The organism is Sulfurimonas sp., assembly GCF_023228785.1.
Lineage (GTDB): Bacteria > Campylobacterota > Campylobacteria > Campylobacterales > Sulfurimonadaceae > Sulfurimonas.
This window is the reverse complement of record NZ_JALOAN010000019.1, coordinates 1-43,916: the sequence shown is the minus strand read 5'-3', so window position 1 is coordinate 43,916 and position 43,916 is coordinate 1. Positions and strand designations below refer to the sequence as shown.

Annotated in this window: 49 protein-coding genes; 31 read left to right on the top strand and 18 right to left on the bottom strand. The window is 34.7% G+C overall.

Annotated features, from left to right (window positions below; all coding sequences use genetic code 11):
* The 16 genes from M0Q24_RS06550 to M0Q24_RS06475 all read left to right on the top strand — a co-directional run.
* On the top strand, nucleotides 1–265 hold a 265-nt coding region (locus tag M0Q24_RS06550; RefSeq protein ID WP_366934181.1), incomplete at its 5' end, for an FtsX-like permease family protein.
* A 1-nt stretch (nucleotide 266) separates the two neighbouring features.
* Entirely contained in the window at nucleotides 267–956 is a 690-nt protein-coding gene (locus tag M0Q24_RS06545) for an ABC transporter ATP-binding protein (RefSeq protein WP_295048649.1), read from the top strand.
* 20 nt (nucleotides 957–976) lie between these two features.
* Entirely contained in the window at nucleotides 977–1,633 is a 657-nt protein-coding gene (locus tag M0Q24_RS06540) for a response regulator transcription factor (protein ID WP_295048647.1), read from the top strand.
* Nucleotides 1,626–2,777 carry a HAMP domain-containing sensor histidine kinase gene (locus M0Q24_RS06535; protein ID WP_295048645.1) on the top strand — a complete coding sequence of 384 codons (1,152 nt, stop codon included), beginning with the start codon at nucleotides 1,626–1,628 and terminating at the stop codon, nucleotides 2,775–2,777. Before M0Q24_RS06540 ends, M0Q24_RS06535 begins: the two co-directional genes overlap by 8 nt.
* Nucleotides 2,771–3,097, top strand: a complete 327-nt coding sequence (locus tag M0Q24_RS06530; RefSeq protein ID WP_295048643.1) for a hypothetical protein — start codon at nucleotides 2,771–2,773, stop codon at nucleotides 3,095–3,097. Before M0Q24_RS06535 ends, M0Q24_RS06530 begins: the two co-directional genes overlap by 7 nt.
* A gap of 197 nt (nucleotides 3,098–3,294) precedes the next feature.
* Nucleotides 3,295–3,465: a symporter small accessory protein gene (locus M0Q24_RS06525; RefSeq protein ID WP_295048641.1), complete on the top strand. Its 171-nt coding sequence runs from the start codon at nucleotides 3,295–3,297 to the stop codon at nucleotides 3,463–3,465.
* Complete coding sequence (locus M0Q24_RS06520) at nucleotides 3,465–5,105, top strand: sodium:solute symporter (RefSeq protein WP_295048639.1); 1,641 nt, start codon at nucleotides 3,465–3,467, stop codon at nucleotides 5,103–5,105. Before M0Q24_RS06525 ends, M0Q24_RS06520 begins: the two co-directional genes overlap by 1 nt.
* 116 nt (nucleotides 5,106–5,221) lie before the next feature.
* The gene (locus tag M0Q24_RS06515) at nucleotides 5,222–6,619 is read left to right on the top strand and encodes an OprD family outer membrane porin (RefSeq protein ID WP_295048638.1); all 1,398 of its coding nucleotides are present in this window, start codon (nucleotides 5,222–5,224) and stop codon (nucleotides 6,617–6,619) included.
* A gap of 116 nt (nucleotides 6,620–6,735) precedes the next feature.
* Entirely contained in the window at nucleotides 6,736–8,565 is a 1,830-nt protein-coding gene (locus M0Q24_RS06510; RefSeq protein WP_295048637.1) for a thiamine pyrophosphate-dependent enzyme, read from the top strand.
* A gap of 1 nt (nucleotide 8,566) precedes the next feature.
* Nucleotides 8,567–9,109 carry a 2-oxoacid:acceptor oxidoreductase family protein gene (locus M0Q24_RS06505; RefSeq protein ID WP_295048635.1) on the top strand — a complete coding sequence of 181 codons (543 nt, stop codon included), beginning with the start codon at nucleotides 8,567–8,569 and terminating at the stop codon, nucleotides 9,107–9,109.
* Complete coding sequence (locus M0Q24_RS06500; RefSeq protein WP_295048633.1) at nucleotides 9,109–10,401, top strand: phenylacetate--CoA ligase family protein; 1,293 nt, start codon at nucleotides 9,109–9,111, stop codon at nucleotides 10,399–10,401. The genes M0Q24_RS06505 and M0Q24_RS06500 overlap by 1 nt, the downstream gene beginning before the upstream one ends.
* 1 nt (nucleotide 10,402) lies before the next feature.
* Nucleotides 10,403–10,825, top strand: coding sequence for an ACT domain-containing protein (locus M0Q24_RS06495; RefSeq protein WP_295048631.1), 423 nt, complete (start codon nucleotides 10,403–10,405; stop codon nucleotides 10,823–10,825).
* A 10-nt stretch (nucleotides 10,826–10,835) separates the two neighbouring features.
* Nucleotides 10,836–11,252, top strand: a complete 417-nt coding sequence (locus tag M0Q24_RS06490) for a PaaI family thioesterase (protein ID WP_295048629.1) — start codon at nucleotides 10,836–10,838, stop codon at nucleotides 11,250–11,252.
* Nucleotides 11,242–11,706: a hypothetical protein gene (locus M0Q24_RS06485; protein ID WP_295048627.1), complete on the top strand. Its 465-nt coding sequence runs from the start codon at nucleotides 11,242–11,244 to the stop codon at nucleotides 11,704–11,706. Before M0Q24_RS06490 ends, M0Q24_RS06485 begins: the two co-directional genes overlap by 11 nt.
* 130 nt (nucleotides 11,707–11,836) lie before the next feature.
* Entirely contained in the window at nucleotides 11,837–12,730 is an 894-nt protein-coding gene (gene dapA, locus M0Q24_RS06480; RefSeq protein WP_295048624.1) for a 4-hydroxy-tetrahydrodipicolinate synthase, read from the top strand.
* A gap of 90 nt (nucleotides 12,731–12,820) precedes the next feature.
* Nucleotides 12,821–13,588 carry an enoyl-ACP reductase gene (locus M0Q24_RS06475; RefSeq protein ID WP_295048652.1) on the top strand — a complete coding sequence of 256 codons (768 nt, stop codon included), beginning with the start codon at nucleotides 12,821–12,823 and terminating at the stop codon, nucleotides 13,586–13,588.
* A gap of 43 nt (nucleotides 13,589–13,631) precedes the next feature.
* Here the strand turns inward: M0Q24_RS06475 and M0Q24_RS06470 are convergent, their stop codons facing one another.
* The gene (locus tag M0Q24_RS06470; protein ID WP_295048623.1) at nucleotides 13,632–13,916 is read right to left on the bottom strand and encodes a c-type cytochrome; all 285 of its coding nucleotides are present in this window, start codon (nucleotides 13,914–13,916) and stop codon (nucleotides 13,632–13,634) included.
* A 291-nt stretch (nucleotides 13,917–14,207) separates the two neighbouring features.
* On the opposite strand from M0Q24_RS06470, the gene M0Q24_RS06465 reads away from it, so the two are divergent.
* The 4 genes from M0Q24_RS06465 (at nucleotide 14,208) to M0Q24_RS06450 (ending at nucleotide 17,575) form a co-directional block, all read left to right on the top strand.
* A complete protein-coding gene (locus tag M0Q24_RS06465) occupies nucleotides 14,208–15,113 on the top strand; it encodes a protoglobin domain-containing protein (protein ID WP_295048621.1) in 906 nt (301 codons plus the stop codon).
* Between the two features lie 82 nt (nucleotides 15,114–15,195).
* On the top strand, nucleotides 15,196–15,750 hold the full coding sequence (gene pgsA, locus M0Q24_RS06460) for a CDP-diacylglycerol--glycerol-3-phosphate 3-phosphatidyltransferase (RefSeq protein WP_295048619.1): 555 nt from the start codon (nucleotides 15,196–15,198) through the stop codon (nucleotides 15,748–15,750).
* Entirely contained in the window at nucleotides 15,747–16,799 is a 1,053-nt protein-coding gene (rseP, locus tag M0Q24_RS06455) for an RIP metalloprotease RseP (protein WP_295048617.1), read from the top strand. Before pgsA ends, rseP begins: the two co-directional genes overlap by 4 nt.
* A gap of 101 nt (nucleotides 16,800–16,900) precedes the next feature.
* Nucleotides 16,901–17,575, top strand: a complete 675-nt coding sequence (locus M0Q24_RS06450) for a YggS family pyridoxal phosphate-dependent enzyme (RefSeq protein ID WP_295048615.1) — start codon at nucleotides 16,901–16,903, stop codon at nucleotides 17,573–17,575.
* A 50-nt stretch (nucleotides 17,576–17,625) separates the two neighbouring features.
* Here the strand turns inward: M0Q24_RS06450 and M0Q24_RS06445 are convergent, their stop codons facing one another.
* Nucleotides 17,626–18,009, bottom strand: a complete 384-nt coding sequence (locus M0Q24_RS06445) for a cytochrome C (RefSeq protein WP_295048614.1) — start codon at nucleotides 18,007–18,009, stop codon at nucleotides 17,626–17,628.
* 166 nt (nucleotides 18,010–18,175) lie between these two features.
* Between M0Q24_RS06445 and M0Q24_RS06440 the strand changes: the two genes are divergently transcribed.
* On the top strand, nucleotides 18,176–18,559 hold the full coding sequence (locus tag M0Q24_RS06440; RefSeq protein ID WP_295048612.1) for a DUF6858 family protein: 384 nt from the start codon (nucleotides 18,176–18,178) through the stop codon (nucleotides 18,557–18,559).
* 20 nt (nucleotides 18,560–18,579) lie between these two features.
* Here the strand turns inward: M0Q24_RS06440 and M0Q24_RS06435 are convergent, their stop codons facing one another.
* From M0Q24_RS06435 to M0Q24_RS06420, 4 genes are read right to left on the bottom strand one after another with little or no spacing between them, the layout of a single operon-like run.
* Entirely contained in the window at nucleotides 18,580–19,521 is a 942-nt protein-coding gene (locus tag M0Q24_RS06435; RefSeq protein WP_295048610.1) for a HAMP domain-containing sensor histidine kinase, read from the bottom strand.
* Nucleotides 19,499–20,641 carry an FIST N-terminal domain-containing protein gene (locus tag M0Q24_RS06430; protein ID WP_295048608.1) on the bottom strand — a complete coding sequence of 381 codons (1,143 nt, stop codon included), beginning with the start codon at nucleotides 20,639–20,641 and terminating at the stop codon, nucleotides 19,499–19,501. The genes M0Q24_RS06435 and M0Q24_RS06430 overlap by 23 nt, the downstream gene beginning before the upstream one ends.
* Nucleotides 20,642–20,647: 6 nt before the next feature.
* Entirely contained in the window at nucleotides 20,648–21,301 is a 654-nt protein-coding gene (locus M0Q24_RS06425; protein WP_295048606.1) for a tRNA-uridine aminocarboxypropyltransferase, read from the bottom strand.
* Nucleotides 21,298–21,900, bottom strand: a complete 603-nt coding sequence (locus M0Q24_RS06420) for a hypothetical protein (RefSeq protein WP_295048604.1) — start codon at nucleotides 21,898–21,900, stop codon at nucleotides 21,298–21,300. Before M0Q24_RS06420 ends, M0Q24_RS06425 begins: the two co-directional genes overlap by 4 nt.
* Nucleotides 21,901–22,014: 114 nt before the next feature.
* Between M0Q24_RS06420 and M0Q24_RS06415 the strand changes: the two genes are divergently transcribed.
* Complete coding sequence (locus M0Q24_RS06415) at nucleotides 22,015–23,250, top strand: NAD(P)/FAD-dependent oxidoreductase (protein ID WP_295048602.1); 1,236 nt, start codon at nucleotides 22,015–22,017, stop codon at nucleotides 23,248–23,250.
* A gap of 14 nt (nucleotides 23,251–23,264) precedes the next feature.
* Here M0Q24_RS06415 and M0Q24_RS06410 read toward each other — a convergent pair whose 3' ends face one another.
* From M0Q24_RS06410 to M0Q24_RS06400, 3 genes are all read right to left on the bottom strand, one after another.
* On the bottom strand, nucleotides 23,265–23,459 hold the full coding sequence (locus M0Q24_RS06410) for a hypothetical protein (RefSeq protein ID WP_295048600.1): 195 nt from the start codon (nucleotides 23,457–23,459) through the stop codon (nucleotides 23,265–23,267).
* A 93-nt stretch (nucleotides 23,460–23,552) separates the two neighbouring features.
* On the bottom strand, nucleotides 23,553–24,104 hold the full coding sequence (locus M0Q24_RS06405; RefSeq protein ID WP_295048598.1) for a thiamine phosphate synthase: 552 nt from the start codon (nucleotides 24,102–24,104) through the stop codon (nucleotides 23,553–23,555).
* Complete coding sequence (locus tag M0Q24_RS06400; protein WP_295048596.1) at nucleotides 24,101–24,526, bottom strand: hypothetical protein; 426 nt, start codon at nucleotides 24,524–24,526, stop codon at nucleotides 24,101–24,103. The genes M0Q24_RS06405 and M0Q24_RS06400 overlap by 4 nt, the downstream gene beginning before the upstream one ends.
* A 127-nt stretch (nucleotides 24,527–24,653) precedes the next feature.
* Between M0Q24_RS06400 and M0Q24_RS06395 the strand changes: the two genes are divergently transcribed.
* The 5 genes from M0Q24_RS06395 (at nucleotide 24,654) to M0Q24_RS06375 (ending at nucleotide 30,458) form a co-directional block, all read left to right on the top strand.
* Entirely contained in the window at nucleotides 24,654–26,750 is a 2,097-nt protein-coding gene (locus tag M0Q24_RS06395; RefSeq protein ID WP_295048650.1) for a ribonucleoside triphosphate reductase, read from the top strand.
* Between the two features lie 321 nt (nucleotides 26,751–27,071).
* Nucleotides 27,072–27,224, top strand: a complete 153-nt coding sequence (gene nrdD / locus M0Q24_RS06390; protein ID WP_295048594.1) for an anaerobic ribonucleoside-triphosphate reductase — start codon at nucleotides 27,072–27,074, stop codon at nucleotides 27,222–27,224.
* On the top strand, nucleotides 27,187–27,888 hold the full coding sequence (locus M0Q24_RS06385; protein WP_295048592.1) for an anaerobic ribonucleoside-triphosphate reductase activating protein: 702 nt from the start codon (nucleotides 27,187–27,189) through the stop codon (nucleotides 27,886–27,888). Before nrdD ends, M0Q24_RS06385 begins: the two co-directional genes overlap by 38 nt.
* Before the next feature lie 69 nt (nucleotides 27,889–27,957).
* Nucleotides 27,958–29,670, top strand: coding sequence for a nitrite/sulfite reductase (locus M0Q24_RS06380; RefSeq protein WP_295048590.1), 1,713 nt, complete (start codon nucleotides 27,958–27,960; stop codon nucleotides 29,668–29,670).
* Nucleotides 29,670–30,458, top strand: a complete 789-nt coding sequence (locus tag M0Q24_RS06375; RefSeq protein ID WP_295048589.1) for an ATP-binding cassette domain-containing protein — start codon at nucleotides 29,670–29,672, stop codon at nucleotides 30,456–30,458. The genes M0Q24_RS06380 and M0Q24_RS06375 overlap by 1 nt, the downstream gene beginning before the upstream one ends.
* On the opposite strand, the gene M0Q24_RS06370 is transcribed toward M0Q24_RS06375, so the two are convergent.
* Nucleotides 30,455–31,129, bottom strand: a complete 675-nt coding sequence (locus M0Q24_RS06370; RefSeq protein ID WP_295048588.1) for a response regulator transcription factor — start codon at nucleotides 31,127–31,129, stop codon at nucleotides 30,455–30,457. The genes M0Q24_RS06375 and M0Q24_RS06370 overlap by 4 nt on opposite strands.
* Nucleotides 31,126–32,337, bottom strand: coding sequence for a PAS domain-containing sensor histidine kinase (locus tag M0Q24_RS06365; protein ID WP_295048587.1), 1,212 nt, complete (start codon nucleotides 32,335–32,337; stop codon nucleotides 31,126–31,128). The genes M0Q24_RS06370 and M0Q24_RS06365 overlap by 4 nt, the downstream gene beginning before the upstream one ends.
* A gap of 72 nt (nucleotides 32,338–32,409) precedes the next feature.
* Between M0Q24_RS06365 and M0Q24_RS06360 the strand changes: the two genes are divergently transcribed.
* Complete coding sequence (locus M0Q24_RS06360; RefSeq protein WP_295048586.1) at nucleotides 32,410–33,699, top strand: flagellar hook-length control protein FliK; 1,290 nt, start codon at nucleotides 32,410–32,412, stop codon at nucleotides 33,697–33,699.
* Nucleotides 33,696–33,953 (top strand): EscU/YscU/HrcU family type III secretion system export apparatus switch protein, encoded by a 258-nt coding sequence (locus M0Q24_RS06355; RefSeq protein WP_295048585.1) that lies wholly within the window; start codon nucleotides 33,696–33,698, stop codon nucleotides 33,951–33,953. Before M0Q24_RS06360 ends, M0Q24_RS06355 begins: the two co-directional genes overlap by 4 nt.
* Before the next feature lie 202 nt (nucleotides 33,954–34,155).
* Here the strand turns inward: M0Q24_RS06355 and polA are convergent, their stop codons facing one another.
* The 7 genes from polA to M0Q24_RS06320 all read right to left on the bottom strand — a co-directional run bounded on the left by polA (nucleotide 34,156) and on the right by M0Q24_RS06320 (nucleotide 42,353).
* The gene (gene polA, locus M0Q24_RS06350; protein WP_295048584.1) at nucleotides 34,156–36,873 is read right to left on the bottom strand and encodes a DNA polymerase I; all 2,718 of its coding nucleotides are present in this window, start codon (nucleotides 36,871–36,873) and stop codon (nucleotides 34,156–34,158) included.
* 59 nt (nucleotides 36,874–36,932) lie between these two features.
* Nucleotides 36,933–38,468, bottom strand: a complete 1,536-nt coding sequence (locus tag M0Q24_RS06345) for a diguanylate cyclase (RefSeq protein WP_295048583.1) — start codon at nucleotides 38,466–38,468, stop codon at nucleotides 36,933–36,935.
* A 78-nt stretch (nucleotides 38,469–38,546) separates the two neighbouring features.
* A complete protein-coding gene (locus tag M0Q24_RS06340) occupies nucleotides 38,547–39,257 on the bottom strand; it encodes a sulfite exporter TauE/SafE family protein (protein WP_295048582.1) in 711 nt (236 codons plus the stop codon).
* 9 nt (nucleotides 39,258–39,266) lie between these two features.
* Nucleotides 39,267–39,773 carry a hypothetical protein gene (locus M0Q24_RS06335; RefSeq protein WP_295048581.1) on the bottom strand — a complete coding sequence of 169 codons (507 nt, stop codon included), beginning with the start codon at nucleotides 39,771–39,773 and terminating at the stop codon, nucleotides 39,267–39,269.
* A gap of 175 nt (nucleotides 39,774–39,948) precedes the next feature.
* Nucleotides 39,949–40,779, bottom strand: coding sequence for a tyrosine-type recombinase/integrase (locus M0Q24_RS06330; protein WP_295048579.1), 831 nt, complete (start codon nucleotides 40,777–40,779; stop codon nucleotides 39,949–39,951).
* Complete coding sequence (locus M0Q24_RS06325; RefSeq protein ID WP_295048577.1) at nucleotides 40,757–41,752, bottom strand: hypothetical protein; 996 nt, start codon at nucleotides 41,750–41,752, stop codon at nucleotides 40,757–40,759. The genes M0Q24_RS06330 and M0Q24_RS06325 overlap by 23 nt, the downstream gene beginning before the upstream one ends.
* Before the next feature lie 4 nt (nucleotides 41,753–41,756).
* Complete coding sequence (locus tag M0Q24_RS06320) at nucleotides 41,757–42,353, bottom strand: hypothetical protein (RefSeq protein ID WP_295048575.1); 597 nt, start codon at nucleotides 42,351–42,353, stop codon at nucleotides 41,757–41,759.
* Nucleotides 42,354–42,479: 126 nt separating this feature from the next.
* On the opposite strand from M0Q24_RS06320, the gene gatC reads away from it, so the two are divergent.
* A complete protein-coding gene (gatC, locus tag M0Q24_RS06315; protein WP_295048573.1) occupies nucleotides 42,480–42,770 on the top strand; it encodes an Asp-tRNA(Asn)/Glu-tRNA(Gln) amidotransferase subunit GatC in 291 nt (96 codons plus the stop codon).
* 15 nt (nucleotides 42,771–42,785) lie between these two features.
* A complete protein-coding gene (locus tag M0Q24_RS06310) occupies nucleotides 42,786–43,868 on the top strand; it encodes a type IV pilus twitching motility protein PilT (protein WP_295048571.1) in 1,083 nt (360 codons plus the stop codon).
* Nucleotides 43,869–43,916: the final 48 nt, after the last annotated feature.

The window sequence follows — 43,916 nt, the reverse complement described above, 5'->3', positions numbered from 1 at the left end:
AGCCATTATGAAACTTATGGGACTTCCAAATTCTCTTATCATAGAGATGATTGTAAAAGAGACTCTAATACTAGGAGTTTTTGCCTTTATTTTTGGAAATATCTTCTCGCATCTCACTTATGATGGTTTTCCAAAGTTAGTGATACTGCAAATCCCAGATGCTTGGGCACTCTTTGGAGTTGTTTTAGTAGCTTCTGTTTTGGCTTCTTTTGTTGGTGTAAAAAAAGTTATAAGTGCAGATCCAGCAGCTGCTATTGGAGGATAAGATGAGTGAGCATAGTGCTATAAAAATTAAAGATCTTGTAAAAAACTTTGGTAAGGATGATAATCTTGTTAGAGTAATAGATGGTGCTTCATTTGAGATCCAAAAGGGAGAAGTAGTAGCCCTCATAGCTCCTAGTGGTGCAGGAAAGACAACTCTTTTGATGATGATAGGCTGTGTGACAGAACCAACAAGTGGTGAGATCTGGCTTGGAGAAGAGATGGTTTATAAAGATAAGTGGTTAGCTAAAGATACTCGTAAGATAAGGAGGGAGAAGATTGGCTTTATCTTTCAAGCTCACTACCTCATACCTTTTTTAAATATCTTAGAAAACATAACGCTACTCCCTCAAGCAAATGGTGTGAGCAAAGTAGATGCCGAAAAAAAGGCGATGGAGTTACTAAAATATCTAGAGATTGATGATAAAGCCTACAATATGTCCTCACAACTCTCAGGCGGACAAAATCAAAGAGTTGCCATTGCAAGAGCACTGGCTAACAACCCAGAGATAATTTTAGCCGATGAGCCAACAGCGGCGTTAGATGGCGAGAGAGCAGTTAGTGTAATTAAGATGTTAAAAAAGATAGCAGCTGAGCAAAATGTTGCTATCATCACAGTTACTCACGATGATAGGATTCTCCCCTATTGTGATAGAATTATGAAAATAGAAGATAGAACTATTGTTTTTGAGTAGTTACAAGGGATGCAACTTTTATGAAGATCTTATATCTTGAAGATGATATAAACCTGTCTCAGACTATAAAAGAGTTTTTAAATGATGAGGGTTTTGATGTTACTTGTGTATATGATGGCGAAGAAGCTTTGCAAGAGATCTATATTTCAAACTTTGATGTACTGCTCTTAGATGTAAATGTACCGCACATCAATGGCTTTGAACTCTTAAAAGAACTAAGAGCGGCAAAGACAACTACTCCGGCTATCTTTGTAACTTCTCTAAATGGCATCGATGATCTCTCTATGGGTTATCACAGCGGTGCTGATGACTATATCAAAAAACCTTTTGAGCTAAAAGAGCTACTTTTAAGAATAAATGCTCTTTTAAAAAGAGAGTATAAAACACAAGAGAGTCTCATAAAAATCTCGCAAAATATTGAGTTTAATATCCACAGCGATGAGCTAAAAAAAGATGATGAAATAATTACTCTAAAACATAAAGAGTCTCTTCTTTTAAAACTTCTATTAAAACATAAAAATGAATGTGTAAGCTTTGATGATATATATCAAAATGTTTGGAGTTTTGATGAAGAACACAGCTATATGAGTCTAAGAACATATATAAAAGAGTTGCGTAAACATCTTGGTAAAGAGCGAATACTAAGCATAAAAAAACTTGGATATAGACTTGTATAGAGGCGAGAGAAAGAGTATCTTTTATGTACTTGGGCTCTATCTTAGTTCTACCCTACTACTTATCACTACTATCTTTGTAAGCTATTACTACTATGAGAGAGACCAGTTTGAACATAGTGAAAAAGATCTTTTAAAAAAGCAGACCTTTCTCTTAACACAACAACTATCAAAACTAAATGAAAACAGTAGCGATAGATATAAATATCCTCGTTTTGATGAGTTTGAGAGTGCCATCTATGATATAGATAAAAATCTTATCTTTAGCACAAGCAAAGATATAAGCATAACAAACTCTAAAGACTCTTTTTTTACCAAAGCTTCCAACTCTTATCTTATCTCACCACTAACGCCCTACTATTTTGGAGCAGCTTTCATCGTTGTAGAAAAAAAATCTAAAAATCTTGACATCTTGGATAACCTTATATTTATAGCTATTGTTACCATCATAATAACTCTTATAACCTCTGTTTTTCTTGTTAATCTTGTCTTAAGACCTATAAGAGAGAATATAAAACTCCTGGATAGCTTTATAAAAGACACTACACATGAGCTAAACACACCAATCACTGCCATACTTACAAATATAGAGACTATAAACTCTTCAAGCTGTGATGAAAAAGCACTAAGAAAACTACAGCGTATAAAGATAGCTTCACAAAGCATCTCAAATATCTATGAAGATCTAGTCTACATACTTTTAAACCACAAAACATCTACTCAAAATATAGATCTAGATCTATCAAAAATTCTAATTCAAAGAATCGAATATTTTACAAATATGGCACAAGCAAAAAATATAGACTTTGTCTTAGATGCTAAAGACGAGATCCACTTCAAAGCTGATAAAAAAAAGATGCAAAGGCTTATAGACAACCTTCTATCAAACGCCATTAAATATAGTAATAAAGATACAACTATAAAAATTCTCCTAAGTGAGAACTCTCTTAGCATCGAAGATGAGGGAAAAGGCATGAGCGAGCAAGAGGTTGAAAAAATCTTTACAAGGTATCTAAGATTTGATAAATCCCAAGGTGGTTTTGGCATAGGATATAGCATCATAAAATCTATTGTTGATGAGTATAATATAAAGATAGATATAACATCAAAGCAAAAACAAGGAACAAAGGTAACTCTCTCATGGTAAGACTTTTAAGTTTTTTTCTTCTTTTTTACATAACGCTAAGTGCTTCTGAATTTGATAAAAACTGCTTTGACTGTCATAGTAAAGATTTTAAATTTCATATCATCATCAATAAATACACCCTAAAATATAGTAGCGAACAAAAGATAAAAGAGGCTATGGTTGACTATCTAAAGAGCCCAAGTATTGAGAAATCTATTCTACCTTTAGAGTATATTCAAAAGTTTGGTTTAAAAGAGAAAAGCCCTCTTGATGATAAGACTTTAAGAGAGATGATAGATATCTACTACGAAAAATTCAACCTTCAATCTAAAATTTATTAAATTCTCACATTTAGTGCTTCTTTAAAAACAAATTAAAAAGTTTCTATAACTTTTTATAATAGTTTAATATTAATTTATGCTTAGCTTTGCAATAATTGAAGTTATTTTAAAATAACTCTATACAAATTCCAATAATTAAAATATAGTTATTTAAAATTCAAATAATTGTGTAAATATGCAAATAATTAGGAGATCTAATGGAGTATTTTGATTTTGGAGTCGGTTTAGCCTTTGCTCTTATGATAATTAGCACTATTATTAGTGTTATTTATGGAGCTATGAACTGGAACAAGGATGGATATGTAAGTCCTCCAGAGTTTGTTAAAGACTGGAACAAGACTGAAAAAGAGATCGAGGATGAACTATAATGGGAATGTTTGAAAACATCATTATCATCTTGTATCTCGCTGTTTTAAGCTACTTAGGTTACCGAGGTTACAAGCAGACAAATAGCACAACTGACTACCTTGTAGCAGGACGCGACACCCATCCTTTTATTATGGCGCTTAGTTATGGGGCTACTTTTATCTCTACTGCAGCCATTGTGGGTTTTGGTGGAGTTGCTGCTTGGCTTGGTAACTCTTTGCTTTGGCTTACGGTTTTTAACATATTTATAGGCATTTTTATAGCCTTTGTATTTTTAGGAAATCCTACAAGAAAGATGGGCTATAGACTAAATGCTCACACATTTCCTGAACTACTTGCAAAAAGGTTTGACTCTAAGTTTATCCAGATCTTTGGTGCTATTATCATCCTACTTTTTATGCCACTTTACGCTACAGCGGTTCTCATAGGTGGTACTCAGTTTATAGCTCTTTATTTTGGGACAGATTACCATATGTCGCTTATGGTTTTTTCCATTATTATAACCGTCTATGTAATTGCTGGTGGACTAAAAGGTGTCATGCTCACAGACGCTCTTCAAGGGAGCATAATGTTTATAGCTATGTTAATCCTTGTAGTAGTTACCTTTGACTCTTTAGGTGGAATAAGTGCGGCATTTTCTAAGCTTGAAAATGTTTGGCAAATAACTGTTGTAGATCATTTGGCATCTAAGAGCATAAGCGAGTTTGCTCCAGGTTCGCCAGACTTTATGATGAAACTCTCTTTGCTTTGGGGCTTTGAGGGTTGGAACTCTATGCCACAGTTTTTAAGTAAGGGTTGGCTTTTTGTCATTACAACCATTACTATGGGTGTGGGTATTGGGGTTTTAGCTCAACCACAGCTTATTGTACGGTTTATGACAGTAAAGAGCAAGCAAGAGTTAAACCGTGCGGTTTTAATTGGCTCTATTTTTATACTTGCAATGACAGGGATCATCTTTATAGTTGGAGCCTTATCTAACGCTTGGTACTACGAGTTTAACGAGGGTAAAAATGCACTTCAAAGTGCTGGATCTGTTGGTAAAGTTATACCTCATTTTATAAATACAGCTATGCCAAAATGGTTTGCATTTATATTTTTGTTTGCACTCATCTCAGCTGCTATGAGTACGCTTTCATCTCAGTTTCATACTATGGGAACAGCAGTTGGGCGTGACTTTTTTGAGCAGATCACTAAAAAAGATTATGACTCGGTTACAGTTACAAGACTTGGGGTTGTTGTGATGATAATCTTCTCAGTCTCTCTAGCTTACGCTTTTGATGATGAGCCTGCCATTATCGCTAGATCTACTGCTATTTTCTTTGCTCTTTGTGCGAGTATCTTTTTACCAAGTTTTATAGGTGGACTCTTCTTTAGAGGCATGACAAAAGCGGGAGCAATAAGCTCTATGTTAGTTGGTTTAGTGGTGTCGAGTTTTTGGCTTTTGTTTGTTCACTTTAAAGAAGCAAAATCACTAGGTCTTGCAAAGGCTATCTTTGGCAAAGACTCACTTTTAAGTGGAGATATTATCTTTGTAGATGCACTTATAATTGCTCTACCACTCTCAATTGCTACAGCAATAATAGTCTCACTTATGACTAAAAAAATGGATGAAAAACATCTTGAGAGATGTTTTAATGACTAAATATTCTGAACAATTATTAAGTTGGATCCTGAATCAAGTTCAGGATGATGCGTGTCCGTCATTCCGTGCTTGACACGGAATCTAGTTTATAGATTAAATAATAAAAGGGAAGAAAAATGAAAAAAAGAAGTTTAGCGTTAGCTACAATTTTAAGTTTAACTACATTTGCTTTGGCAGATACACTTGAAGGAGCATTTAAAGAGGGCAAAGTTCAAGGGGAACTAAAATCTTTTTATATCAACCGAACTTATAATTGGGGAAGTGGATTTAACAGAGATCCATCTAACTATACTCGTGATGGACTCTCTGTTGGTGGACATTTAGGTTATCAAACTGCATCTTACTATGGTTTTGATGCTGGGGCAACATTCTATACTTCAAACAAACTAGATAAAAAAGCGGATAGTTCTGATAAAAATGACAACACTCTTTTTGGTGCAGATGGTGGAAGCTATAGTGTTTTGGGTGAGGCTTATATAAGCTATAGCTTTGATAAAACATCTATAAGAGTTGGAAAACAAAGTATAAATACTCCCTTTGCTGCTCCAAATAACTTTAGAATGTTGCCAAACACTTTTGAAGGTGTTGTTGTAAAAAACAGCGATGTAACTGACACTAAGTTTGAGCTAGGTCATATCACTCGTATTCAGACAAACGGCTTTGCAAACTCAGTTCCTGTGCCAAACAATGTGCTAATTCCAAATGATGCCATGACAAGACTGAGCCTGCTCTATGGCTTTGGACCTGGTTACAAGGTTGGAGACTTTGAGTCTATTGCAGATGTTTATTTAGGTCAAAACAATACAAAAAATACAGCTGGTATGACCTACTTAAATGCAACTTATACAGGATTTGATGGTGTTAAGTTAGAAATTTGGGATCAATATATTCACGACATAATGAATATAATAGTTGCTAAGGCTAGTTACAAAGCAAGACTAAGTGTTTTTAATACCTTTGCATCTGTGTTTTACACAAAACAAGATGATGTTGGAGACAACCTGCTTGGAAAAGCTTTTAACACAACTGGCAAAGATAAAGATGTAGATGCAAGCCAATACGGGGCAATGCTAAAAGCTTCATTAGATAATGGCTTAGGTATAGATCTTCGTTATGTAAATACTCCCGCATCAAAAGGGAGTGTTTTAGATGGCGGTATTGTAAACGCTCTAGGTGGAGCTAATCCTTTTATAATCTCTCAAGGTGCCTTGCATGCTAACTTAGGAGATACTTCTTCTGTTATGTTAGGAGTTGATTACAATTTCAAACCTCTAACTAATATAGATCTACTAGCTATGGTTAAATATTTTGAGTATGACATTGGTAAATATAATGGTTATCAAAGTGGTAGTGAGTGGAAGACTAAAGAGGTGGATTTTGATCTTATTTATCAAGTTACTCCAAAATTTAAACTCCAAGCAAGAGGTAGTTTTACTAAAGATTGGCTAGATCTAGGTGGAGCAAAGAGCATAAGTTTTGATGAATATCGTTTGATAGCGTATTACAAATTTTAATATATCTCAATAGTTGTAAGATTTAGTCTTTATTTAAGCCTTATTTATATAACTATTGTGTAGATTAACAAGAACAAATCTTCTAAAGATAAATAATTATAAAGAGTGAGACTTTTATGAAACAAACACTAATGGGAAATGATGCGATTGCTTGGGGACTTATCCATGCAAATGTTGACATGGTTAGCGGATATCCTGGTACTCCATCAAGCGAGATACTTACTGTCGTTCAACAGATAAAACACAAATTAAACCTAAATGTTTATGCTGAGTGGGGAACTAATGAAAAAGTTGGTTTTGAAGTAGCTTACGCTGGTGCAATAGCTGGAAAGCGTACCTGTGCAACAATGAAGCAAGTCGGACTAAATGTTGCAAGTGATGCACTTATGAGTGCGGCTTATATTGGTAACCTTGGTGGTATGCTACTCATTGCTGCTGATGATCCAGGTTTTCACTCTTCACAAACTGAGCAAGATAGCCGTGTATTTGCAAAATTTGCACGTATCCCTGTTTTAGATCCAGCAACTCCACAAGATGCTTATGATCTAACAAAATACGGTGTAGAACTCTCAGAAAAGTTTCAGATCCCAGTTATGCTTCGCCCTGTTATGCGCGTTTGTCATGCTAGGGAAATCATTGAGATGGATGAAGAGACTAACTTTAAGCCAAATATTGGTGAGTTTAAAAGAGATGTTCCTCGCTGGGGTGCAGTTCCACGAAAAGATAGATTTCCACAAGGAAAAGAGCAACTCAACCGCATAGAAGTTATCAAAGAGTATAACTGGGACAATCTTTTAAAGAGTGAATTTGACAAGTGTGAGGGTAAAAACAGAGTTTTAGTCATCACGAGTGGAACTGGTTATGGATTTACAAAAGAGACTCTAAGCGACCTAGATCTTGAAGCTGATGTTGTTAAAGTTCTTATGCCCTATCCCCTTCCTGTAGAGCAAATGAGAGATAGATTTAAGTCTTATGATAAAGTTTTAGTGGTTGAAGAGCCTTATCCATGCGTTGAAGAACAGATAGCATCTCCTAATGTATATGGAAAAAATACAAATAGTATCCATCAAATAGATGAAATGAGTAAAGAAGAGATCTTAAAAGCATTTCAAAATATCGGCTTTTATGAGGGAGAAAATATCTATGCAACTCCTCCATCATTAGACTTTGAAGTAGAAGCTCGTCCACCTGCACTTTGCCCTGGTTGCCCTCATCGTGATGTTTATTATGCTATTACAAAAGTATTTAAAAAGAAGAAGTCTATCTATCCATCGGACATTGGCTGTTATACTCTAGCTTTAGCTCAAGGTGCAATTGATAGCATACTTTGTATGGGTGCGAGTGTCTCTATGGCTAGTGGTTTTTCTATTAGTGATCCTGACAAAACAGTTGTTGCAACCATTGGAGATGGAACATTTTTTCACTCTGGAATTGCACCACTTATAAATGCAGTCTATCAAAACCATAAGTTTATACTTGTTATTTTAGATAACTCAACCATAGCAATGACAGGTCGTCAAACTACGCCATCAAGAGCAAATAAAGACATAGATATCAAAAAGATAGTTGAGGGCATGGGGATTGAGTGTATGGAGCATCACTACTCTTATGAGATGCAAGATAACATTGACTTCTTTAGAGAGGTAAAAAAAGTACACGCTGATGCAACAGGTCCAACTGTTGTAGTTGTAAGAGAGTTTTGTATTTTAGATAGAGAGAGAGCTCCTGAGTTTATTCCAAATATATTTGCTAAGGTAGATCCTGAACTTTGTATCGCCTGTGATCAATGTACAACTATATATAAGTGTCCGCCAATGGCATACAATGATGATGGAGTTATTGAGATAGATCCATTCCTGTGTGCTGGCTGTGGTGGATGTTTGGATGTAGTTTGTCCAACTGACGCCTTTGTGCAAGATTTTGACTACTTAAAGAGAGGTAACTAAGATGAAATACCAAATAGTAATAGCTGGCTTTGGTGGTCAAGGTGTTGTTTTTTTAGTTAAAGTTTTAGCAATTTGTGCAGGAAACCGTAATATCGCGTTTTTAGGAACTGAAAACCATGGTATGAGTCAAAGAGGTGGATCTGTCTCTTGTGACATAAAAATAGGCGAATTTACAAACCCTGTAATAGATAAAAATCAAGCTGACCTTATGATAGCGCTAGAGAAAAATGAAGGTTTAAGAAATCTTGCATTTTTAAAGCTTAGTGGAACACTAGTTACTAATGCAAAAGACAAAGATAAATACCCAGAACTTCCTTTTAGTGGTTTTGCAAAAATTGATGCTTTTAAAAAGGCTGAGCGAGGTGAATTTCCTATCCAAGGACTAAATGTTTATATGCTCGGTTTCGCCCTTGTTAATGACAAAAACTTTCCTTTTAGCGTACAGGAAGTAAAAGATGCCATCACAAGTATGAATGCAAAAGTAGCCGAACAAAATATAGTTATACTAGATCAAGCCATGAGAGATGCTAAGGAGTCAAAATAATGTGGAACAAAATCGAGGGTGCTCCAAGAGAAATTATAGAAGAGACTCAACTAAAAAGACTCAAAGAGACACTAGAGAGAGTTTATGAACTAACACCTTTTTACAAAGAAAAATTTGATGAGCTGGGTATATCTCTAAAGGATATTAAATCTCTAAAAGATATACAAAAATTGCCTTTTACGAAAAAACAAGATCTAAGAAACCACTACCCTTTTGGACTCTTTTGTGTACCGATGAGCGAAGTTGTAAGAGTTCATAGTTCAAGTGGAACTACAGGAAAACCTACTGTTGTAGGCTACACTCAAGGCGATATGGATGTTTGGGATGAAGTGATGGCTAGAGTCTATACAATGGCAGGAGCAACTTCAGCAGATGTAGTTCATAATGCTTATGGTTATGGACTCTTTACTGGTGGGCTAGGCTTTGATAGTGGTGCTAAAAAGATAGGAGCTACAACTATTCCCGCAAGTAGTGGTTTTACAGATAGACAAATCATGCTTATGAAAGATTTCAACGCAACCATTTTAGCTGCAACTCCATCATTTGCACTTCATATGTATGAAACAGCTAAGAAGTCTGGAAGTGGATATTTAAAAGATTTTAAACTAAAATCTGGAGTATTTGGAGCTGAGCCTACTAGTGATGGACTAAAAGAAGAAGTTTCTCGCGTTTGGGGAATCGACTACCATGAAGTTTATGGACTTAGTGAGATTATCGGACCGGGTGTTAGCTCAAACTGTAAACATTCTAAACTTTTACATGTAAATGAAGACCATTTTTACCCTGAGATCATAGATCATAAAAGTGGTAAAGTCTTAGAAGATGGAGAGCGTGGAGAGTTAGTTATAACTTCACTTACAAAACAAGCCCTTCCTATCATTCGCTATAGAACTGGAGATATAACTTCACTTCATCGATCGCCTTGTGCTTGTGGAAGAACTTTAGTACGCATGGAGAGCATCGTTGGCCGTGTTGATGATATGATTATTGTAAATGGTGTAAATGTATATCCATCACAAGTTGAGCATGTTATAGCAAATACAGAGGGAGTAACTCTAAACTACCAGATCATCGCAGATAAAAAAGGTCATCTTGATAAAATAGATATCTTAGTAGAAGTTAGCGATGAAGTTTTAAGTGACTCAGTTGCTGAGATGGAAAAAATCAAAAAAAACATACAACACTCACTTGCAAATAACCTATACATAAATGCAAATGTGAAGCTTGTTGAGCCTAGAACTATTGAGAGAAGTATGGGTAAAGCTGTTCGTGTTGTGGATAAAAGGGTATAAAATGTCAAAAACTATAAAGCAGTTATCTATCTTTGTTGAGAACAAAATGGGAGAGCTAAGCGATATTACAACACTTTTAGCATCTCAAAACATCTCTATAGAGTCTATAAACCTCTCCGATGCTAGTGATTTTGGCATACTTAGACTCATTGTAGACGATAGTATAAGAGCAAAAGAGATCTTAGAAAAAAGTGGTTTTTCTTCTAGGTTTACAGATGTTTTTGCTGTAGAAATTAGTGATCATGTTGGAAGTTTTAACTCTGTTATAAAAGCACTTGCAAAACAAAACATAAATATAGAGTACACTTACACTCTCTCAAATGCTCAGATCGGTGCTTTTGTGTTTAAAGTAGCAGACGCACAACTACAAAACGCTATAAAAACACTTGAAAAAGAGGGCATTAATCTCCTTTGTGAGATTTAAAAAGGCAAACATGAAAGCTCAAGATATAGATCAAAAAGATATAGGATTTTTAAAGTTCATTGGCGGAGAAGTATTGGATCTAGGCGATGGTTATGCACAACTAGGTTTTGATGTCCTGCCACATCACAAGCAACATTTTGGCGTAGTTCATGGCGGTGCCATTGCTACACTAGCAGATCATTGTGGTTGGTATGCTGCTGTGTCTGTGCTTGAAAAAGGTCTTAGTGCTGTAACAATTGAGATAAAAATAAACTACTTAAAACCTGCTAGAGATGAAGTTTTAACAGCCGAAGCTAGAGTAATAAATCAGTCAAAAAGAACTGTCTTTACAACTATAGAAATTTTTTCAAAAGATACACTTATAGCTTATGCAACTGGAACATATCATATTTTAGATGAAAAAAAGGCTCTAAAAAGTGCTAAATAATAGAGAGATTAGCGATAGATTTGAAGTTCAAATCAACACACTATACAACTGGCAAAAAAGTAAACCAAAGCTCTATGCTTACCTAAAACATGCTGACTACAATAAAGAGCGAAATAAAGAGATAAATGTACTTCTTGAGTACTATGCAAAGTCAATAAACAAGAACTTTAGCGTTGAAGAGATCCACTATATAATCAACTCCGACATCAACCCACATACTATAGAGCAGATAGACTCTCTGCACAAGATCTTTATCACACTTGAAGCTAAAAATCTCTCTATAAAAAGTGACTTTTTGCTTGGCATCTATGATAAATTTCACACTATGAATATTATTGAAAAGTATATATTTTACAAAAGAGTATATCGTATAAGAGACAAAGAAAAATCTTTCTCAAAAGATAAGATAGAACTATATTTCAAAGAGTATTTAAGTAAGCCAAAAGAGAAGTAAAGTAGCTTTTTAGCACTTTTTTGATATAGTTTTGCAATAATAAACAGATAAAAATCTCTTCTTGCTTGATCTAAATTTTATATATATAAAACTTAAACCATTGCAAGATTTTACACTAAAAGGTCAACAAATGAATATAGTAACTGGTTCTTCAACAGCGTTAATAACCCCATTTAAAAATGGAAAGCTCGATGAGCAAGCTTATGCGACACTTATAAAAAGACAAATCAACAATGGTATGGATGCAGTTTGTCCTGTTGGGACTACTGGTGAGAGTGCTACTCTTACTTACGAAGAAGATATAAGATGTATGGAAATCGCGGTAGAAGTTTGCAGAGGAACTAAAACTAGAGTTCTCGCTGGTGCTGGTAGTAACTCTACTGCTGAGGCTATAAAGACTGCACAAAGAGCAAGAGATTGTGGTGTAGATGCTATTTTTTCAGTAAGTCCATACTATAATAAACCATCTCAAGAGGGAATTTTTCAACACTACAAAGCGATTGCAGATAGCGTTAGTGAAGTGCCTTTTATGCTCTACAATGTACCAGGGAGAACTGGTGTTGATATAGATGCAGACACTACAATCCGCCTCTTTAATGAGTGTAAGAATATTTACGGTGTAAAAGAAGCGAGTGGAAGTTTAGAGAGAACTGTTGAACTTATGTCTCGTTGTCCTGAACTTAAAGTGTTTTCAGGTGATGATGCTATTGACTACCCAATTCTTGCAAGTGGTGGAGCTGGTATAACCTCTGTAACATCAAACTTAATGCCAGATCTAAAGAGTGAACTAGTAAGACTCGCACTTAGTGGCGACTTTGCAGGTGCAAGAGAGATCAATGAAAGACTATACCCACTAAACAAAGTTATGTTTTGCGAATCAAACCCTGTTCCTATAAAAGCGGCTATGTATATAGCTGGACTTATAGAGACTCTTGAGTATAGACTTCCACTAGTCGCTCCAAGTCTAGAGAATATGAAAAAAATAGAAAAAGTCATGAAAAACTATGACATCAAAGGACTTTAGAATGCATAAAGATAGTTTTCTTGCCAACGGCAAAGCTTTAGTGAGAGGAATTTTTACAGAATTCACTTCTGTAAAAAGGAGAACAATATGATGAAGGGAAAGACTCTTTTTATAAGTGGTGGAACTCGTGGAATTGGAAAAGCTATAGTTTACGCTTTTGCTGCAAAAGGTTGTGATGTTGCTTTTACTTACGCTTCAAGTGCTGATACTGCAAATGAAATTATCGCAGATCTTGAGTCAAAGTATGGAATTAAATCTCGTGCTTATAAGCTAGATATCTTAGAGCCACTTACTTATAAAGATGTATATAAAGAGTTTGACGAAGACTTTGAGAGACTTGACTACTTTATCTCAAACGCTATCATCTCTGGTCGTGCTGTTGTTGGTGGTTTTGCTCCATTTATGAGACTTAAACCAAAAGGTCTTGGTAATATCTACACAGCTACCGTGGAAGCATTTGTTGTTGGTGCTCAAGAAGCAGCTAAGAGAATGGAAAAAACAGGCGGTGGAAGTATCATCTCTATGAGTTCTACAGGAAACCTAGTTTATACTCCAAACTATGCTGGTCATGGAACAAATAAAGCTGCAGTTGAGACAATGGTTCGTTATGCTGCAGCTGAGCTTGGTGAGAAAAACATTCGTGTAAATGCGGTCAGTGGTGGTCCAATTGACACAGACGCTCTAAAAGCATTTCCAAACTATGAAGAGGTAAAAGCTGAAGTAGTAAGACGCTCACCACTTAGTCGTATGGGCGATGCAACAGATCTAACAGGTGCTTGTCTTTTTCTATGTGAGAATGCTTCATCGTGGTTAACAGGTCAAACTATAGTTATAGATGGCGGAACTTCTTTTCAATAAACCACATAAAACTTCCACCTAAGTAAGGTGGAAGCTCTTCAAATTATTTACCTATTTTCTCAGCAATTTCATTAATATCTGCTTCTGAAAGATTTTTTGAATGTTCTACCATCATACCTTTCATAGCTCCACCATATGTGCCATCTTGATAACCCTTCATCGATGCTACGATCTCTGCTTTAGTCATATCTTTTATAACTTTACTTTTGTTAACAAGTGCAGCTTTTTCGCCATCTTTACCATGACAAATTACACATTTCTGATACACATCAGCCATTGCAAATGATCCTAAACCTAAAATAGCTACTAATACGATTGATTTTTTCATAAATCCTCCTGTTATTTATGTGTATTATATTCTAAATAAGCTTTATGATATACATATTACCTTTTTAAAATGAATACTAATTCACTACCCTCTGCTGTTTATTAAGTTAGCATTGAATATACAAATGTATAATGTTAATAGTTATAAAATAATTAACTTCAAAAGAGAAGAGATATGCAAAAAATATGTTTGCAAAAAAGAGTTATAGTATAAATAGATCAAATATTGCTTATCAACTCACTCCTATGAAATATCACTAAATAGAAAAATAAATCACTAAAGGATAGTTAGATGCAAGAGTATATAGACTTAAAAGCGCACTATAGATTTACAGAAGAAGAAGCTAGGCTTTTAAAGCAACTTCAACCAAGGATGGAAGTTTTAGCAGATGAGTTTATAGATGGCTTTTATGACTATATCTGGGGCTTTGGAAAGACTGCACAGTTTTTAAAGAACAAAGATATTATCGCAAATCATCGCAAAAAAATAAAAGAGTGGTTTGTAAATCTCTTTTGTGGCAAATATGAAATGACTTACTTTATGTATATTTACAGCATTGGAGAGATTCATGTTCGTATCGGTCTTCCAACTCACTATGTAAACTCTGCTTTTACTTTTGTAAGAACCTTTATACTTCAAAGCATAGAAGATAACTTTGAGAACAAAAAACTTCATGTAAGTGAGATAAAAGCGGTTGAGAAGATTTTAGATATGAACCTAGATGTGTTGACTAGTTCATACAGAGAAGAAGAGCTTAGCAAGTTTTTATCTCTCTCAAAGTTTGAAAAAACAATCCTCTCAGGACTTAAAAATTTTAACTCATATATAAACTTCTTTTTAGCGGGAGCTTTAGCTCTTGTTGCTTTTTTTGCCATTGGACTCTTTGTTTATGATATATATCTTCTGTTTTTCTCAGACATCGGGATAGAAAAAGGGATACTCACAGTACTCGGAAGTTTGCTTGTTCTTTGGGCTGCAATCGAGCTTATTCACGAAGAGATAAACCATCTCCAAGGAAAAGGTTTTGCCATAGGTGCTTTTATCATGCTCGCCATGGCTGCACTTATTAGAAAAATTCTTATCTACTCTCTGTCATCTGAGAAGTCTGATGAACTCTTAACTATCGGTGCTGTTATAGTCGGATTAGCCATAGCGTACTGGCTTGTTGGAGCTAAAAAGAGGACTACTATAGTTTAAAAAATAACTTGTAAAAAATCTTTGAGCCATAATTTAGCAAAAAAAAGTTAAAATCGCACTACTATAATTTTAAGGACTTTTTTTGCTAAACCTACCTAACGCCCTTGCCTCTCTTAGGATTCTTTTAGCTCCTTTGATGTTTTGGGTTATTTTAAATCCTGAACTTTTTACAGATAACGGTTTTCATATCACATGGAACTACTACTTTGCATCTCTTTTATTTGTTTTAGCATCTGCTACCGATTTTTTTGATGGTTATATCGCTCGTGAGTGGGATCAGATGACAATGCTTGGTGGTATCTTAGATCCACTAGCTGATAAGATGCTGACACTTGCTGCATTTTTGGGGCTTATGATGATAGGTGAAGCATCTGCTTGGGCTATTTACATCATTATAGTTCGTGAGCTTTTTATTACTGGTATCAGAACTGTAGCAGTCAGTGAAGGTGTTGATGTTAAAGCTTCATGGGCTGGAAAAGTAAAAACAGTAGCACAGATGATAGCTATTGGGTTTTTACTTATGCACTGGCCATTTGGTAATGCCCTACTTTGGATAGCTGTAGCACTTACACTCTACTCTGGATTTGAATATCTTTGGGGCTTTAGAAAAGCTCTACTAGGGAGTGAATTATCATGAGTATCTTAGTCTCTCTTTTAGTCCTATCTGCACTTATCTTTTTTCATGAACTAGGTCACTATGGGGCGGCAAGACTTATGGGGGTCTCAGTTGAAGTCTTTAGCATCGGTTTTGGCAAGAGAATGCTTACCTTTAAAAAGTGGCAGACAGAGTGGAGCATCTCAGCCATTCCACTTGGTGGATATGTCCGAATGAAGGGTCAAGATGACTCAGATCCTAGTAAAAAAAGTTATGATGCAGATAGTTACAATGTAAAGACTCCAACTCAAAAGATTTTTATTCTAGTAGCTGGTCCTCTTGCTAACTTCGTTTTAGCTTTTTTTCTCTACTTTTTCATAGCTCTTGGCGGTCCAAACATACTCTCGCCTGTTATTGGTGAAGTTGTAAAAGATTCTCCTGCACAAGTTGCTGGGCTTAAAACAAACGATACGATTAAGTCTATAGACGGTGTAGAAATAACTACTTGGAAAGAGATGGCTGGCATCATAGAAAAATCTCAAGGCTCTTTAAATGTTGAGATTTTAAGAGATGGTTTTATAGAGTTTAAAACTCTAATTCCTAGCATCAAAGAATCTACAAATATGTTTAATGAAGTAGTTCAAAAGAAGATGATAGGCATAGCAAGTGCAGGAGTTTCACACAAACTTGAACTCTCAGCTAAAGAAACTCTTAGCTACGCAACCGAGCAAACTATTTTTGCATCTACTCTTATCTTTACAGGGCTTAAAAAGTTAATAGTTGGAGAAGTCCCTGCAAAAGAGCTAGGCGGTGTGATAAGCATAGTAAAACTAACTTCAGATGCAACAGATGCAGGCTGGATGAGTGTACTCTTTTTTGCAGCACTAATCTCTGTAAATCTAGGAGTTTTAAATCTCCTCCCAATCCCAGCACTAGATGGCGGACACATTATGTTTAACCTCTACGAACTCATCTTTAGAAGAGAGGCAAGTGAAGGAGTCTTAATCAAACTAACCATAGCTGGATGGGTAGTCCTCTTCTCTCTTATGGGCTTAGGTCTTTATAATGATATCAATAGATTGATGGGTTGATAAATCTTAAGCAAAAATTATAAATATATAATCTTTTTTAGATAAAATCATATTTACAAAATATTCAAAAATAATTGATTTTTTATTGCAAGAGGACATATATGACACAAGAAGAGTACAAGATATATATAGATGATATTGTTAGAAGAGTTGAGAGTGCTAGGCTTAAAGTTAGTGACTATCATATAGTTAAGATCGTAGCTATTAGCAAGTACTCTACATCTGCTGATATAGAGAAGCTTTATGGTATTGGTCAAAGAGCTTTTGGAGAGAACAAGGTTCAAGACTTAAAAGCAAAGTCTAATGAACTTGAAGAGTTACCTCTAGAGTGGCACTTTGTAGGAAATCTACAAAAAAACAAGATAAATAACTTACTAGATATTAACCCTGCTCTCTTTCATGGACTCGATAGCCTAGATCTAGCTTATGAGCTACAAAAAAAGCTCGAATTAAAAGATATGACATTAGATACACTTTTACAGATAAACTCTGCTAGAGAGGACTCTAAACATGGTTTTATGCCAGAAGATGCAAGCGATGCTTATGCAAAGATAAAAAAAGAGTGTCCAAATATAAATCTAAAAGGTGTTATGAGCATTGGTGCACATACTCAAGACAGAGATATTATAAAAAAGAGTTTTAAGACAACCTATGAGATCTACAAATCTCTTAACGAGGCTACTATTTGTTCTATGGGAATGAGTGGGGATTTTGAGTTAGCGATAGAATGTGGGTCAAATATGATAAGACTTGGTTCTATCATGTTTAATAAGTAGTATATAACTATAAGCTCAAAGCTTAAAGTTATATTACATAGATAGTTAGACTACCAACCTCTAACTATTCTATGACATGAAATACAGTCAGCTATAATTCCACCATATGCTTTAGTAGCATCTGTATAACTCTCTTTTTCTATAGCCTCTTTTAGTGTTTTTAAGTGCTCTGATAGGTTGTTACTAATATTTTTAGTAACTTGAACTTTGTTATTGTGTTTTATAAACACAGAAACATCAACTTCAGAAAAAATAGCATTTGCATTCTCTAAAACAACAATCCCAGCTTTTACATCTTCTCTCTTACTATATAAAAATCCATTTTGAATTTGATTCATACCTTGTGTCATTAAACTCATTGTAGAATTTATAGTTGTTTCACTAGCTAATCCAAGAACTGAGCTTAAGATTAGTGCCATTACGATTTTTTTCATATAGATCTCCATGATTAAATTTATTATTTTATAATATCCTTTTTATATTTAAAGACTTATAAAGTAGTCTTATAATTTATGCTATTTTTTATAAAAGCCATTTACAAGAATTTAATGTTATTTTTGTTATTATTATCATAATCTAATATTATTTAAAAGGTAAAAAATGACAAAAACTCTACTTATGGATAAATATCCTATCTACTCACTAGAATTAAAAAAGAATGAGATAAAACAAAAGAGTGTAGATGAGATTATAAAATATTTTGTACAAATGATTGAGCAACATCCTATAGCTACAAACATCGCTGTTTTTGACCACTTTACACACACTAAAAGTATAGGCGGAGAGATAGATGAAAGTATTTTAGATGCTCAAAATGTCATCTTTTGTTTTGGTGCAGCAATTGCTAACTCTAAAATATTGGCGGTTAGACCTAGAAGTATTGGTATTGTAGAGTTTAAAGATAGTTTCGCTTTAGAATTTATGGAAGCTCCAAATCCAAAGCTTCAAGAGACGATGCTTGAGTGGGTTATGAAGTTAAAATAGTTAAAAGAAATTTTGTTTATTTAATAAGGGAGCACTATCTTAAAGACTGCTCCTTCTTCATCATTACTTACCTTTAACTCACCATTACAATGTTCTTCAATGATAATTTTACTCATATAAAGACCTAGTCCGGTTCCACTCCTTTTCATCTTTGTAGAGAAGTATGGATCAAAAATATTTTCTAAGTTTTCTTTAGAAATCCCACCCCCATTATCGCTTATCTCTAAAATTCTTTTATTATTTTCTCTATATGTTTTTATCTTTATTTGTGGATTTTTTACACTATTTTCAACTAAAGCATCTTCTGCATTTTTGATTAGATTGATGATAACATGCTTTAGTTCATTTGAGTATACATCAAACTCACTTCTACACTTTAAGTCTTTGATAATTTTAATTTTTTTTGCGTCTATTGACTCACCTATGATACTAAGAACTACTTTTACTTCATCACAAAAGTTAGTCTTTTGAGTCTCTTTGTTTGGTCTAAAAAAGTTTCTAAAATCATCTATAGTATCGCTTAAATGCTGTGAATAAGCAGCTATTTTATTGGTTGATTTTATTAGTTTATCTTTATCAAATTTACCAAGCATAAGATCAAACTCTATGGCTGCTGTTGTAACACTTATCATATTTAAGGGTTGACGCCACTGATGGGCTATCATGCTTATCATCTCACCCATTTGAGCTAGGCGAGACTGTTGAAACATAAGTTTATTTTTTTTATCAACCTCTTTATGTGCTTTTTCTAAATCATCTACAACTTCTCGCATCTCTTGTGATGCAATATCGAGTGAGCGCTCTATAATGCGGCGAGTATCACTATGATCTTTATAAGATTGTTCTACATACTTTAAAAGATTATCAAACTTCTCCTTATCAAGCGACTCAAAAGAACTTATCCCAGCCTTTTTAAGCTGTCTGCATAGTAGTTTATCTTCACACATAGTTTTCTTCTTCATATAGTAGCATCAGTGTCATAGACTGGTTATGAAAGTCACAACCACCCTCTGATATATTTGATATCTCTCCATAGGAGTAAAATCCTACAAGCGATACATTCTCTCCTAAAATATCTTTAACTACCTCTATCTCATCTTCTGCTTCTTGCTTTAAAACTATCTTTCTTGCTACGCAGTTTATTGCTACACATAAGGCTTTTTGTCTTCCATCATAACTAAACATCAGAGACTCAGCAACCTCTTGTGCACCGCCAATAAGATCATCTAAGTTGGCTTTTGCAAAGGTTACAATGCTTCCCTCTGGGATGCTAGCTGCAAGTGTTATAGAGTTTTTTTCTTCATCTATAGCTTTTATGGCTCTAAGTGTTGGCGTTTTACTACCCTCTTCTAGTAGCATCAGTGGAAAGTAGAGTCCAGATGCGGGGAGCTCATCTGCGTAAGGGCCTAAGTATCTTTTGTAAAGTTCTAGGGCTGGCTTGTTATCTATAGAGTAGAGAATGTTTTTCTCTGAAGATGTCACTCTTCTATCTAGTCCAAATCTTGACCATCCACATCTGCAGCCAGATCCAACCCTTAAAGCTTTACCATATAAGCCAACTGCAACTATCTGTTTTCTCATAAGTTTTGAGCCTAACAAAATCCAAATCTTGTTAAACTCAACTCCATCCCCAGCTAGTCCTCCAGTTATAACACACTCTTGTGGAGCATTAAAAGAGAGACCTTTTGTTAGTTCTGAACCATTAACATTTACAACACTACTTAGTACAAAAATGCACTTTAAATGATCACCATTTATTTCCTCTACTATCTTTTTTCCAACTTCAAAAGAGTTTTCTTCACTTATCTCTTTTAGTAAAACTTTGAATCTACTCTTAGAAAACTTCACAACACTTACACTTAGTGAATCATGAAAGATCTCGCTGTCATATATCTCTCCTGAGCTTGAAGTACCGACAATAGTTGACATTGGAAAGCTCTCTACAATATCATCAATACCATCTTTAACATTTAAGATATTTATACTTCCAAACATAATAATGAGAGTGTTTAAAGAGTCTAGAGTGGAGTCAAGCTCTTTGTTCCACACTCCATCTTCAAAAAGATATGTCTCTATTTGCATCTACTCTTATCTCTCTTTCTTTCTCTTAAACCTCACAGCATTGCTAAGAGGATTAGATATTATTTTTTGTTGATACTCTATCATCTTTTTAAAAGGGTTTAAAAACTCTTCAAAGTCGCTACTACTCATCTCTTCTTTGTTATGTTTAGCAAGTAGCTCTAAAACAGATAAAACAGACTCTATAGTCGATAAACAGTAGTCTGAGGGCTGCTTTTTTATCTCAAAACGAGATAGCTTTACTGCATCAAAACTCATATGTTTTAAAGCTTGTAAATTTTTTGATTCTCTTAACATTTTAAGAGAGCAACTCCATGTAGAATCTATAACAAATATCGCCATATCTTTTTGTGACTCTGGAACTTTTTTTGTTAGATTTATCGCATCTTTTGATGGATATAAGATATAACTATCATAAGTCTCTATAATCTCATTAACTCGCCTGTGTTCACTAAAGTCCACATCTACAAACAACTCAGAGTTTTTTAGGGATAAATGAGTTAAATGTCCTGTTCCATTTTTTACTTTTTTAAACTCTTTTGGATGCATAAGTATAACAAATTTTGTTTTAGTCTGTGTTATGCAAACTTCATTACACATACATGAGCTTACTGGTCGGTAACATTTGTAACACTTCTCACGGTTGACATTAGAGACTTTCACTTTGAGTTTAAAGCTCTATTAGGGATAATAAGTGGTGTAAAAAAAACTATTTCGTCACTCCAATTGCTATTTATTGGATCTGAGTGAGTAAAAGTTATAGCATCATACTTTAACTCTTTGATTTTTGAACTCCCTTTAAGTGCGTTTGCAATTTGTAAAAATTCAGCATTTGAGAATCCATATGCAAATGTGTAGTTCTGAGAGGAACTAGCTTGGATAATGACATTTAGATATGAAGCACCTTTTAACTCTATTTGAACAAGTGAGAGGTTGTTGTTTTCATAAACACTCTCATATTTTTTTGAGTCATCAAAAATATACATCACAGTGTATACTCCACCAAAGTTAAACTCAAAGTTCAGATTTGTCTTAGCGATTTCATAAAAAATAGTTCTGCCATTTTCATCTTGAAGTTTGTATCTGCTCACATATAGATCTTTAAAGTTTAAAAGTTCTGAGTTTACAATTTTATTAGATAAAAGTAACTCGCTTGTGTTGTACTTTAGTGTGAGCTCTTTTTCACTGTTTAGACTCAAAGAGCTTGTAAAACATCCACTAAAAGTAAAAAGAGCCAAAAGACTCAAAATAAAACTTCTCATAACTAACCTTTAAAATAAAAAGAGATTGTAGCATTTGTTCTTAACTATATGCGACTAATATCTTGATTTATTATACAATTAGCTTTTTTAAAACTTGAGTTAAAAGGCTTTGCTTTGATAAAACACTATGATCTTATTGTTATTGGTGCTGGTGCTGCTGGGATGATTGCAGCTATTAGAGCCTCACGAGATAACAAAAGAGTTTTACTCTTAGAAAAACTCTCAAAAGTCGGAGCAAAGCTCAAAGCAACTGGTGGAGGTAGATGCAACCTTACAAACACACAAGAAGCACAAGAATTTATGTCAAAGTTTGGTCGAGATGGTCGTTTTATGCAAGACGCACTAAGGGTATTTGATCACAAAAAACTTATGGAGTTTTTTAAAGATATTGGAGTTCGGACTCACGCACCAGATGGATTTAGAGTCTTTCCAACTTCTCACAGCTCTAGCACTATCATCTCAAGCCTAATAGAAGAGATGCAAAGACTCGGAGTTGAGATCTTATGCTCACAAAAAGTTACAAAACTACAAAGCTCTGATGGAATTATTTGTGGAGTTGAGACCTCATCGCATAGTTTTAAGACTTCAAATGTCATTTTAGCAACAGGTGGAATGGGTTATCCAATGCTTGGAGCAACTGGTGATGGCTACTCCCTTGCATCAGATCTTGGTCACACATATTCAGATCTCTATCCTGCTATGATGCCACTCCACACAAAAGAGAGTTGGGTTAAAAATTGTCGTGCTGATACCATTGCAAAAGTAGAACTTAGAGTTGATATGAAAAAGTATAAAAAACTAAAAGCAAAAGGCGATCTTATCTTTACAAACACAGGGATTAGAGGTCCCGTTGTTCTAGACTTTGCAAGAGAGATAACACCACTTATAAGTAAGTATAAAGAAGTTCCCATATTGGCAAATCTCACAAAAGGGATGAATGAAGACGAGATCTTAAAACACATAAAAGATGAAGCCAGTAAGGATCCAGATTTAAGTGTGTTACAAATAGTAAAAACCCTACTTCCAGATCCCTTATCTCGTGAGATTTGTCTTCTTGCGTCTATAAAAGAAGATGCAAAACTAAAAGAGATCTCGGGAAAACAAAAAGAAAAGCTTATACAGACTCTAGCATCTACACCATTAACAGTTATTGGTCACGATGGATTTGAGAGAGCGATGATAACAAGGGGTGGGATTAGTTTAAAAGAGATAGATCCAAAAAGTATGCAGAGTAAGCTTGTGAAAGGATTATATTTTTGCGGAGAAGTTATGAATCTTGATGGTCCATGTGGAGGATATAACCTCCAATGGTCTTTTGCTAGTGGTTATCTAGCAGGGAATCTTTCTTGAGAGAGTTTATTAAACTATTTTTTAAGAATTTTTTTTACGATTTTCTTAGCTTCTTTTTTGTCAGCTGGTTTTTTCTTAGCTACACTTTTAGCAACCGATTTAGCAACTGATTTTGCATCTTTTTTCTTAATAGTTTCTTTCTTTACTGCTTTCTCAGTCGCCTTAGCAACAACTTTTTTTACATCTTTTTTTGATAATTCTTTAGCCATTTCTGACTCCTTTTATTTGTTTTGCTCAAAAACAAGTCACTTTTGAGCCTTCTAATCATTATATCAACTAATAGTTACTTTATGATTAAAGTACTAGTAAAAGTAGCGGATAGATGCAAAACCATAGGCTTTTGTCTCTTTTATTAGATCTATCTGTTTTTGACTTACAATTCCACCAAGAGCAAAGACTTTTATCTTACACAGATCTAAAAGCTTCTTTAGAACTTCTATCCCTTTTGGCTCTCCCTTATTTGGAGATGCAAAAATTGGACTATATGTAACCATATCAGCCCCTTTTTTCTGGGCATCTAAGATCTCCTCTATTGTATGCGTGCTTATAATAACTTCAAGTCCTAACTCTTTTGCAAACTCGATCTCTTCATTTTGAGTTGAAGTTAAGTGAACTCCAGTTGCACCTAGTTTTTTTGCTAGTTTTGGATCTCGGTGAATAAAGCTCTTTATATTTTCAAACTGCCCACAAACCTCAACAAAATGTGCAGCTTGAATCTCATAGTTTGGATTTGTTTTGTCTCTATAGAGTGCTAGATCTGGCAGGTGTTTTACAAACTGCTCATGCAAAATAGTTCTAAATATAGCTGGAGTATCTGTATAGAACTCTATTGAAGTTATAAGGTACTTTTTCATCTTGTTAGTGGATTTACGAACTGGGCTGTTTTAACTCTTTGCCCTGTTATAGATCTCTCTTTTACTCCATCTACATGAAAAGCCAAACGGTTTAAAAGGTAGAGTGCATCAGTGCTGTATTTTGCTTGTGACTCTTTTATAAACTCTTGTAAAAACTCTAGCTGCTTGTCTTCGTCTTCTATCTCTATGCTTTTTATAATCTCTACTATCTCATCATACTCATCGCCACATGAACTTAAGAAGTCATAAGAGAGATCTATACTCTTCATAGTATCGAGTGCATATGAGAAATTAAAGTGATTGTAGAGCATACAACCTACAAAGTACTCAATATCTGAGTCTTCAAACTCACTATATTGTCTATCTTCATCACTAAAATGCTTGTGCCAAATATCTAATATCTTTTGTGTTTTTTCTTTCATAGGTGAATTATACCCAAGCAGAGGCAAAGAGAGCTTTTAGTGACACAAAAGTGACAGATTTCCTTATGAGTGTTTAACTCATCTTCAACTAAACTTCTCCTCACAAATGCAAAGGAGAGTTATGGCGATGGTAGAGACAATTTTAAAAAGAGATGGTACTCAAGCGGAATTTTTATCTTTCAAGATTGAAGATGCTATCAAAAAAGCTTTTAAGAGCGAAAGAGTTATTTACGACAGTTCTATATTTTTCAATGTTCTTGACAGACTAAAGAGTAAAAGAGCTGTAGCGGTTGAAGATATTCAAGACACTATTGAAAAAGAGCTATACAAAGCTAGATACTTTGAGGTTATGCGTTCATTCATTCTTTATAGACATATGCACAAGATGCAAAGAGATGCACTTTTAGATGAAGATACTACTTATATAAACTCAACCCAAACCATAGAAGAGTATATCAACAAGAGTGACTGGCGTATAAAAGCTAACTCAAATACAGGTTACTCAAATGCTGGGCTTGTAAACAACACTGCGGGTAAAGTCATAGCAAACTATTGGCTAGATAAGATCTACTCTAAAGAAGAGGGATATGCTCATCGTAATGGAGATTATCACATCCACGATCTAGACTGTTTGACTGGTTATTGTGCTGGTTGGAGTTTAAGAGTTCTGCTTGATGAGGGATTTAATGGAGTTCGCGGAAGAGTTGAGAGCGATGCACCTAAGCATTTTCGTGAAGCACTAGGACAGATGGCAAACTTTCTTGGCATACTTCAAAGTGAGTGGGCTGGTGCTCAAGCGTTTTCATCGTTTGACACTTACTTAGCTCCATATGTATTTCGTGACAAACTTCCATACAAAGAGATTAAAAAAGCAGTTAGAAGTTTTATCTACAACCTAAATGTTCCAGCTCGTTGGGGTCAGTCACCTTTTACAAATGTAACTATTGATTGGACAGTGCCTGAAGATCTAAAAGATCAAACTCCAACTTCAAAACAGTTGCATCTATTTAAAAACCTTTTAGATAGCGAACTTGAAGCTGAGGCAAAAAAAAGAGGTTGTAATGCACTTGATGAGATGACATATAAGTACTTTCAACCAGAGATGAACCAGATCAACAAAGCTTACTATGAGATCATGACTGAGGGCGACAAAACAGGACAACCTTTTACATTTCCGATCCCAACTGTAAACATTACAGAAGATTTTGACTGGTATGGAGAAAACACGGACATTCTTTTTGAAAACACTGCGAAGATCGGATCTTCATACTTTCAAAACTTCATAGGCTCTCAGTATAAAAGAGATGAAGATGGTAACTTAGTAGAAAATGAAGAGGCTTACAAACCAGGTCATGTTAGAAGTATGTGTTGTAGGCTCCAACTAGATCTAAGAGAGCTACTAAAGCGAGGTGGCGGTCTTTTTGGAAGTGCTGAGATGACTGGAAGTATTGGTGTTGTTACACTTAATATGGCTAGACTTGGCTTTTTATACAAAGGCGATGAAGAGTCCCTTATAGCTAGAATAGATGAGCTAATGATCCACGCTAAGAGTACGCTAGAGAAGAAGAGAGTTTTTATCCAAGAGATGTATGATAGAGGACTTTTCCCTTACACTAAGAGATATCTGCCAGGTTTTAAAAACCACTTCTCAACCATAGGAGTAAATGGTATAAATGAGATGATAAGAAACTTTACATCTGATGCTTATGATGTTAGTGATGAGCGAGGCATAGAGTTTGCAACAAAACTACTAAACCATATGAGAGATAAAATGGTAGAGTTTCAAGAAGAGTCAGGCAATCTCTACAACCTTGAAGCTACTCCTGCTGAGGGCACTACTTATAGATTTGCAAAAGAAGATAAGAAGAGATATGGTGACTCAATCATTCAAGCTGGAATGGGTGATAATATCTACTATACAAACTCATCTCAAATCCCAGTAGATCTAACAGACGATCCATTTGAAGCACTTACACTTCAAGATGACTTGCAGTGTAAATATACAGGCGGAACAGTTCTGCATCTATATATGCAAGAGAGAATCAGTTCTACTGAGGCGTGCAGAAAATTAGTTAAAAATGTCATCTCAAACTTTAGACTACCATACATCACGGTAACTCCACTCTTCTCAGTATGTCCAAAACATGGATATATCGCAGGAGAGCACGAGTTTTGTCCAAAATGTGATGATGAGTTGCTACTAGAGGAACTTGAGGTTTCGTAAAGTCGGATCTAGTATGCATTGCATCTCAAAAGAGATGAAACTAAAAATAATCCACTCCCTCGGAAGCGAGGCGTTGTAAACAAAACGAGAGAGCGACAAGTTGCGAGGGCTTCGAGCCGAGGGAATCCAAGCGATAGAGTAGCCAAAGAGACTTGTTCCTTTTACGACAAATAAGATAAAAAACTCTGATGCAAAAGCATCAAGCTTTAGTGCCATAGCGGCTAGCGAAAGTAAAAGGGACTTGTTCCTTTTACGACAAATAAGATGAAGGTTCCCTTCATTTTATTTTATGAAATAAAATCAAATGAAGGAAATAAGATTATGAGTAAAAATGAAGCATTAGCGTTATTAGTTGAGAAGAGACAGAAGTGTATAGTATATACAAGAGTTATGGGTTACCATAGACCAGTAGAGAGTTTCAATGTAGGAAAAGCAGGTGAGCACAAACAAAGAAAGCAATTCACTGAACACTAGAGCTGTATATGATATAACAAAGTTCACACATCTTGACTATCCAGATCATTTAGCCTGCATCGTTTGGCTAAGTGGTTGCAACATGAGATGCGACTATTGTTATAACAAAGATATTGTTTTTGCAAAAGAGGGAAGCCACACATTTGTGGATGTACTAGAGTTTTTAAAGAGTCGTGTAGGTCTACTTGAAGCTGTGGTTCTCTCTGGCGGAGAAGCAACTATGCATGACTTAGAAGAGTTCTGTATTGCCATAAAGGATCTTGGTTTTAAAATAAAACTAGACACAAATGGCACAGACTATAAGCAAATAAAAAAACTCATAGATCTAGGTCTACTGGACTTTGTTGCACTTGATTATAAAGCTCCAAAAGAGAAATTTACGCAAATCACACACTCAAACAAGTACGAAGAGTTTTCTAAAACACTTGATCTTCTTTTAGATAGAGATTTTGACTTTGAAGCTAGAACAACACTTCATAGCGACCTTTTAAGCGAAGATGATATAAACAACATCATACAAGACTTAAAAAGAAGAGGTTATAAAAACAACTACTACATTCAAAGTTTTTTAGATACCGAAACAAACATCGCAAACCTTCAAGCTCCAACTACAACTTTTGACAAATCACAACTCTTAGATGAGTTAAATATCATCTGGCGTTAATCCATATCAAGCTTTTTATATTAGTTATTAGATAAAATGAAGACACATTATCTTATGGAGTAGATTTTTATGCAAAGCCAAAAAGAAGTACAAAAACTAAATAAGCGAGAGAGATACAAAGCGAGACTCAAACCCATAGAGTACTTTAAAGAGTTTGAAGATCTAGACTTTGAAAACCTAGCCGAGGGCGATAGATTTTTCCTCCAAGACTTTGGGATCTTTACTACTGACTTTTTAGAAGATGAGTTTACTATGAGACTTCGAGTTCCTGCTGGTAGGATCACTACTGAGCAGTTTTGCCATATTGCCGATGTGGTTGAGGAGTACGATCTAACTCTTATAACAACTGCAAGAGCTGGACTACAACTTCACGATCTCGAAGCTGATGATGTCTTAGCTATTTGGAAGAAAATGAACTCCCACGGGCTTACAACTTGGCAAAGCATAGGCGACAACATCCGTAACATTGTAAGCGATGTCTATGATGGTTGTGGATCTTACAGCGTTATAGAGGTCTACCCTATAGTTGAGAAGATGCAAGAATATATAGTAAAAAATCCACGCTATGTTGGAATGTTACCTCGTCGTGTCTCCATTGGCATAAGTGGAAATAGTGCTAGCGTTACCTCGTTTTTTGCAAACGATCTCTACTTTGCACTTGCAAAAAAAGATGACGTATATGGGTTTAATGTCTATATGGGCGGAAAAAATACAGAGATAGCCGAGGATGCAGGTATATTTCTGCTTGAGGGTGAAGTTTTTGACTTTTTTAAAGCCTTTGTAGAGGCTTTTTATCTTCATGGATCTCGCTTTACAAGATCTAGAACTCGCCTCTTCTATCTCATAGAAGAGATTGGTCTTGACGCTCTTAAAGCTCACATCCAAAAAGAGTATGGCAAACCTTTTAACAGCGGCGGAGAGATTGTACTAAAGAAGCGTGTCTTCTTACCACATGAAGAGTTAAAAGATGGAACATTTTCTTACTGTTACCAGACTGACTTTGCAAGACTTAGTGTAAAAGAGATAAGAGATCTAGCAGACTTTGCAAGTAAAAATAGTGTAGAGATGAGAATAGGCATAGATCAAAATATCTACCTTTTAGGACTAAAAGAGCCATCAACTCCATTTGCATCTCCTAAAGAGAGCTCTACCATCATAGCCTGTGCAGGAAGCCTTTGCCCCTACTCTTTTTGGAGCATCAAAGATGAGACAAAGTACATTCCACTCTCTCGCATAGCAAAGCATGGCATAACAGTTGGTTTTTCTGGTTGTATAAAAGGTTGTGGACGACATAGACACACTGACATCGGGCTTGTTGGGTTAAAAACAAACAACTTTGGCGACACAGATGGCGGAGCTAGGATCTTTATAGGTGCAGTTCACACAACTGGAAAAAGTGTTGGGCGAATGCTTTTTTCCATGGTTCCTTTTGTACATCTCTACGAAACTCTAGACCTTATCATCGACTTTTATGAGCTAAGCGGATATAGCAACTTTGAAGAGTTCTCAGACAATATACTCAGCAAGTTCTCAGAGGAGTTTTTAGCCATCTGGATCTTAGCAAGTTTGCAAACAGACAAAACTATAAAGCTAGATCCAACAGCCTCAGGTTTTGCTTATGAAAAAGCTCTCTTACTAGAGCACTTTAGTGATGTTGACTTTATTGAGCCAATAGAGGAAGATTTTTCACATGCCATAAGTGCAATGGCTAAAAAACTCTGGACTGTTGCAGGAGAAGATCCAACTTACAAGCCCAACATTGATAGAGTAAAATTTCGTTAATGTTTATAATTGACTTTGAAAACATCTATGCTGGATATGATGATGGGGATGTACTAAAAGCAGTAGATCTTAAGATAAAAGAGGGAGAAAACTGGGCTATTTTAGGATCTAATGGATCTGGCAAATCTACACTTTTAAAACTCATCATGTCAGAATTGCATCCTCGCAGATCTCATAAGCATAAAAAAGAGGTTTTTTCAAAGAGTCGCTACTCCATCTTTGAGCTAAAAGAGAAGCTTGGCATCATTACAAATGATCTGCACAACTATTTCTTGCACTCAGGTGGGCACTTAAGTGCTTACGATGTGGTTTTAAGTGGATATTATAGCTCCATCGGAACATTCAAGCATCAAAGTTTTTGCGAAGAACAACAAAAAAAAGTCTTAGAGACTCTAAAAGAGCTTGAAATACTTCACCTAAAAGACAAAAAAGTAAGTCAGATGTCCACAGGTGAACTAAGACGGTGCATAATAGCAAGAGCGTTGATACACAATCCAAAAGCTTTTATATTAGATGAGCCAACAGTAGGACTAGACATAAAAGCACAGATAAACTTTATAAAACTCTTAAGAAAACTCTCTAAAAATCACTCCATCATCTTAGTTACACACCACATAGAAGAGATCTTCGATGAGATAAGTCACATAGCACTAATTTACAACAACACCATCTATAAAAGCGGTCTAAAAGAAGAAATCCTAACAAGTGAGAATATTTCAAAAACATTTGGTGTGGATCTTGTGATAAATGAGAAAAACGGCAGGTTTTATATAGAAGAGATTTTTTAAGAGAAAAACCTAAGCTTATACCCTACCCCTTTTATATTTATAATGAGCGTTTTTGAGGTTTTAGCTCTTAATCTACGCACAAAAGTTCTAAGCCTCTCATCACTCACACTCTCATCCCAAACACTTATCTTTATTGTCTCATCATCTATAATGCTATTTTCATTTTCTACTAAGAGTTTTAAGAACTTGTTTTCATTTTTAGAAAGTGAGACATATCTAAAGTCTTTGTAAAGAGCGTGAGTGGTTTTGTTGTAGCTAAAACCTTCACAAAGTTCTACTGTTTTACTACCCAATTCATCGGCTATGGAACTTATATAGCTAAGTATCTCATCTGGCTCGTAAGGCTTTAAAAAGTATTTTGCGACACCAGTATCTATGGCACCTAAAAATTTCTCTTTATCACTAAAAGCACTTAATATTATAATTGGTATATTTTGATTTATTTTTTTTATCTCATTAGCCATCTCTAAGCCATTCATGTTTGGCATATTTATATCTGTAATAACTATATCTGGCGAGATCTTCTCAAACATTTCTAAGCCATCTCTGCCATCTTTTGCTATAGTAAAACTGTAAAAACTGTCGCCTATTGCTTCTTTTAAAAGCCTTGCAATATTCTCTTCATCTTCTACAAAAAGGACTCTTAAACTCTTTAGTGACTTATCTTTCATATCTTACTCTTTACTAGGGGGATCTTTATACTAAAAGTTGTTACACCTTTTTTACTACTAACATCAAGATCTCCATCAAGACCTTTTTGACAAATCATCTTTGACATAAAAAGCCCCAAACCTGTTCCGCTACTTTGATGTTTAGTTGTAAAGTAAGGCTCAAAAATATTCTCAATATTCTCTTTTTGGATCCCACCTGCATTATCTTGGATCTCTATATGAGCAAAACCATCTTCCTTTGTTAGTGTAATGCTTATTTCTCGTATAAGAATTGCCTTAGTTATAAAAGCATCTTTAGCATTTTTTATAAGGTTGATTATGACTTGCGTTAGCTCATTTTGGATACCAAGCACTTCTATTTTTTCAAGTTTCACTTTAACACTTATCATATTCTCTACTATCATCTTATCTAAAAGACTAAGAGCCTCTTCTATGCTTTCATTTACAAAAAATAGATGTTTTTCTTTTTGTGGATTAAAAAAGTTTGTAAAGTCTTCTATGGTCTCGGACATATTTTTTAAAATGTTTTTACTCTCATCGTAAAACTCTATAAGTTTAGCTTCATCACTATTTTGAGCCGCTTTTTTCATACTAAAGAGAGTTAGGTTAAGCTCTGTGAGTGGTTGTCTCCATTGATGAGCAATGTTAGCTATCATCTGACCGAGTGAAGCTTGGCGAGATTGTAAAAACATCACTTTTTGCTTCTGCTCATTTTTGTTTACTTCTTCTTTTATGCGTTTTTCCAATGTCTCATTTAACTCTTCAAGCTCTTTAGTTTTTCTATGAACTCTAAGCTCAAGCGTCTCATTTAGATCTTGAAGTTGCTTCTCTTTTTTTAGAAGTTCTTCTTTGTAAAATACCTCTTTTGTGACATCGTAGCGAATAGCTATGAACTCTACTATCTCTTCTTTATGGTCTAAAATTGGAATTACTGTTGTATTAACATAAAAAGTAGATCCATCTTTTGCACGGTTTTTTACTGTATTTTTATAGACTTTTTTAGACTTTATTGTCCTCCATAGATCTTCAAACTTTTCTTGTTCTACATCTGGATGTCTTACAATATTGTGGTTAAAACCTATGAGTTGTTCTTTTGTATATCCTGAGATCTTACAAAACTCATCATTAACAAAAGTTATGATGCCCTCTGTGTCAGTTTTGGAGATGATATTGCTTTTTTCTATGGCATTTTTATATTGTTCTAGCATGATAAAGCAATTATATCACAGCAAAATTATTTGAGTATTGATATTTTACGTATTTATCTGATATACTAATTTATGCTAAATATCACTACAAATACAAAATTAGATATTATCCTACCAAGCACCAACAAAGCCCTAAGAGAAGTGCTTAAAAATGCAACTCCTAAAGAGCTTGAAGCACTAAGTTCTGGCAAAGATCTAAAGTCAGTTTTAAACTCACTTTTAAAACAAAGTTCACAAAGTAGTGCATCTGACAAGACTTTACTTCAACTACTAAAACAAAACCCAACTCTAAAAAATCTAGGGAATGTCTCCTCTAGCATCAAAGATCTACTCTCCTCTATAAAGTCAGATGAAAAAGCACTTCCTCTTCAAAAAGTGTTAAAAAGTTTTTTAGTAGATATTAAAAATTTAAATGAAAAAGATGTAAAAGCAAAACTTACAAACTCAGGAGTCTTTTTAGAGTCTCGCCTAAAAAATGCTCAAAATCCACAACTTGAACTTAAAAATACACTCACAAAACTCCAAGCCTTAGTAGATAAAAGTTCAGTCTATGAAGTAAAGTCACTAACAAAACACATACAAACTCTTCTAGAATCCCCAATACTTAAAAACGCAACAAATCAAGCCCTACTCCAACCTCAAGCTGACAACAAACAACTACTTACTCTTCTATCACGAGGAGTTGAGAAGATCTTACAAACTTTAGAATCAAACATAAAAGAAGTAGATCCAAAGCTAGCAGATCCAAAAAAAATTGATGTACTTTTTTCAAAAGAAGTAAAGAGCGAGATCACAAAACTAAATGCACTAGACACTCCACTAAAACTACAATCTGCCCAAAATGTAAAAGAGATCGTTGCAAATGACTTAAAGTCGCTTTTGCTTCAAACTAAAGAAGAAGTATTAAAGTCAAGCAGTCCAAACCAAGCGGAGATATTAAAAAACATAGATAAGTTAGCCCTTCAAATAGACTATTATCAACTCATCTCACACCTCTCAAACTCCTCATCTTTATATCTTCCTTTTTCTTGGCAAGAGTTAAAAGATGGACAAATTGAGCTTAAAAAAGATGTGGATGATAAGTTCTACTGCGATATCTCACTAAATCTTGTAAACTTTGGAGAGTTAAACCTAAAGCTTGTTTTATATGAAGAAAACCAACTAAATATAAAGATCCTCTCAGATAATCAAGAGTTAAAAGAGTTAGTAAAAGAGAATATTCCCTCACTTAGATCTGCACTAATTGGCTCTAACATTACACCAAGAGAGATCCGCATTCAAGACGCTACAAAAAAAGTACCTACCAATGTTTATGAGGCAAGCGTACAAAGTATAAACATAGGTTTTGAGATAAAAGCATGAGAAAAAAAGCAGCAGCACTTAGATACGACACCAATAAAGAGTCAGCTCCTAGGGTTACAGCAAAAGGCGAAGGCGAAGTTGCAAACAACATCATAAAAATAGCACAGCTTCACAATCTCCCCATACAAAAAGACGAAGATCTCATAGAGCTACTCTCTAAAGTAGAGCTAGACAAAGAAGTCCCAGAAGCACTATACAAAGCAGTAGCAGAGGTTTTTAGTTTTATATATAAGACTACAAGAGATAAAAAATAAGTATAAGAATTTTTTGGAACCGCGAATTTTAGGAATGCAAGTCAATGGAATTTCGCACAGTGTTTAGGGGCTAGTGCTACAGTAAAGCCTAAAAGCCCCGAATAAATTCGCGGTTCCGCAAAGAGTTGTGAAGTTTTTTGGAAGCGATGCTTCAGCTTCGCATTTTAGGCTTTTAAATCGCCATTTCTAAAAACAAGATTACTTATTTAAGCTCGCCCCAGTTATTACCGATATTTACATCGGCTTTTAATGGAATTCTTAACTCATAAACATCTTGCATGATTTCTTGAAATCTCTTAGCTAAAACTTCCGCCTCACTCTCTTTTACTTCAAAGATAAGCTCATCATGGATCTGCAGTAGCATTCTAGCTTCAAGTTTTTCATCTCTTATAACTTTTGCTATCTTGTTCATTGCAAGTTTTATAATGTCTGCTGCACTTCCTTGAAAGACGCTGTTTACTGATTCTCTCTCATATGCAGCTTTAAACATTGGAGTTGCACTCTCATAGTCAAAGTAGCGTCTTCTGCCAAGAAGTGTCTCAACATAACCTTGAGTTTTTGAGAGATCTACTATGCTTCTAAAGTAGCTCTTTACTGTAGGGAATGACTCAAAATACTTCTCTATGATCTCTTTTGCTTCTTTAGTTGTAATACCTAGAGTATCTGAGAGTTTTTTCTGTCCCATACCATATAGAAGTCCAAAGTTTACAGTCTTTGCAACGCTTCTTTTACCCTTAGCTTCATCTTCGCCAAAGAGCACAACTGCTGTTTGGTAGTGAATATCTTTGTCATCTTTAAAAGCATCTACTAAGACCTTGTCTTGTGAGAAGTGAGCTAGTAGTCTAAGCTCTATTTGAGAGTAGTCAATGCCTATGAGTTTGTTTCCACTAGATGCCACAAAAGCCTCTCTGATTCTAAGCCCTAACTGACTTCTAGCTGGTATATTTTGAAGGTTTGGGTTTTTTGAGCTTAGTCTTCCTGTGGCAGTTCCAGTCTGAACAAAAGAGGTGTGAACTCTGCTATCTTCATGCTCTTTACTTAGTTTTAAGAGTGGCTCTATGTAGGTTGAGAAGAGTTTATAAACCTCTCTATATTCTAAGAGCATTGCAATGATCTCATGTGCATCTTTTAGTGAACTTAGAACTTTTTCATCAGTTGAGTAGCCTGTTTTTGTTTTTTTACCAGTTGGTAGTCCCAAATGTTCAAAAAGTATAACGCCCAACTGCTTTGGAGAGTTAATGTTAAACTCACTTCCAGCTTGAGAGTAAATGTCTTTTGTAAGCCTTGTTAACATCTCTTTTATCTCAACTAAAAACTCTTCTAAAAATGAACCATCAACTCTGATCCCAGCTTGTTCCATGTGTAGAAGTGTTGTTATAAAAGGAACTTCAACTTCCATAGACTCAGCTATAAGATGCTCGGCATCTTGAAGTTTTAGGCTCTGGTTAAAGAGATGAAAAAGTTTTAGAGTTATAAATGCATCTTCAGCAGCATAGATAGTTGCATCTCCTAGTTCAACTGAGACAAAAGTCTCGCCTTTTTTTACACTCTCTTTAAATGTTACCATTGTGTGACCAAGAAGTTTATCTGAGAGTTTATCGAGGCTTAAAGCACTCTCTGGGTTTATTAGCCACGCGAGGATCATACTGTCTGCATAGACTTCAAATCTATCTTCATTTAAGAGCTTAGAGATAAAGTGCAGATCAAACTTGATGTTATGACCAACTACTTTACTCTTAAAGATCTGCTTTATTGCATCTGCTGCATCTTGTTCGCTAACTTGCTCAGGAACGCCTAAGTAAGAGTGAGCAAAAGGAACATAAAAAGCCTCTTTGTCATTAAATGAAAAGCTAAAACCTACAATAAAATCTTTTTCATGATCTAGTCCAGTTGTCTCAGTATCAAAAGCCACTATAGTTTGCGGTGTAATAGACTTTAAAACACTTTTTAACTCTTGTGGATCTGTTATAAGCGTAGCAAAAAAATCGAGTTTTTTACTCTCTTTTTTCTCTTTTGCTAACTTTTCATCTGCTTTTTGTTCTATCTCATCTGTTAGTATATCTTTAGCTTTTAGAGATCTTATTATGGCATTTTGTTCATACTTTACAAGCTCATCATATATGTTTAAAAATGGATGTTCTATATCCATCTTATACTCTTCAAAGTCAAGTGCATCTAGGACATCATCACGAAGAGAAACTAGCTCTTTTGACATAAAAGCACTCTCTTTTGACTCTATAAGTTTTTTTTGGTTCGCTCCATTTACAAGATGAACATTCTCATAGATAGTCTCAAGAGATCCAAACTCTTTTAAAAGTTTTTCAGCCCCAACTTTTCCAATGCCTTTTACTCCCGGAACATTATCAGCACTATCGCCTAAGATGGATTGGTAATCTATAAACTGCTTTGGCGAGACACCATACTTATCAAAACAAGCCTCTTCATCCATAACTTTTTTCTTAATTGCATCTACGACAACAACTCTTCCATCATCTATGAGTTGATAGAGATCTTTGTCATGCGAAACTATGCGAACTATGTAGTCTTTCTCTCTTGCATATTTTACAACTGTAGCGATGATATCATCTGCTTCAAAACCACTATATCCTAGTGTTTTATAGCCCATCTTGTCTATCCAGTCTATGGCAATTGGGAGTTGCATTGTTAGCTCTTCTGGTGGAGCTTGGCGATTTGCTTTATAGTTTGGATCTATTTCATTTCTAAAAGTGTCGCCTTTGCTGTCGATGGCAAAGATCAAATAGTCACTATCGTGTTGCTTTTGAAGTGTTGATATGAAGTTCGTAAAACCTGTTAAAAGTCCTGTAGGAAAGCCATCTTTGTTCTTTAAGTGTTGTGGAAGTGCATAAAAACTACGAAAGAAAAAACCAAAGGTATCTATAACAGTTACAACTTTACTCATTTAGTTTTTCTCTTGTTTTGCATATTCATATTAAGGAGCCTTTTTTTAGATTTATTATATCAGTTTTTATGAAACACTACGCGGTTTTTACCTAGTTTCTTCGCTTCATACATAGCTCTGTCGGCACATTTTAAGATCTCTTCAAGATTATTCCCATCTCTAGGAATTATTGCCACACCAATACTAGCTCGCACTTGATGTTTGTACTCTTTTACAATAATTGGTTTATTTATCTCTTGTAAAATTCTCTCAATAAGAGCATCAAAGTGAACAAAATTATCTTCTCTTTTATCTTGTCCTCTTACTAAAACAACAAACTCATCTCCGCCAATTCGTCCTGCTACATCAAAACTTCTGATAGAGTTTAAGAGTCTATTTGCCACACTCTTTAAAACTTCATCTCCATGATCGTGTCCTTGTGTGTCGTTAATAATCTTAAAGTCATCTAAGTCAACAAAAAGAAGTGCTGACTCGGTGTTATTTCTTTTTGCATAGTTTATCTCTTGTGAGATTTTTTCATAAACATTTTGTCGGTTTGCAAGACCTGTTAGTGTGTCATAAAAAGCAAGATGTTCTATCTCTTGGAGCTTTATTTTCATAAGAGTAATATCTCTATCTATCCCTCTATAACCAAGTAGATTTCCTTTTTCATCACAAAATGGAGATCCTCTTGTCAATATATGCACATCTTTGCCATTTTTGTGTAAAAGAGTGTGCTCAAGGTTTACTATTTTTTCTCTTTTGCTTGAGAGTTCAAAAAATTCTTTAGAAACTCTTTTTGCTTCATCTTTATTCATAAAGTCAAAAGGTTTTTTACCTATAATTTCGCTTGGTTCAAACCCAATTATTTTCTCAGATTGTGGGCTAACATATGTATAAATAGCCTGTTCATCTATCTCCCAAACAAGGTCATCACTACTCTCTACAAGTTGCTGAAATCTATGTTCACTCTGCTCTATAAGTCTTATTTTTTTAAATTCGTATCTCTTTAAAATAAAGTACAAAAAGATTATAAAAGAGATTATTGCCAGAGTACTCATAATGGCTGTTTGATAAAGAGGTTTCATGTGAAGACTATATGGTTGTTCTACCACAAGCCCCCAGTTTGTTCCTTTTATAGGCGTATATGATGCGAGTGTTTTTTGACCTTTATAGTCGTATTCAACACCAACACCACTCTTTTGCTCTAAAGCATTTCTCATAGGAGTTGCAATATTTAAATTATTTATCTCAATATTTGGTGGTTTCTCTTTTGAGTAGGCTAAAAATTTTATATATTTGCCATCTTTAACTCCAAGAAGATACTCTAGCTCAAGATCTACTTGAATAATTGAGTTAAAAGTTTTTTGTACTTGAAAGATTGTTGCATTTGATGCTTTGTTATTAAAATCTTGCTTTATATAATATTCTTTATCAAAAGTTGCCACATTGGAAATCATACTAGCCATAGAGTATGTTTTCTCTAGAAGAAAGTTCTTTTTCTCATAAATAAGCTTATCAAAAAGATAAAAACTAAAGAGCATCACAAGCGTCAATATAGGGGTGACTATAACAAGTAATATTTTTAAAAAATCTCTATTAAATTTCTTATTCATAACATATTCCTTAAATAAATCCTACTCTCATTTAAATATGCAAAAACTTAATATTCAGAGATAAATTTTTTATCTGACTTAAGTGTGACACTCTGTAAGAGATTTCTCTGGATTTGCAATATAGTCATATCCATTATAAATAGTGTATGCGCCATATAAAATAACCGCAATGGAAGCAAGACTCATCATCATATTTCTAAAACTAGTGGCACTTGTCAGAGTTGCTAAAAACCCAAGACCAAACATTGCAGGAATGGTGCTAAGTCCAAAGATAGCCATAACCAAAGCTCCATAGAGTGGACTTGCTGTACTTGCAGCTGTGATGGCAAAGAAGTAGACAAAGCCACAAGGAAGAAGCCCATTTAACATTCCAAGGATAAAAAAACTAAGATTTGATTTTGAGTTTAGAACTTTTTTAAAAGCATTTTTATAAAGAGATGATGAAGAAAAAGAGTGTTCTATAAGAGTTAAAAACTTAATCTTACCCATCAAAGATAAACCTGCTAGTATCATGGCAATTCCAGCAAATACTAGCAAAGCTCCATTTGCATTGTTTGAAAAAGTAATAACCCCACCAAGTGCCCCAAACATAGCCCCTAAGATAGAGTAAGTAAAAACTCTACCAAAAGAGTAGAGAAGATGTGCAAAACTTTGTGAGATCTTAGAGCTCTCTGGCTCTATCTTTATAGTAGAATATGCTAAGACTATCCCTCCACACATACCAATACAATGCCCAAATGAGCCAAGAAACGCTATACTAATAATGGTTAAAATATTTACTGTTTCCATAATTTCTAGTTATTTTCCTAAGAGTTTTTTTCTAATGTGAGGATTGTTAAGAGTCTCGCCTCTTAGCATTCTTAGTCGCATTGTATCAAAATCTACGCGACCATTTGCTTTTTTTTCATAAGCTCCAAATCCATAACCCATAGGAGTCTCATCAGTAAGTGAGTAAAAGGCAAGACTCGCATCTATATACCTTTTACTGTCCCTACTCATAACCCAAATAACTGCTTCATCTCTAAATGGTTTATCGTCAAGCCATTTTACAAAACCGCCATGGTCGTGAAAAAACCAAGTTTTACCACTAGGGGAGATAACTTGTGAAACATCTCTTAAGTCATCAATAACCATCCCACAATCACTATCTTGATACTTGTTAACAACAAGTTCATATGGAAGCTTTTGTAGGTTGTTTTCTTTTATAACTATCATTTGATTTTTAGATGCAAGGAGCAAAAATACGCTAACAATGAGTACAACAAGAACAATAACAACAATAAAAGGGATTAATTTTTTTATCATATACAAAAACTCCAAAATAACATAAACCAAACTAAATAACTAAAACTATTTGAAAATTCAAATATAAAAATCATAAATATCTAAATAAAAACTATATAAAGCATCTCTTTTTTGCTTAAAAAATAAGAATTAAAATTATATCTATTATGCTATGAGATAGATATTAAACACTACATTAGGCTAAAGGATGACAAACTTCCACTGTATTTTTGAGATCTTGCTTTTGTATGTGTGTATAGATCTGAGTAGTCAAAAGTGATGAGTGACCTAGAAGTTCTTGAACAACTCTTAGATCTGCACCACCACTAATAAGTGCGGTTGCATATGAGTGTCTTAAAACATGAGGCGAGACTCCTAGGTACTTTTGCGTTATCTTATATGCTGAGATTCTACTAAGTGGATCTAGCTTGTAGTTTATCCATACTTTTTGAGTATCTTTTGGTCTCTCTTTTATGTACTCATTTATAGCCTTTATAGCTATTTTTGCAATTGGAACTATGCGTTCTTTTTCTCCCTTAGCGTGACTAATACGAAGCCAACCATCTTCTAAATCTTGAAGTTCTAATGCTAAACACTCACTAATCCTAGCACCAGAAGCGTACAAAAACATTAAAAGAGCATAGTCTCTTAAACCTAACCATGAACTCTTATCTATTAGTTTTAGTGAGCTTTGGATCTCTTCATATGAGAGAAACTTTGGTAGTAGTTTTGGGATCTTTGCAAACTTCTGTTTTGTTTTTTGCTCACTAAAATGACTTTTATAACAAAAATCAAAAAAAGCATTTATGGAGGAGAGTTTTCGGTTAAGTGTTCTTTTGTTTGTGTATTTTGTTAAAAAAAAGAGGATGTTTTTTGTATCGAGGTTTATAAGAGGTTTTTTAAGTTCTTCTTCTATGGAGATAAGGTCACTCATATAAGCTTCAACGCTCTTTTGGCTTAGTGCTTTTGTAACACTAATGTACTCCAAAAAAGCTTCTAACTCATTACTCAAGTGAGATGTATTCATCTTTTACATAGAAGAGTTTGTCTGCTTCAAAAACAAAACCATCTTCTATATCAACTTCATAGATAGTATGAGTTTGTAGATCTCTTGAGACTTCTATGAGATAGCCTTGTTTTTCAAGTATATACAACTTGTCATTATGGATAATAAGTCCTAAAAAGTGAGCAAATGGAAATTTAATCTTTGCAATAAGTTGCAAGTCTGGCGTCAAAGATATAACTTCACCCTCTTTTGTAGTGATAAAGATCTCTTTTTCAAGATGAACGATATCACGCATCTCATAACTTACCCTGACCTCTTTAGCAGCCATTGAGAGGATTTTTGTTGAAGTTGCTGCTATTAGTTTGTTATCGACTACATTAAAGTAGATAACATTGTTAAAATTATCATCAGTAGATACTATAGTTGTTCTTAGTTTCTTTTTTGACTCAGAGTTTACGATAACTATCTTGCCATCAAGCGTTAAAAAAAGAACTAGATCATTCATAAAGTATGGATTTACAATTCTATCATCTACCGCTATTGATGGTGTACCTTGAACTTGAACTAAAAGAGAGTTTTGTGAGATGGAGTATAGAGCCATATCGTTGTTAGCAAATAAAACAGCCAAGATATCATCTTTTATACTCGCAGCTGCTATAGTTTTTTTGAGATTAAACTTCTTTGTCAATGTTTCATCTGCTATAAAATCAATCTTTAATTGCCCATCTATAGTTGAGCTTAAAACCCAACCATCACTACTTCCTAAGAGTCTATATGACTCATCTATCTTAACATCCAAGAGTCTATCTTGCAAAAGCACTTCTCTAGTCTCAAGCATAGCGGCATTGGATGCTACACTGGCGATCTTGCTATTTGCTTTTCCATAATAAGCCCAGTCATCTTTTACATCTTTTGGCTCAAAAACTTTTTTAGAGCTACACCCTAGAAAAACAAAAGATATGGAGATACTAAGTAGTAGTAGTAATTTTTTCAAAACTTTATTTCACTCCATAGTGCATAAGTGCGTTAGCAACATTTCTTAAAGATGATTCAGATGAGATCTGAGCTAATCTCTCGTGAGCTTTTTCTATCTCCGAATTACTCATATAAACAATAGCACTTTGAACTAAAGCTAAATCTTTATAAACTGCATCTTTTCTCAAAGCGTATGCGTCAAGAAGTTTAGCATCTTTAGCATCTTGTGCAAGCTCATAACTAGCTAGATCTGCTATCATCGTAGATGATGAGTTTGTTAGTTTTTTCATGCTTAACATATCTTTTTTTACAACTGCCTTTGAGTATATCCAAGCATCGTATAGATCTGTAGAGATACTTTTTATAGTAGAGAGTGCTTCAGAATTCTCGGCATCTTCACTTAAAATAGCTAAGGCTTTATTTACCTCTTTAATTTCAGACTCTTTATTGATATCATAAACTATATTTGCAGCAACTACCACAACAATAGCTACGAGAGCTCCAATAAGAAATTTTTTATATTTTTTAACAAACTTCTCAGTCATTACAGCTTTTTCAAAAAACTTTTCTTCAGAATTTAACTTTTCTTTTACCATGTCAATATCATTTTTTAGACTCAAAGATATTCCTTTATTGCTACATTATTTTATAAGTCCAAAATAATATCGCATAGTTTGTTAAAGTTTCATCAAACACATAGATATCTTTTGTTACAATCTTGTAAAATTATATAATCAAGGCGACAAATGCAAGTAAATGATGCACTATTAACCAAACTAGAAAAACTATCCTTTTTAAAGGTGTCACAAGACAAACGAGAAGAAGTTGTATCTCAGTTATCTGAGATTGTAAGCTTTGTTGACAACTTAAGTGAGTTAAATACTGATGGCATTGATGATAGTTTTGCTATGAGTGATAAAGGAACATATACAAGAGAAGATACTCCAAGTTGTGATAAAAACATAAACGAAGATATACTCAAAAATTCACCACAAAGTGATGATAACTTCTTTATAGTTCCAAAGATAATAGAGTAGAAAAAGGAGTTTTAGATGAGTGGGGAAGTAAAAAAAGTAGTAGATATAAAAAAACTACTAAAGAGTGTTTTAGCTTATGGATCTAGTGATCTGCACCTCGTTGTTGGAAGTGAACCGCAGATTAGGATTGACAAAGAACTTCGTCCTCTAAACTTAGCAGTTTTAAACTCAAAAGATATCGAAGAGATGTCTTACTCACTTATAGAAGACAAACAAAAAAAGGTATTTGAAGATACAAATGAACTTGATTTCTCTTTTGAACTTGAAGGAATAGGTCGTTTTCGTGCAAATTACTATCGTACCATGGGCGGGATAGCTTGTGCTTTTCGTATGATCCCTATAGATATTCCAACACTTGATGAGTATGGAAACCCTCCAATATTTAAAGAGCTTATAAAAAGAGAAAAAGGACTTATCTTAGTAACAGGTCCTACTGGTAGTGGTAAATCAACTACTTTAGCTTCAATGCTTCATGAGATCAACCTTACTGAGCGAAGACATATTATAACCATCGAAGATCCAGTTGAGTTTGTTCATAAAAACATAAAATCTCTTTTTTCTCAAAGAGATGTAGGAAACGATACAGCTTCTTTTGCTACAGCACTAAAGTACTCTCTAAGACAAGATCCAGATGTTATCCTAATCGGTGAGATGAGAGATGCAGAGACTATAGGTGCAGCACTAACTGCTGCAGAGACTGGTCACTTAGTTTTTGGAACTCTTCATACTAACTCAGCGCCAGGAACGATAAACCGTATCATAGATGTTTTTGATGGAGAGGCGCAAGCTCAAATCAGAGCACAACTATCATCCTCTTTGGTTGCTGTAATCTCTCAAACTCTTATACCAAGAGTAGGCGGAGGAAAGGTTGCAACTCAAGAGATTCTTATAACAAATCCAGCTGTACAAAACCTCATACGAGAAGATAAAGTGCATCAGTTATACTCACAAATGCAACTAAATCAAAAAGAGACTCATATGACCACGCAAACCCAACAGCTCTTAGAACTGCTACACAAGAAAGTTATAACAAAAGAAAACGCAATCAAAAACTCAAACAGACCTGAAGAACTTATGAAGATGCTAGGTGTTTTATAACCCTAGCGAGCTTTATCTCTCTCATTTTTATTTCATTTAGCGTCTCAT

Excerpts from the sequence above, each read along its gene's own strand:
- M0Q24_RS06545 (WP_295048649.1), top strand. The coding sequence starts at position 267 with ATGAGTGAGCATAGTGCTATAAAAATTAAAGATCTTGTAAAAAACTTT.
- M0Q24_RS06540 (WP_295048647.1), top strand. The coding sequence starts at position 977 with ATGAAGATCTTATATCTTGAAGATGATATAAACCTGTCTCAGACTATA.
- M0Q24_RS06530 (WP_295048643.1), top strand. The coding sequence starts at position 2,771 with ATGGTAAGACTTTTAAGTTTTTTTCTTCTTTTTTACATAACGCTAAGT.
- M0Q24_RS06525 (WP_295048641.1), top strand. The coding sequence starts at position 3,295 with ATGGAGTATTTTGATTTTGGAGTCGGTTTAGCCTTTGCTCTTATGATA.
- M0Q24_RS06520 (WP_295048639.1), top strand. The coding sequence starts at position 3,465 with ATGGGAATGTTTGAAAACATCATTATCATCTTGTATCTCGCTGTTTTA.
- M0Q24_RS06515 (WP_295048638.1), top strand. The coding sequence starts at position 5,222 with ATGAAAAAAAGAAGTTTAGCGTTAGCTACAATTTTAAGTTTAACTACA.
- M0Q24_RS06510 (WP_295048637.1), top strand. The coding sequence starts at position 6,736 with ATGAAACAAACACTAATGGGAAATGATGCGATTGCTTGGGGACTTATC.
- M0Q24_RS06505 (WP_295048635.1), top strand. The coding sequence starts at position 8,567 with ATGAAATACCAAATAGTAATAGCTGGCTTTGGTGGTCAAGGTGTTGTT.
- M0Q24_RS06500 (WP_295048633.1), top strand. The coding sequence starts at position 9,109 with ATGTGGAACAAAATCGAGGGTGCTCCAAGAGAAATTATAGAAGAGACT.
- M0Q24_RS06495 (WP_295048631.1), top strand. The coding sequence starts at position 10,403 with ATGTCAAAAACTATAAAGCAGTTATCTATCTTTGTTGAGAACAAAATG.
- M0Q24_RS06490 (WP_295048629.1), top strand. The coding sequence starts at position 10,836 with ATGAAAGCTCAAGATATAGATCAAAAAGATATAGGATTTTTAAAGTTC.
- dapA (WP_295048624.1), top strand. The coding sequence starts at position 11,837 with ATGAATATAGTAACTGGTTCTTCAACAGCGTTAATAACCCCATTTAAA.
- M0Q24_RS06475 (WP_295048652.1), top strand. The coding sequence starts at position 12,821 with ATGAAGGGAAAGACTCTTTTTATAAGTGGTGGAACTCGTGGAATTGGA.
- M0Q24_RS06470 (WP_295048623.1), bottom strand. The coding sequence starts at position 13,916 with ATGAAAAAATCAATCGTATTAGTAGCTATTTTAGGTTTAGGATCATTT.
- M0Q24_RS06465 (WP_295048621.1), top strand. The coding sequence starts at position 14,208 with ATGCAAGAGTATATAGACTTAAAAGCGCACTATAGATTTACAGAAGAA.
- rseP (WP_295048617.1), top strand. The coding sequence starts at position 15,747 with ATGAGTATCTTAGTCTCTCTTTTAGTCCTATCTGCACTTATCTTTTTT.
- M0Q24_RS06450 (WP_295048615.1), top strand. The coding sequence starts at position 16,901 with ATGACACAAGAAGAGTACAAGATATATATAGATGATATTGTTAGAAGA.
- M0Q24_RS06445 (WP_295048614.1), bottom strand. The coding sequence starts at position 18,009 with ATGAAAAAAATCGTAATGGCACTAATCTTAAGCTCAGTTCTTGGATTA.
- M0Q24_RS06440 (WP_295048612.1), top strand. The coding sequence starts at position 18,176 with ATGACAAAAACTCTACTTATGGATAAATATCCTATCTACTCACTAGAA.
- M0Q24_RS06435 (WP_295048610.1), bottom strand. The coding sequence starts at position 19,521 with ATGAAGAAGAAAACTATGTGTGAAGATAAACTACTATGCAGACAGCTT.
- M0Q24_RS06430 (WP_295048608.1), bottom strand. The coding sequence starts at position 20,641 with ATGCAAATAGAGACATATCTTTTTGAAGATGGAGTGTGGAACAAAGAG.
- M0Q24_RS06420 (WP_295048604.1), bottom strand. The coding sequence starts at position 21,900 with ATGAGAAGTTTTATTTTGAGTCTTTTGGCTCTTTTTACTTTTAGTGGA.
- M0Q24_RS06410 (WP_295048600.1), bottom strand. The coding sequence starts at position 23,459 with ATGGCTAAAGAATTATCAAAAAAAGATGTAAAAAAAGTTGTTGCTAAG.
- M0Q24_RS06405 (WP_295048598.1), bottom strand. The coding sequence starts at position 24,104 with ATGAAAAAGTACCTTATAACTTCAATAGAGTTCTATACAGATACTCCA.
- M0Q24_RS06400 (WP_295048596.1), bottom strand. The coding sequence starts at position 24,526 with ATGAAAGAAAAAACACAAAAGATATTAGATATTTGGCACAAGCATTTT.
- M0Q24_RS06395 (WP_295048650.1), top strand. The coding sequence starts at position 24,654 with ATGGTAGAGACAATTTTAAAAAGAGATGGTACTCAAGCGGAATTTTTA.
- nrdD (WP_295048594.1), top strand. The coding sequence starts at position 27,072 with ATGAGTAAAAATGAAGCATTAGCGTTATTAGTTGAGAAGAGACAGAAG.
- M0Q24_RS06380 (WP_295048590.1), top strand. The coding sequence starts at position 27,958 with ATGCAAAGCCAAAAAGAAGTACAAAAACTAAATAAGCGAGAGAGATAC.
- M0Q24_RS06375 (WP_295048589.1), top strand. The coding sequence starts at position 29,670 with ATGTTTATAATTGACTTTGAAAACATCTATGCTGGATATGATGATGGG.
- M0Q24_RS06370 (WP_295048588.1), bottom strand. The coding sequence starts at position 31,129 with ATGAAAGATAAGTCACTAAAGAGTTTAAGAGTCCTTTTTGTAGAAGAT.
- M0Q24_RS06365 (WP_295048587.1), bottom strand. The coding sequence starts at position 32,337 with ATGCTAGAACAATATAAAAATGCCATAGAAAAAAGCAATATCATCTCC.
- M0Q24_RS06360 (WP_295048586.1), top strand. The coding sequence starts at position 32,410 with ATGCTAAATATCACTACAAATACAAAATTAGATATTATCCTACCAAGC.
- M0Q24_RS06355 (WP_295048585.1), top strand. The coding sequence starts at position 33,696 with ATGAGAAAAAAAGCAGCAGCACTTAGATACGACACCAATAAAGAGTCA.
- polA (WP_295048584.1), bottom strand. The coding sequence starts at position 36,873 with ATGAGTAAAGTTGTAACTGTTATAGATACCTTTGGTTTTTTCTTTCGT.
- M0Q24_RS06345 (WP_295048583.1), bottom strand. The coding sequence starts at position 38,468 with ATGAATAAGAAATTTAATAGAGATTTTTTAAAAATATTACTTGTTATA.
- M0Q24_RS06340 (WP_295048582.1), bottom strand. The coding sequence starts at position 39,257 with ATGGAAACAGTAAATATTTTAACCATTATTAGTATAGCGTTTCTTGGC.
- M0Q24_RS06335 (WP_295048581.1), bottom strand. The coding sequence starts at position 39,773 with ATGATAAAAAAATTAATCCCTTTTATTGTTGTTATTGTTCTTGTTGTA.
- M0Q24_RS06330 (WP_295048579.1), bottom strand. The coding sequence starts at position 40,779 with ATGAATACATCTCACTTGAGTAATGAGTTAGAAGCTTTTTTGGAGTAC.
- gatC (WP_295048573.1), top strand. The coding sequence starts at position 42,480 with ATGCAAGTAAATGATGCACTATTAACCAAACTAGAAAAACTATCCTTT.
- M0Q24_RS06310 (WP_295048571.1), top strand. The coding sequence starts at position 42,786 with ATGAGTGGGGAAGTAAAAAAAGTAGTAGATATAAAAAAACTACTAAAG.